The organism is Bacteroidales bacterium (assembly GCA_013141385.1).
GTDB lineage: Bacteria > Bacteroidota > Bacteroidia > Bacteroidales > Tenuifilaceae > UBA8529.
The window spans coordinates 1-57,671 of sequence record JABFRB010000001.1 but is presented as its reverse complement, the minus strand read 5'-3'; the positions used below and the strand labels follow the sequence as shown (position 1 = coordinate 57,671).

Annotated in this window: 41 protein-coding genes; 25 read left to right on the top strand and 16 right to left on the bottom strand. The window is 35.2% G+C overall.

Annotation, left to right across the window (positions count from 1 at the left end):
• Positions 1 to 440: 440 nt before the first annotated feature.
• Both rmuC and HOO91_00200 read left to right on the top strand, forming a co-directional pair.
• Complete coding sequence (gene rmuC / locus HOO91_00205) at positions 441 to 1,940, top strand: DNA recombination protein RmuC (GenBank protein NOU15966.1); 1,500 nt, start codon at positions 441 to 443, stop codon at positions 1,938 to 1,940.
• The gene (locus HOO91_00200) at positions 1,933 to 2,880 is read left to right on the top strand and encodes a glycosyltransferase (protein ID NOU15965.1); all 948 of its coding nucleotides are present in this window, start codon (positions 1,933 to 1,935) and stop codon (positions 2,878 to 2,880) included. The genes rmuC and HOO91_00200 overlap by 8 nt, the downstream gene beginning before the upstream one ends.
• A 66-nt stretch (positions 2,881 to 2,946) precedes the next feature.
• Here HOO91_00200 and der read toward each other — a convergent pair whose 3' ends face one another.
• The 6 genes from der to HOO91_00170 form a co-directional block, all read right to left on the bottom strand.
• A complete protein-coding gene (gene der, locus HOO91_00195; GenBank protein NOU15964.1) occupies positions 2,947 to 4,251 on the bottom strand; it encodes a ribosome biogenesis GTPase Der in 1,305 nt (434 codons plus the stop codon).
• 156 nt (positions 4,252 to 4,407) lie between these two features.
• The gene (era, locus tag HOO91_00190; GenBank protein ID NOU15963.1) at positions 4,408 to 5,289 is read right to left on the bottom strand and encodes a GTPase Era; all 882 of its coding nucleotides are present in this window, start codon (positions 5,287 to 5,289) and stop codon (positions 4,408 to 4,410) included.
• Positions 5,290 to 5,358: 69 nt separating this feature from the next.
• Positions 5,359 to 6,900, bottom strand: a complete 1,542-nt coding sequence (locus HOO91_00185; protein ID NOU15962.1) for an rRNA pseudouridine synthase — start codon at positions 6,898 to 6,900, stop codon at positions 5,359 to 5,361.
• A 235-nt stretch (positions 6,901 to 7,135) separates the two neighbouring features.
• On the bottom strand, positions 7,136 to 7,426 hold the full coding sequence (locus HOO91_00180; protein ID NOU15961.1) for a twin-arginine translocase TatA/TatE family subunit: 291 nt from the start codon (positions 7,424 to 7,426) through the stop codon (positions 7,136 to 7,138).
• A 103-nt stretch (positions 7,427 to 7,529) separates the two neighbouring features.
• Positions 7,530 to 10,556: a protein translocase subunit SecDF gene (secDF, locus tag HOO91_00175; GenBank protein NOU15960.1), complete on the bottom strand. Its 3,027-nt coding sequence runs from the start codon at positions 10,554 to 10,556 to the stop codon at positions 7,530 to 7,532.
• 182 nt (positions 10,557 to 10,738) lie between these two features.
• Entirely contained in the window at positions 10,739 to 11,167 is a 429-nt protein-coding gene (locus HOO91_00170; GenBank protein ID NOU15959.1) for a hypothetical protein, read from the bottom strand.
• A 511-nt stretch (positions 11,168 to 11,678) separates the two neighbouring features.
• On the opposite strand from HOO91_00170, the gene HOO91_00165 reads away from it, so the two are divergent.
• The 9 genes from HOO91_00165 (at position 11,679) to HOO91_00125 (ending at position 19,761) form a co-directional block, all read left to right on the top strand.
• Positions 11,679 to 13,850, top strand: a complete 2,172-nt coding sequence (locus HOO91_00165) for a HAMP domain-containing protein (GenBank protein NOU15958.1) — start codon at positions 11,679 to 11,681, stop codon at positions 13,848 to 13,850.
• 1 nt (position 13,851) lies between these two features.
• Positions 13,852 to 14,511 (top strand): response regulator transcription factor, encoded by a 660-nt coding sequence (locus HOO91_00160; protein NOU15957.1) that lies wholly within the window; start codon positions 13,852 to 13,854, stop codon positions 14,509 to 14,511.
• 752 nt (positions 14,512 to 15,263) lie between these two features.
• On the top strand, positions 15,264 to 15,449 hold the full coding sequence (locus tag HOO91_00155; GenBank protein ID NOU15956.1) for an rSAM-modified peptide: 186 nt from the start codon (positions 15,264 to 15,266) through the stop codon (positions 15,447 to 15,449).
• A gap of 266 nt (positions 15,450 to 15,715) precedes the next feature.
• Positions 15,716 to 15,892 (top strand): rSAM-modified peptide, encoded by a 177-nt coding sequence (locus HOO91_00150; GenBank protein ID NOU15955.1) that lies wholly within the window; start codon positions 15,716 to 15,718, stop codon positions 15,890 to 15,892.
• Between the two features lie 101 nt (positions 15,893 to 15,993).
• The gene (locus HOO91_00145; GenBank protein NOU15954.1) at positions 15,994 to 16,179 is read left to right on the top strand and encodes an rSAM-modified peptide; all 186 of its coding nucleotides are present in this window, start codon (positions 15,994 to 15,996) and stop codon (positions 16,177 to 16,179) included.
• Positions 16,180 to 16,219: 40 nt separating this feature from the next.
• Positions 16,220 to 16,396 (top strand): rSAM-modified peptide, encoded by a 177-nt coding sequence (locus HOO91_00140; GenBank protein NOU15953.1) that lies wholly within the window; start codon positions 16,220 to 16,222, stop codon positions 16,394 to 16,396.
• 180 nt (positions 16,397 to 16,576) lie between these two features.
• On the top strand, positions 16,577 to 16,762 hold the full coding sequence (locus HOO91_00135; protein NOU15952.1) for an rSAM-modified peptide: 186 nt from the start codon (positions 16,577 to 16,579) through the stop codon (positions 16,760 to 16,762).
• Between the two features lie 221 nt (positions 16,763 to 16,983).
• Positions 16,984 to 18,483: a radical SAM peptide maturase gene (locus tag HOO91_00130; GenBank protein NOU15951.1), complete on the top strand. Its 1,500-nt coding sequence runs from the start codon at positions 16,984 to 16,986 to the stop codon at positions 18,481 to 18,483.
• Positions 18,484 to 18,519: 36 nt separating this feature from the next.
• The gene (locus HOO91_00125) at positions 18,520 to 19,761 is read left to right on the top strand and encodes a TIGR04150 pseudo-rSAM protein (protein ID NOU15950.1); all 1,242 of its coding nucleotides are present in this window, start codon (positions 18,520 to 18,522) and stop codon (positions 19,759 to 19,761) included.
• 171 nt (positions 19,762 to 19,932) lie between these two features.
• Here the strand turns inward: HOO91_00125 and HOO91_00120 are convergent, their stop codons facing one another.
• From HOO91_00120 to HOO91_00110, 3 genes are all read right to left on the bottom strand, one after another.
• Positions 19,933 to 21,411 (bottom strand): TolC family protein, encoded by a 1,479-nt coding sequence (locus HOO91_00120; protein NOU15949.1) that lies wholly within the window; start codon positions 21,409 to 21,411, stop codon positions 19,933 to 19,935.
• 250 nt (positions 21,412 to 21,661) lie between these two features.
• Entirely contained in the window at positions 21,662 to 23,020 is a 1,359-nt protein-coding gene (locus HOO91_00115; protein NOU15948.1) for an FtsX-like permease family protein, read from the bottom strand.
• A gap of 475 nt (positions 23,021 to 23,495) precedes the next feature.
• Entirely contained in the window at positions 23,496 to 24,833 is a 1,338-nt protein-coding gene (locus tag HOO91_00110) for an RND transporter (GenBank protein NOU15947.1), read from the bottom strand.
• Between the two features lie 1,139 nt (positions 24,834 to 25,972).
• Between HOO91_00110 and HOO91_00105 the strand changes: the two genes are divergently transcribed.
• The 3 genes from HOO91_00105 to HOO91_00095 all read left to right on the top strand — a co-directional run bounded on the left by HOO91_00105 (position 25,973) and on the right by HOO91_00095 (position 30,913).
• Complete coding sequence (locus HOO91_00105) at positions 25,973 to 27,202, top strand: hypothetical protein (GenBank protein NOU15946.1); 1,230 nt, start codon at positions 25,973 to 25,975, stop codon at positions 27,200 to 27,202.
• Positions 27,203 to 27,205: 3 nt separating this feature from the next.
• Positions 27,206 to 29,533: a DUF262 domain-containing protein gene (locus HOO91_00100; protein ID NOU15945.1), complete on the top strand. Its 2,328-nt coding sequence runs from the start codon at positions 27,206 to 27,208 to the stop codon at positions 29,531 to 29,533.
• Positions 29,534 to 30,028: 495 nt separating this feature from the next.
• Positions 30,029 to 30,913, top strand: coding sequence for a T9SS type A sorting domain-containing protein (locus HOO91_00095; GenBank protein ID NOU15944.1), 885 nt, complete (start codon positions 30,029 to 30,031; stop codon positions 30,911 to 30,913).
• 268 nt (positions 30,914 to 31,181) lie between these two features.
• On the opposite strand, the gene glmM is transcribed toward HOO91_00095, so the two are convergent.
• A complete protein-coding gene (glmM, locus tag HOO91_00090; protein ID NOU15943.1) occupies positions 31,182 to 32,564 on the bottom strand; it encodes a phosphoglucosamine mutase in 1,383 nt (460 codons plus the stop codon).
• A gap of 454 nt (positions 32,565 to 33,018) precedes the next feature.
• On the opposite strand from glmM, the gene HOO91_00085 reads away from it, so the two are divergent.
• The 3 genes from HOO91_00085 to HOO91_00075 all read left to right on the top strand — a co-directional run bounded on the left by HOO91_00085 (position 33,019) and on the right by HOO91_00075 (position 35,378).
• Complete coding sequence (locus HOO91_00085; GenBank protein ID NOU15942.1) at positions 33,019 to 33,669, top strand: ABC transporter ATP-binding protein; 651 nt, start codon at positions 33,019 to 33,021, stop codon at positions 33,667 to 33,669.
• The gene (locus tag HOO91_00080) at positions 33,669 to 34,454 is read left to right on the top strand and encodes a TIGR02757 family protein (GenBank protein ID NOU15941.1); all 786 of its coding nucleotides are present in this window, start codon (positions 33,669 to 33,671) and stop codon (positions 34,452 to 34,454) included. The genes HOO91_00085 and HOO91_00080 overlap by 1 nt, the downstream gene beginning before the upstream one ends.
• Positions 34,455 to 34,667: 213 nt before the next feature.
• Positions 34,668 to 35,378, top strand: a complete 711-nt coding sequence (locus HOO91_00075) for a methyltransferase (protein ID NOU15940.1) — start codon at positions 34,668 to 34,670, stop codon at positions 35,376 to 35,378.
• Between the two features lie 65 nt (positions 35,379 to 35,443).
• On the opposite strand, the gene HOO91_00070 is transcribed toward HOO91_00075, so the two are convergent.
• The 6 genes from HOO91_00070 to HOO91_00045 all read right to left on the bottom strand — a co-directional run bounded on the left by HOO91_00070 (position 35,444) and on the right by HOO91_00045 (position 44,857).
• A complete protein-coding gene (locus HOO91_00070; GenBank protein ID NOU15939.1) occupies positions 35,444 to 37,141 on the bottom strand; it encodes a hypothetical protein in 1,698 nt (565 codons plus the stop codon).
• A 25-nt stretch (positions 37,142 to 37,166) separates the two neighbouring features.
• Positions 37,167 to 38,309 carry a DUF4249 domain-containing protein gene (locus HOO91_00065; protein NOU15938.1) on the bottom strand — a complete coding sequence of 381 codons (1,143 nt, stop codon included), beginning with the start codon at positions 38,307 to 38,309 and terminating at the stop codon, positions 37,167 to 37,169.
• A gap of 181 nt (positions 38,310 to 38,490) precedes the next feature.
• Positions 38,491 to 39,633 (bottom strand): DUF4249 domain-containing protein, encoded by a 1,143-nt coding sequence (locus HOO91_00060; protein NOU15937.1) that lies wholly within the window; start codon positions 39,631 to 39,633, stop codon positions 38,491 to 38,493.
• Positions 39,620 to 42,388: a TonB-dependent receptor plug domain-containing protein gene (locus tag HOO91_00055; protein ID NOU15936.1), complete on the bottom strand. Its 2,769-nt coding sequence runs from the start codon at positions 42,386 to 42,388 to the stop codon at positions 39,620 to 39,622. The genes HOO91_00060 and HOO91_00055 overlap by 14 nt, the downstream gene beginning before the upstream one ends.
• 8 nt (positions 42,389 to 42,396) lie before the next feature.
• Positions 42,397 to 43,032 carry a hypothetical protein gene (locus HOO91_00050; GenBank protein ID NOU15935.1) on the bottom strand — a complete coding sequence of 212 codons (636 nt, stop codon included), beginning with the start codon at positions 43,030 to 43,032 and terminating at the stop codon, positions 42,397 to 42,399.
• A 490-nt stretch (positions 43,033 to 43,522) separates the two neighbouring features.
• On the bottom strand, positions 43,523 to 44,857 hold the full coding sequence (locus tag HOO91_00045; protein NOU15934.1) for a saccharopine dehydrogenase: 1,335 nt from the start codon (positions 44,855 to 44,857) through the stop codon (positions 43,523 to 43,525).
• A 648-nt stretch (positions 44,858 to 45,505) separates the two neighbouring features.
• Here HOO91_00045 and HOO91_00040 point away from each other — a divergent pair.
• From HOO91_00040 to HOO91_00005, 8 genes are all read left to right on the top strand, one after another.
• Complete coding sequence (locus tag HOO91_00040; GenBank protein NOU15933.1) at positions 45,506 to 46,894, top strand: hypothetical protein; 1,389 nt, start codon at positions 45,506 to 45,508, stop codon at positions 46,892 to 46,894.
• 13 nt (positions 46,895 to 46,907) lie between these two features.
• On the top strand, positions 46,908 to 47,360 hold the full coding sequence (locus tag HOO91_00035) for a T9SS type A sorting domain-containing protein (protein ID NOU15932.1): 453 nt from the start codon (positions 46,908 to 46,910) through the stop codon (positions 47,358 to 47,360).
• Positions 47,361 to 47,403: 43 nt separating this feature from the next.
• On the top strand, positions 47,404 to 53,682 hold the full coding sequence (locus tag HOO91_00030; GenBank protein NOU15931.1) for a hypothetical protein: 6,279 nt from the start codon (positions 47,404 to 47,406) through the stop codon (positions 53,680 to 53,682).
• Between the two features lie 6 nt (positions 53,683 to 53,688).
• The gene (locus HOO91_00025) at positions 53,689 to 53,961 is read left to right on the top strand and encodes a hypothetical protein (protein ID NOU15930.1); all 273 of its coding nucleotides are present in this window, start codon (positions 53,689 to 53,691) and stop codon (positions 53,959 to 53,961) included.
• An 829-nt stretch (positions 53,962 to 54,790) separates the two neighbouring features.
• Positions 54,791 to 56,182, top strand: a complete 1,392-nt coding sequence (locus tag HOO91_00020) for an RHS repeat-associated core domain-containing protein (GenBank protein ID NOU15929.1) — start codon at positions 54,791 to 54,793, stop codon at positions 56,180 to 56,182.
• A 2-nt stretch (positions 56,183 to 56,184) separates the two neighbouring features.
• Positions 56,185 to 56,406 (top strand): hypothetical protein, encoded by a 222-nt coding sequence (locus HOO91_00015; protein ID NOU15928.1) that lies wholly within the window; start codon positions 56,185 to 56,187, stop codon positions 56,404 to 56,406.
• Between the two features lie 41 nt (positions 56,407 to 56,447).
• Entirely contained in the window at positions 56,448 to 56,753 is a 306-nt protein-coding gene (locus HOO91_00010; protein NOU15927.1) for a hypothetical protein, read from the top strand.
• Between the two features lie 335 nt (positions 56,754 to 57,088).
• Positions 57,089 to 57,421, top strand: a complete 333-nt coding sequence (locus HOO91_00005; GenBank protein ID NOU15926.1) for a hypothetical protein — start codon at positions 57,089 to 57,091, stop codon at positions 57,419 to 57,421.
• Positions 57,422 to 57,671: the final 250 nt, after the last annotated feature.

Here is a 57,671-nt window from a genome sequence, read left to right as displayed (position 1 = left end):
AACTATTTTCTAAGTATTTAATTGATAGTGTTAATGCCTACTTCCTGAGCAGTAACAATTGGCATTAATCTATTATCAAAACATTGATTATTAATATAATGAGTCCGGGAAACATCAAAGAACAATTGAGTATATCATTTATTAGCAAAACATACCCTTCTATTTATATATTCCAAAAAGTGCCAAAAAGTGACATGGTTTTTTAATCTTTTTTTTATATACTGATAATCTGAATGTTATAGGTGTAATTTTAAATTATAAAAAGCAATTTTTGATTTATTTGAATCTTTTCGATTACTTCTAAAGCGGAAAAATCTGATTTATTAATCCTTAATAATTTGATTTTTCGCATTCGTTATTTTATTTTCAAAAAATAAGATAAATACTAATGTAACGACCTCTTTTTACTATATTTATAGTTCTGATATATTTATAACTGTATGTTCGAAAATATTGTATTTCTGTGCATTGGCTTATTGGTTGGTGCAATAACACTTTGGCTAATCAATAGAATTAAAATGCATTCGTATTACTTGGATGCTGAAAAAAATATAAGCAGTCACCTTGAGGAAAAGAATAATCAACTGCTGATTACCCGTGATAGACTATTAAGGGGAGAGGAACTTATTCAAACTCTTCAGTTGGAGTTGGATAGCGAAAGAACAAAAAAATTGGACATAATAACAAAATTTTCTGCGTTTGAAGCAACATATAATGAGGTGTTAAAACAGCATGCTTCACTTATAGAAGAAGTTAAAAAATCAGAGGCTGAAATAAAGCGTTTATCAGATTTACAAGGTAAGTCAAATAATAGAGGCGTTGAACTTGAAATGGAAAATAAGTATCTCAAAGAATCCTTAGAAAAGCAAAAGTTGGAGTTAGAGGATATTGGGAAAAAGTTCTCGAATGAATTCAAACTATTAGCAGATCAGATTCTTGAGGATAAGACCCAGCGTTTCACCAAGATGAATCAAGAAAACCTTGATCGATTACTTAAACCGCTTGGAGAAAATATTCTACTATTTCAAAAACAGGTTCAAGATGTATATGAAAAGGAGAGTAAGGAGAGATTTTCATTAGGAAATGAGGTTAAGCAACTTAGAGAACTTAACCAAACAATTAGCCAAGAAGCAAAAAATCTTACAGAGGCTTTAAAGGGGCAAGCAAAAACTCAGGGTAACTGGGGAGAGATGATACTTGAAAGCATCTTAGAAAAATCAGGTTTAGTAAAAGGTCGAGAGTATTCAGTGCAGGAATCTGTTAAGGATGTTGAAGGTAAAAGGTTTCAGCCTGATGTAATAATTTCGTACCCCGATAATCGAAAGGTTGTAATTGACTCAAAAGTATCGTTAGTTGCCTATGAACGTTATAGTTCAAGTACAAACAAGGAAGATCAGGATAAGGCGATAATTGAGCATCTTCGTTCAATACGAAATCATATTGATTCGTTAAGTTCAAAGAATTATCAGGATATGGTAGGATCTCTTGATTTTGTGATGATGTTCATCCCAATTGAACCTGCCTATATGGTAGTGATGGAGGCTGATTCAGAGCTATGGAACTATGCTTATAGCAAAAGGGTATTGCTTATTAGCCCTACCAATCTTATTGTAGCCCTTAAGATGATTCATAATCTTTGGCAGCATGAATACCAGAATAGGAATGCCTTAGATATAGCTAATAGAGGTGGACTACTTTATGATAAGTTTGTGGGGTTTGTCGAAAATCTTCAAGCAATCGGAGAAAATATACATAAAGCCCATGCCAGCTATGAATCAGCATTTAGCCAACTTAAGGATGGAAAAGGAAACCTAATTACACAAGCTAAACAGCTCAAAGAGTTAGGGGTAAAGGCAAAAAAAACAATACCAAATGAACTAATTGAGGGTACTGATGTTGATGATTTAAATTTCAAAGATCAACTACCATCAAATGAGTAACATATCAACTATGATTTCAATTTGTATTCCTGTATATAATTTTGATGTTACTGAGTTAACCAATTCTTTACTTGAGCAGGCGGATAGAATTGGTTATCCGATAGAGATTCTTTTATTCGACGATCATTCCCTTTCATATTTTAAAAAGGTAAACGCCCAATTGAATAGCAGGAAAGATGTTAATTATCTTGAATTTGATTTTAACATTGGCCGATCAAAAATTCGCAATCGCTTAGCTGATTTTGCTTCTGGTCATTGGCTTCTTTTTCTTGATTGCGATATGATGATTGACGACCCCGATTTTCTAAAAGGGTATGTTGATTCGTTGAATAAAGCACAAGTTATTTGTGGTGGTTTCAAATATTCAAAAAAACCTTTCAGAGAAGAACTTATTCTTCGTTGGAAATATGGAGTTTTTCGTGAGTGCAAAAAAGCTATTCTTCGACAATTATCACCCTATAACTCATTTATGAGTGGTAATTTTTTAATTACCAGTGAGGCATTCCATTCTATTCGTTTTAACGAAGAAATCTCAGGATATGGGCATGAGGATACTGTTTTTGGGATTAATCTAAAGCGTCGAAAAGTACCAATACTACATATTGATAATCCGAGTTTTCACCTTGGCTTAGAACCTTGTTTCGACTTTCTTCAGAAATCTGAACAAAGCGTTATCAACCTTTCAAAACTAATGCGTAATGCGCCCGATTTACGGAAAGATCTTGAACGGTCGGTTAGGGTGTTAAAAGTTTTTAAAATACTGAGAATTTTAGGCTTAACAATGCCTCTTCGATGGGTATTTCGTGCTATAAATCCAATTATAAGACGAAGTTTATGCAGTAAACATCCATCTTTGTTGATGTTTGATGTATATAAACTAGCTTTACTTGCAAAACTTTATTCAAAAGGGTGGATGTCATCGATATCAAAGTATTTTTAACCAAAAAATGGCCAAAAAGGTTTTCCAACTTCTTTAACTTCTGTTAACTCCGCCAAATTCTTATTTCTATTTCTGCCTAAAGAATATCTGAATAGGTACACCCGTGAAATTGAAATTTTCACGAAGTCTATTCTCAATGTATCTTTTATAAGGATCTCTTATATATTGAGGTAGATTACAGAAAAAAGCGAATGATGGGGTATGAGTTGGTAACTGAGTGGCAAATTTAATTTTAATATGTTTCCCTTTATAGGCAGGTGGTGCATAAGATTCAATTGTTTCTTGAAGAAAATCGTTTAGTTTAGATGTTTGAATCTTACGATTACGATTCTCATATACCTCCATAGCCGTTTCAAAAACCTTTAGCAATCTTTGCTTTGTAATAGTAGAGGTAAAGATAATTGGAACATCATGAAAAGGTGCCATAATCTCTTTGATTGCCTTTGTATATTGATCCGTAGTTTTATTATCCTTTTCAACTAAATCCCACTTATTTACAACAACTACAACACCTTTCCTATTCTTAATAATGAGATTATAAATATTTTGATCTTGGCCTTCAAAGCCTAGCGTAGCATCAATTAGTAGAATGCAAATATCAGCATTTTCGATAGCTCTAATTGAACGCATAACGGAGTAGAACTCTAGATCTTCAGTCACTTTGGTTTTCTTTCGTAAACCAGCCGTATCAATTAGGAAAAAATCATGCCCAAATTTATTATACCGAGAATAAATTGAATCACGGGTTGTACCTGCTATAGGTGTTACAATATTTCTTTCCTCTCCAACTAAAGCATTAATCAATGATGATTTACCAACATTAGGTCTTCCAACAATTGCTATTTTTGGGATGTTAATCTCTTCTTGGGGCTCCTGATTTATAAACTCCTTTACAATATCGTCAAGTAAATCCCCAGTCCCCATACCGCTTATGGATGAAACGCAATAAGGATCACCTAATCCAAAATTGTAAAATTCAGTTGCATTCAAGCGGAAATTATTATTATCAACTTTGTTGGCTACAACAAAAACTTTCTTGTGACTTTTTCTGAGAATTTCGGCCACAGCCATATCCATAACAGTAATACCCGTTTGAGCATCAACCAAAAAAAGAATAACATCTGACTCTTCGATAGCAATAGCAACCTGTTTGCGGATCTCCCCTTCAAAAATATCATCGGAATTAATTACGTAACCTCCTGTATCGATTATTGAAAACTCAATGCCATTCCAGTCGGATTTTCCATAGATTCTATCGCGTGTAACTCCCGCTGTTTCATCAACAATCGCATGTCTTCCTCCAACCATACGGTTGAAAAATGTCGATTTTCCTACATTTGGACGTCCTACTACTGCAACTATATTTCCCATGGATTGAATTTGTTTGAGGGATGAAAACGTATACTTTTATTATTAGATTGTGTTGCCATAATGCTGTTTTGCAGTACTCCGCCACTCCACATCTCCATTATTTTAACTCTTAAGTGCTAACTCTAAGTACTCCAAACTCTAGGCACTCTGCACTTTTTACTGAATGTACCCAAATCGCTTTAGCTTATTATCGTTATCGCGCCACTCGGGGTCAACCTTAACAAATAGTTCAAGAAAAACCTTTTTCTCCAAAAACTTCTCAAGGTCTAAACGAGCTTCGATTCCAACTCGTTTTAACATTTTCCCCTGATGTCCAATAACAATGGCCTTTTGCGATTCGCGGCTAACATAAATGATCGCTCTTATGCTATCAAGTTTTGTTCCCTCCTTATACTCTTCAATTTCAACCTCAACGGAATAGGGAATCTCTTTTTGGTAATGGAGTAAAATCTTTTCCCTTATAATCTCTGAGGCAAAAAACCTCATGGTTCTATCGGTTAGGGTTTCCTTGGAAAAGTATTCAGGTCCTTCTGGGAGAATCTCTTTTATAATAGTGATTAACCCTTCAGTGTTAAATCCATGCAATGCTGAAACTGGCAAAATCCTTGCGCTTGGCAGCATCTTACCCCATATATCAACAAGTTCGGTAACTTTTTCTTGGGTGGTTAAATCAACTTTATTGATTACGAGTATAATAGGAGTTCCTAATTTTTGAATTTTATCGAGGAATTCCTGATTTTTATTGGGAGTCTCAAAGGTATCGGTGATGTATAAAATAACATCCGCATCCTCAAGTGCTGATTCAACAAATCGCATCATTGACTCCTGCAGTTTATATGCAGGTTTAAGAACACCTGGAGTATCTGAGTACACAATCTGAAAATCTTCCCCATTAACAATTCCCATTATCCGATGACGGGTTGTTTGTGCTTTTTTAGTGATAATAGATATTTTTTCACCAACCAAAGCATTCATAAGGGTTGATTTACCAACATTTGGATTTCCGATAATATTTACAAAACCCGATTTATGTGACATCTTGCAAAGTATCAAATGTGATCTATAAAAATAATAAGAGTAGTTATCAGCATGTTATAATAGATAATACTAATCAAATCTATTCATTTTAAGCATGTTGATCTCTTTCTGAGTAAGAAATCTCCAGCTACCACGAGGGAGATTTTTCTTTGTTAGCCCAGCAAAGTAAACCCTGTCTAACCTTGATACTTTGTATCCTAGAACATCGAACATATTTCTTACTACCCGATTTTGCCCGGTATGTATCTCTATTCCAACTTCAGAGCCATCAGATTCTTCAGTATATTCAACTGCATCAGCCTTAATAAGTTCACCTTCAATTTCGACTCCTGATAATATTTTTTCCATATCCTCACGAACCAAAACACGATCGAGTCCTACATGGTAGATTTTTTTCTTTTGAAAACTAGGATGAGTTAACCTTTTGGTCATTTCACCATCGTTGGTGAGTAAAAGTAGCCCTGTACTATTCCTATCGAGGCGACCAACTGGGTAAACCCTTTCGGTACATGCACCTTCAATAAGCTCCATTACGGTTCTTTTTGCATTTGGATCTTCAACGGTTGTAATATAATCCTTTGGCTTATTCAGTAGGATATATACTTTATGCTCTGTTTCAAGTTTTTTCCCTTTAAAGCAAATCTCTGAATTTGGATCTACTTTAGTGCCGAGTTGAGTAATTACCTCACCATTGATGGTAATCATCCCATTTTCTATAAAGTCATCAGCCTCACGTCTACTGCAAAGGCCAGTGTTAGCTATGAATTTGTTTAAGCGAATTAGACCATCGCTATCAACCTCAAGGAATGGCTTATCATCGTACTCCCTTTTTGGTTTTGGAATAGGTTTATCAATGAATATTTTCTCCCTCTTTTCAGGAATATATAAACGAAGTTGTTGCTTTTTAGGTGTTTCGGATCTTGAACCGTAAGGTTTTTTGGAATCCCCTGTCCTATCGTTAAATCTGGGTTTAATATCGCCTTCTGTACGTTGTCTTCTAAATCTCTCTTCTCGCTCCTCTTTTGACTCTCTAGGTCTATCATTTGATTTATCTATTCGGCTAGAACGATATCCGGTTGATTTTCCTTCGGTATTTCTTGATGTACTTCGAGTATCTCTTTTATCAGAATCGAATCTATCATCTTTTTTTCGAAAAGATCTCTCTTCTGGTTTCTGGATACGAAGAACTTTTTTGGGGGTTATTTCGCTTTCTTTAGCTATTGAAGTTGTTTCGTTACTAAATTCTATATCATTTGAAAATTCCTCATCGCTCTTTTTAAAACCACCTGTTCGTGGTTTGTAAGTAGATTTTCTTTCGGAGGAAGAATCTTCGGGTTTCTTATAAACTTTCTTTTTTTCACGAGAATCTACTGGGATAAACTCATCCCTTTTTGATGGTCGTTCTTCTGAAAATCCTTCCTTAGATTGTTCTGGTTTGCGAGTGATTGACTCTTGCTCATCTGTTTGCCTGCTGTTTTCAGAGTTGTCATCTGAATCTGATACAGGGCGAGCCTTTAAGGTTCGTGGTCGGTAAACCCTGCTGGGTTCATTCTCGGAGTTGGTGCGCATCTCGCGTTTAACTACGATTTTTTTGTTCTTTTCTTTGTCCATATTACAATTTTGCCTGCTATTTATGTGAATTTTAGCAGCTTATTCAAAAAACGAAATTAAAAATAGTTGGCAAAGGTACACTTTATTTCATTAATTCAGCAATTATCTAATAATATTATAATCAAAAGTTTATCCTTAAAGAAATGAAAATAGAAAAGGTTTTTGATTTTTAAATGAACAGGTCGAACAATGAGAATAAGAGACAACACATGAATCATGACAGATATTCAGCTAACTATCCCACTCTAGTCGATGAGTTTTTTGAATCATCGTTAATATCACTTTTGATATCATCTGATACCTTATTTACCTCATCTTTTACCTTATTTGTCTCTTCTTTAATATCATTAGTGACTTTGTTAATCTCTTCCTTAATTTGATCGGCAGCTTTCTGGAATTCCTGATAACCTTTGCCTAAACCTCTGGCAACCTCTGGTATTTTCTTTGTGCCAAAGAGTAAAAATGCCACGAATGCTATAAATAGTATTTCGGACATGCTTATAAATAGAAGGTTATGGTAAATCATTCTCGATTTTATTTATCTACAAATCTAAAAACTATTTCAAAGCAAAAACAAAAAAACCTGTCTTTACTTATAAGACAGGTTTTTTCAAAATTATTAGTGCTTTCTATTTTTTTAGAGCATTCTTTTCTTTTTTTCTTTCTTGCCACTGAATAATATCATAAGCAACAGGAGTAGCGACAAATACTGATGAGAAGGTACCAATTGATACTCCAATTAATAGTGCAAAAATAAAACCTCTTAATACTTCACCACCAAAAATGAATATTATTAATAGTACTACAAAGGTAATACCTGAAGTATTAATTGTTCGTCCAAGTGTACTATTAATAGCCGCATTAATATTATCACCTAGCGACCATTTTGGGTGTAGTGTTCTGTACTCTCTAATTCTGTCGAAGATAATAACTGTATCCATAATTGAGTAACCAATAATAGTTAGAATTGCAGCGATAAAAGATTGGTCAACCTCAAGACTAAAAGGCAAAATTCCATGAAACAAAGTAAATGCTGTAATAATAATCATTGTATCATGGAAAAGAGAAACAACACCCCCTAAACCAAACTGCCAATTCTTAAATCGTATGGTTATATAAATGAATATGATAATTAGTCCAAAGAAAACAGCCATAAATGCTTTATAAATCATCTCCTTAGCAACAGTTGGTCCTACTTTCTGAGAACTCATTTTTCCAATCTGATTGCTGTTCTCATGAGCTGAAAATTCATTGTAGGAAATAGGTGTTTTGAAAAAAGACTTAACCCCAGCAAAGAGTTTTTGCTCAACAAGAGAATCTGTTTTGGTTGAATTATCCTTGATAAGATACTTAGTGGTTATCTTAACTTGTGTTTCGGGTCCAAATGTTTTAACTTCAGGTGCATCCCCATCCATCACATTCTCAAGAGAAATTCTTATATCCTGAGTATTTACCGGCTGATCGAATCGAACTACGTATGTTCTTCCACCTGTGAAGTCGATACCTTTACTCATTCCTCTTACGAAAAGCGAAATAACACCAACCGTAACAACAGCAATAGATATTACATATGCAATTTTCCTAAGTTTAATAAAGTTGATATTAACCTTAGTGAAAGCGTTAATGGTGTATTTATTACCTGTACTAATATGCCAGTTATGCTTTTGAATCCATTCAAATACCAATCGAGATATTAGGATTGAAGTGAATAGGGATAGAAGAAGTCCAATGATAAGAGTAGTTGCAAAACCTTGAACTGGACCAGAACCAAAAATGTAAAGTACAACCGCTGTTAGAATAGTAGTTACGTGACCATCGATAATGGCAGAGAGGGCATGCTGAAAACCATCCTTAATAACCAATTGGTCGCCTTTAGCTGCACGAGTCTCCTCCCGCATACGTTCATAGATAATGATGTTACCATCAACCGCCATGGCAAAGGTTAGAACCATACCTGCAATACCAGGTAGTGTAAGAACTGCTCCTAATGATGCCATAACCCCAAATGTGAAAAATACGTTGGTAATTAGAGCAACGTTTGCAACGTTTCCTGCTCTACCATAGTAAAGCGACATGTACAATAGTACTCCGATAAATGCGAATAGGAACGATAGTAAACCAGCATTAATAGCTTCTTTACCTAAAGATGGACCAACAACCTCTTCTTGAATAATTTTGGCAGGTGCAGGTAGTTTACCAGATTTTAAAACATTTGCTAAGTCTTTTGCTTCATTAATGGTAAAACTTCCAGAAATTGAAGAACGACCTCCTTTAATTTCACCATTAACCGTAGGGCTCGAATAAACATAATTGTCAAGAACAATTGCAATACATCTACCAACGTTGTCGCCAGTTAAACGTGCCCAAATTCTTGATCCTTCAGCATTCATTGACATACTAACTTCTGAGGCACCTTTTTTATCGGCAATCTCATCACGAGCATCAGTAATAACACCACCATCAAGAGGTGCTTTGCCATTTCTATTTGTTACCTTAATTGCCCATAATGCAAAAATGGTCTCTTTTTTATCAATTGCTTTAACTCCCCATAATAACTTCAAATCACGAGGCATTAAACTCTTAACCTGAGCTAATTTTAAGTATTCGTTTACTTTTGCAGTATCCTTGGAATGAGAATGCCCAATTAGATTACTTACATGAGGTTGACCTGTTCTTTCATCAACATTTGGACGTAAAATAGAGAACAATGGAAAATTCTTTGCTATATCATTTTGTGCAAGTGAAGTTGTATCTTTTGCCTCTTTTTCCTTGAGCATTTTAACAAGATCTTCACCTTTTTCGGTTGATTCTTTCTTACTATTTGACTCCTGAGTCGTGGTTTTTAAGGTGCTTTTTTCTGCCTCTTTCAAGCTGTTTTCTGCATCCTGTAATTCTTTAATTTTAGCATTTGCAGCATTCAAGAATGGGTATATTTCAGAGTTTTCATATGTTTCCCAAAACTCTAAGTTGGCTGTTCCCTGTAAGAGTTTTCTTACACGTTCGGGTTCTTTTACACCTGGTAACTGAACAAGAATTCTTCCAGATGTTTGAAGTTGTTGGATATTAGCTTGAGCAACACCAAATTTATCAATACGTGTACTAATAATGTTAAATGAGTTTTTAATAGCACCGTCAGCTTCTTTACGAATAATAGTTAAAACATCTTTATTCGTTGAGTTGAACGAAATTCTATCGCGGAGTTCAACAGTATTGAATATAGCTGCCAGACGGGCATTGGGAGCAATCTTTTCGAATGCATCACCAAAACGGGTAATGAAATCGATGCTTGCATCCATTGTTTGAGCCATTTCAATAGCCTTTAAAAAAGAGGGGTCCGTACTATTATTTGCTAATGATTTGATTAGGTCAACAACAGATACCTCAAGAGTTACCTCCATACCTCCTTTAAGATCCAAACCAAGATTAATCTCTCGCTCTTTACATTCTTTGTAGGTATATTTACGCACCCAAAGGAAATTGTAAACAGTTTCGGTTGATATAGAATCTAAGAAGTGAAATTCTTTTTTTGAATCACCTTTAGCGTACGCTTTAGCTTTCTTTTCTACCTGTTTAGTTACATAAGTAAATGATAACTGGTACACGCATACCAGCGCTAATGCAATAGCAATAAATTTTATCGCACCTTTATTCCGCATTTGTTCTCAGTATTAATGAATTGAATATTTTCTTATTTCCAAAAATTATCGGGCAAATATATTACTTTTTTTGAGATATGATACAATAGGTTATACATGGATAAATACTCATTTACTATAAATATTAATTTTTCAGAGCGAATGGTATTAAGTAATTGATTGAATCATAATTGTATACTGGATTACTTTTCTTTCGATACTTTTAAGCATTTCCCTTTAAAATCAATGGTTTTAATATTTTTCATTAAAAAATCACAGCCTATCAACCCTCCTATTTTCTTTCCTGTAATTTTTGAATAAACTTCGTTAATTGGGTTAAGGTCAGCAGTTAACACTTGTACGTCTTTAAACGGAACATCCTTAAGTTTTAATAAAGAAATATTGTATAATTCAACAGGGATTTGCTCTGCAGATAATCCTGTTGCCATCGGGGTTTCTGTTCCAAAGGGTAATTTTTCTAACTTTTCAGCATAGCATTTATCTATAATTGTTCTCGATGCTCCCGTATCGATTATAAATGCTAGTTTAATACCATCAACCTTACCATCAACTACAATATGATAGCTTTGGCTTTCGAGCTCAATTATTTGAAAGGGAATTTTGACAATCATTACATTTAAATTATGTGGCTCAAAAGTAGAACAATAATAAGGACTATAGGCTAATATTCTTTAATTTGTTTGGATTTATTAAAAAACAAAACCTACAATCAAAGTTCAAACTATCAGATAAATTAGTCAGTTTTAGGTAAATTAACGTGAGTTCGATATAAGAAGTTATTTAATTACATATTAATCAATATTATACACATAAAGTTTAATTGGAATGATGGAAAAATGGAACTGGAGCAAAGCGGAACTCGGCGAAGCCAATTTTGGAAGAAAAAAGTTACAAGAAATTTCACTATTCCATTATTCCAACCTTCCATCACCAAACTAAATATTTATATATCAATGTAAATAAACATATTATCATGTTTCTTAAATCAAACTCATGTTAAATTATATTACCAATCAGGTAATGTAGATATTCTTGAAATTAGTAAATTCAGCGTTTTAAAATCACTAGGCTTTGAAGAAATTGCAACTATATTTGGGAGTAATTTTAATTAGATAGAATAAAATGAGGTATTATTCACTTCGAACCAAACTTTTTCTTTACTCTATGATTTTCTGTTTTACAGGAGTGGTACTGGTTGGAGCATATTCATATTTTACAGCCCGAGAGGCGCTTATACAACGTACATATCAACAACTTATATCATTAAAAGAGGAGAAGAAAATTCGAATTGAGGAATTCTATAGGGAACGAGCAAGAAATTTGAAGTTCTTATCAACCCAAAATAGTGTATTAAGAATTATTGCATCCTTAAGTTCACAATTATATGAAACGAATGATATTAATAACATTCAGAAAAATGACAATTCAATAATAGATCCACGCCTAATTGGGTATCTTGCTGATGCAAAAGTATATGTAAGTCTTTCATTTGGTTTACCAAATAATAGAATTCATTCATTTGAAGTTGGCTCAGACAGTAAAATATCGGGCTACTACACATCATCTCTATTAAGTACCTCACTTGAAGATCTTTACAAAAAAGCGGTTGAACGTAAAGGTATTATTTTTCAAGATTTAACCAAAGGTTCACTACTAACTGAATATTCGTCGTTTATAGCAAGTCCTATATATAATGCTGATAATATTTTACTTGGAGTAATCTTCCTAGAGATTTCCGATAAAGCCATAAATGGTATTATGGCAGAGCAACTCAACGAGAAGGGCTTAGGTAATACAGGCGAAGTTTATCTGGTAGGTCATGATAACCTTCTTCGAAGTTCATCACGTTTTATCGAAAAATCGATACTATTAGCCAGCTGTAACTCAGAAGTTGTTAAAAGGGCTCACGAAGGTAAGGTTGGTGTAAAGAAAACTATTGATTATAGAAATCAAAAGGTACTAAGTGCCTATGGTCCTGTAAATATCAATGATTTAAAGTGGGTTATTATTGCTGAAATGGATTACGTGGAGGCAATGAAAGAGATCATGATTTTAGGCAAGCGAATTCTACTTATAAGTTTTCTTGTTTTTATTGCGCTTACAATTGGCGTTTTTATACTAAGTAAAAAGATTACAGCTCCTCTAATTAGGCTAAAGGAGGCAGCCATTAGTGTTGGTGATGGAAGGTATGAGCAAACTTTACCAATTAAATACCAGGATGAGATAGGCCTTTTAACGGAGGTTTTTAATAAAATGGTGCTTCAGATTAAGCATATCACCAGTAGTTTAAAGGAGAGAGAACAAAGGCTAACCCATTTTTATAAGGCTACAATTGACGGTATAGTTTTACACAAAACAGGAACTCCAGTACTTGTAAACCATGCGTTAAGTTACCTTACAGGATTCTCTGAGGATGAATTGGTTAAAAGAGCACCACAGGATTACCTACTTATCGATGAGGAAACATATATTTCTGCTCAGCAAAATGAAGTTTTCTCATTTGAGGCGATTCTTAAAACAAGATCGGATCGTAAAATTCCAGTTGAGGTACAGAAAAATAGAGTGCTTTTCCATGGTCAGGAAGTTGAATCGCTTGTTATTAGGGATATTTCTCGTCGTAAAGCTATTGAGGAGGAGCTGCATACTGAACGTTTAAGGCAGATGCGTTCGGTAATTGATGGGCAGGAACAGGAACGTCAAAGGTTATCGAGGGAGTTACACGATGGGCTTGGTCAAACCCTTGTAGCTATTAAACTAAAGTTAGAAAGTATACCCCTAGATGAGCTGGGAAATCAACGTAAAACAATTGAATCGGTTAAGCAGATGTTTAATCACACTATTGAAGAGACTAGGAGGATGTCGAATAATCTTATGCCCGCTGCGTTAACTGAGTTTAGTTTAGCTGTTGTTCTTCGAAATCTTTGTATTGAAATAGAATCAAATTCGGGGATAAATGTTTCATTGGTTATAGGAGTGCTCCCCGAGTCGTTCAACCAACTTCTTAAAACCTATATATATCGAATTGCACAGGAAGCATTGAATAATATTGTAAAGCATTCTGGTGCCTCTAGAGCAGTAATCTCAATATTTTCTGATATCTCAAGATTATACCTTCATATTGAAGATAATGGTGTTGGATATAATCCGTCAAAGGGCTATGAATCAGGGAATGGGCTTTATAATATGAAGGAGAGGGCTATTTTACTAAACGGGAAATTTGAGATTATTACTTCTGTTGGTAATGGCGTAAAAATTCAAGCTGAATTTCCAATTTTCCCAAAACAAAAAATGTAACATGAATAAGATAAAAGTTACTTTGGTTGATGATCATCAGTTAGTAAGAGATGGAATCCGGGCATTGCTTTCGGGATTAGATGATATTGAGGTAATTACTGAGGCCAGTGATGCTAAGAGTATTCTGGAAAAGCTTAAGTTAATTAAACCAGATGTGATGATTGTTGATATCTCCCTTCCAGAAATGTCGGGGATTGAGCTTACAAAAATAATTACTACCGAATATCCTACTATAAAAGTTATAGTCCTTTCAATGTACACTAATCAAGAATTTATCTTTAATGCTATTAAGGCTGGTGCAAAGGGCTATCTTCCTAAAAATATCACTCGTGAAGAGTTGTTAGATGCAATCCGTGAGGTTTATAAGGGCAATGAGTATTTTAGTAAGGATGTTTCAAATATTATTCTAAAGAGTTACCTTAAACAGGTTAAAGACCCTGAACGATTTGACTCTCTTCAGGATGAGAAACTTACAAATAGAGAATTAGAGATTTTAAGATTTGTTGCCGAAGGTTACTCAAATCAACTAGTTGCTGATAAACTATTCATTAGTGTACGTACTGTTGAGTCTCATAAAAACCATATCATGCAGAAACTGGAACTTACAACTACTGTAGATTTGGTTAAATATGCGCTGAAGAATAAGATTATTGATTTGTAAGAAAGTGATTCAAACAAAGAAATAAAGGAGAAATATAGAGCTAAATTGAATCTAGATTTTTTCCTAAACTAACGCGAGTTCGATGTAAGTATAATATATTGATTCTCAGTTCACCATTAGATTGTTGCTTTGTCATGCTGAACGGAATGAAGTATCTGAATTTTAGACAATAAAATCTTTCGCTTCGCTCAAGATGACATCTTACATCGAACTGACGTTAAACTATATAGTTTAAGCCCATAAAAACATACCCGCTCATACACAACTTATCCCATAGAGCATTACTTCTTATTGACATCATCGAAGCAAATTGAGAATCTAAAACTGCATATTTACTAGATATTCGCTACATATTAAGTCTGTATAAATATATTTATGTTTATTTACATAAATATTCTTGTTATTGTCAAATTACCACCGTATATTTAACCTTGCATTTAAATTATGTTGATATTATCTTTTTCATAGCGTTTATCGTATCATAAACTCACATTTATATTGTTTATAGTTATATTATTTTGTTGAGATAAGACCTTAAATTAGAATTATTGAGTTGTCATAAAATAGTTTTTTCTAAATTTTATATTTCATTGCATTGTATAAAATTGTTATTCAATTGCTTAAATTTATAATATTGGGGGTTTGACTTATTTGGATTATTTTAAAATGCTCACTGGCATTACAAAAAGATCTTTTATTAGAATGGAAAGATAAATAGCCTTTACATTTATTAACTTAAACCAATTAATATTATGAAAACAAAGAAAAAATTAAAACTTGATGCATTAAGTTCAAATGAACTTGAAAACAAAGAAACCAACCAAATTAGAGGTGGTGGAATTTGTGGTTGCTACTGTACTTGTTATACAATTGACGAAAGGATTTATACACGAATTGAAGAGCGCAGTTACTACATGATGATGCCACCAACACCCTAATAAATATGCTAATGAATTAGTTATTTACAAGTATTTTGAATGAAATATCTATTATATAATGTCTATTACAAAACTCTGTCAGGGTTCAAAACCCTGACAGAGTTAAATCTTAAAATATGTATTACTTAATTTTAGATTTTATATAAGTAGGCAATCGGTTTAATATAATCCTCATGAAAGAACATGATTTCTAATATACAATAAAAAATATTCTTTTTTGCCTTAAATGCCTTTAAAACAATTACTAATTTAAACTAATTAGTGTTATGAAAACAAGAAAAAAATTAAAACTTGACTCACTGAACTTAAATGAACTTGAAAACAAGGAAGCCAACAAAATTGTGGGTGGAATAGTTTGCACTTGCCGTTGCTATTGCACTGCTTATTATGAGAGGAGTTATTCATCTTGGGATGAAGTTCATGTTGTAGTAAAGGAAGTTTAAATCAAGATTATAGCAATTTAATCGATTAATAGTCATCGATATTTCTAAAAGATTGTAAACATGACCTTTAATGCTATTATTAACTTTAACAAATTAGTGTTATGAAAAAAGAGAAAAAATTAAAACTTGACACGCTGAACTTAAAAGAACTTGCAAATAAAGATGTGGCCCAAATAAGTGGTGGAGCAATACAAATTTGCAATTGCTCCTGTTATTGTATCATATCTATGGATAGTTTTTTTACACGTAAAGATAATCTAATACATGTAGACAGAACTCTTCCATAATATTAAATCAAATTATTAGTAACTTAAACAAATTAAAGTTATGAAAAAATTAAAACTTGACACACTGAGTTCACACGAACTTGCAAACCGAGAAGCCAATCAGATAAAAGGTGGACTACCAATTTGCCGTTGCTACTGCTATTGCGATACGCTTGATCAGAAGTACTCTGAACGTTCTTTTGATAGTCAAGGTGAATATATATATTTTGCCCAATAAGCAAATATTATAACTAACCGGTTATTTGCTTGTAATAGAGACTAAAATCTAATATGATACAAGTAACCGGTTTTGTTTAATCTTCACTAAGGAAAATGTTTTCTCATATTTTTTAAGAAAGTACTTGTTTTTGTTTTTAATGCCTTTAAAACTAATTATTAACTTAATCAAATTAATCTTATGAAAACAGAGAAAAAATTAAAACTTGACACGCTAAGTTCGAATGAACTTTCAAGTAAAGAAGCCACCCAAGTTAAAGGGGGCGTAATAATATGCACGTGCTATTGCACCTGCGTTTCATATGAAGATAGATTGTTTACGCGTATGGATGAACGCTTGTTTGTACGCGATGAAACAACTCCATAACATGGAGTTGAAATTATAGTAACTTAATCGGTTAATAGTCTTGATTGTTTTAAAGAAACAAGCTTGACTATTAACCGATTTTAATGATTTGTTTATAGTAACAGGTAATTATCTTAAATTTATATAACAATAAATACTTAACTTGCGATTACCTCTAATTCAATGTTAAAATCTATAAATAATTTACTTGACATATTCCTGTTTAACATAATTCTTATAGGATGAAATCTGACATTTTATTCACCTCAGCAAATAAAAATAAGTATTTGTCGGCCCCCGCTGAAAATTATATTATACCCGCATCTCCGGTTTTTTCATATATAGTAGAGCAATTCCTTAAAAATGGGGATAATATCAACCTACCCGATAAATTAGTAATAGATAACAGGGAGTACCAGAAAAATCAGGTAGAATACTACTACAACAAATTTCTGTTTTTGAAAAACAAAGGGGTTTTTCTGAATAAAAGAAAAGATGAATTTGGAAAGCTGGATGGAAAGCAAATTGAATGGCAGTTGGCAAATGTGGATCATTTGGTTTTTGAGGTAACAGATGCTTGTAATCTGAAATGCAAATACTGTGGGTACGGTGAGTTTTATACCGATTATGATGAGCGGGTAAATAAGTATATGCCATTTGAAATTGCCCGTGAAATGATAAACTATCTGGTAAATCTTTGGCAATCGCCCCTAAATTATTCACAAAACCATAACGTCACCGTTGGCTTTTATGGGGGTGAACCCTTGATGAATATTGACTTTATAAAAAAAGTTATAGATTACCTTGAAAAACTATCGATCCCCAAAATACATTTTAGATGGTCGATGACAACTAATGCCTTGCTACTGGGAAAGAGCATGGATTACCTTGTTGAAAAAGATTTCAGCATCTTAGTTAGCCTTGATGGGAACGAAGAAAACCACGGTTACAGGGTTAATCATAATAGTAAAAATTCATTCCCTGACGTGCATCAAAATGTTAGACAATTACAACAAAAGTATCCCGATTTTTTTAAACGGAATGTAAATTTCAACTCGGTTCTGCACAATAAGAATTCTGTTAGCGAAATTTTTGATTACATCAAAAAAGAATTCGGTAAAAATCCTTCTATCAGCGAACTCAGCGATGCTGGAATAAGACCCGAAAAAGTTGAAGAGTTTAAGAAGACTTATCGAAATAACTATGAAAGTCTGCAACAGGCTGAAAATTATGAAGATATTATTAACGAATCTATTCTAAATAATCCTGATTTTAGGGAATTAACATCTTTTGCAGGCCAGTACAGCGGAAATATCTTTGAGAGATATACCGACCTGTTAAGCAAGAAAATTAAAAAAACCTACTTACCGACAGGAACATGTTCTCCATTCAGTAAAAAGGTATTTGTCACTGTTAACGGGAAAATATTGCCCTGCGAACGAATAGGTTTTCAACACGCATTAGGAGTTGTCTCGAAAAATGGAGTACAACTTGATTTAGAACAAATCGCCCAACGTATAAATTCCTATTATAATAATATAACAGAACAATGTTCAAGCTGTCATAGGACTCAAACATGTGTTCAATGCATATATTACCTTGATAAACTGAGTGAGAAACCTGTTTGTAAGGGATTTACTAATGAAAAGCGATTTTCCGACTATTTGGCTCGTAATATATCCTATTTGGAAAACAACCCAGGGGATTATAAAAAGGTTTTAGAAGATGTATCAATAGAATAAAGGAGTAGCTGAATTAATAAGTAAAAATATTTAAGAATGAAGAATTATTGGTTGTATCTGGATCCCTATACTTTTCTTTTTGAAAGGAATGGTCATAGCGTAATATATAACACAATCTCTAATCAAGGCAGAAAATTCAAAAACACCGAAAAGGTTAAAGCCATTGTAAACCAGTTGAATGATAGTAAAAACATGTACTGTGTGGAAATAACTGAAGCAGATTTAAAGGATTCTGATTTGCTTGATTTTGTGAATTACATACACGATACGTTCTCTGGCGATCTTGTTGATAGTTTATCATTTCCAAAGAAACCAGTAGTTTTTATTCCAAAATTCAAGATCAACAAAACTATTGAACAACTTCAAGAAACTGATTTTAAACTCACAAGTGATGACGTACTATCATATTTTAACGAGCTAAGCATTTATATTGGTGGTGGTAAGCCTACCTCTATGCTTTCGGGTATCCCTGTGTACAAACAGTTCGATTATAATAGAGATTTAGGAAACAACCAATTACCTCTAAAGACTGCTTTATCTTTTATTTCGCAAATAGAATATTCGCCGCTGGGAGCAATAAATATCCTTGGTGGAAATATTTTTACATATTCTGAATTACGAGATTTTGCAAAGGGTATAGAACATATTCATGCTATTAAAATATTTAACACTTGTTACTACGATATCCCCGATAATTTAACCCAGTTTGAATTCTTGTCGGGCGAAAAGGCAAGACTTAAAGTATTGATTGATTTCCCATTAAATCAAGAAAAGTTAGACCATGTTATTTCACTTATTAAATCATCAAAAATCCAAACTCAATGGCTATTCGCTATCACTTCAATGGAAGAATTTGATGAAGCTGAACGGATAATCGATGTAAACGGTTTGGATAAAGCAATGATTAAACCATTATATACAGGGAGTAACCTCCCACTCTTTATAAGCAACATTTATCTAGATGAGGAGGACATACTGGGTACGCGTTTAAGTCGCAATGATATTTTCGTAAAACAGGTATTAAACACTTACGATTTCGGAAAACTAATACTGATGGCAGATGGTAAGGTTTATGCTAATGCAAATCATGAACCCATTGGCTTACATGATGAATCCGTTGTAGGAATAATCCTTAATGAGATGAATAATAAAAATTCGTGGCGGAGAATACGAGATCAGAAACCTTGTAATAATTGTGTTTATCAATGGTTGTGCCCATCCCCCTCCAACTACGAACTAGCAATAGATAAGGCTAATTTATGTTCGGTTATTTCTTAAAAAACAAAGAGTTAGAATCAATACATGATCTATTAATGTTTTCCTTATATCAAAAATCTAATGCATATTGTGCATTTTAATTATAGCCGTATAACGGCGTTCTATTTGTAGCTAAGTTGTATTATGCCATATCTAGCCGCATTGCGGCTTTGTTACTTTTTCCCAAGTGGATTACTTCAAAAGCATTTCGAAATCCATTGATAAAGGTTGTCCTTTCTCAAAATCGTAAAGCGTTAGCTTACGCATATTGTAGTAAAATTGCCAGAAATTATTTAGGGTATTGATATACTTTTGCTTTGCAGCATCGCGCTCGGTTTGGGCAACGTTTAAATCTAGAACATCAATCTTACCAATTAAAAACCTCTCTTTGGTAACGTTATAGCGACTTTGGGATATAGTATCGGCTTTTGCTGAAAGCATTACCTGATCATCCTGCCTATTATACTGCATAACTTTCAAAAACACATCCTGCTCAAAATCGGTTAATGCCTGTTGAACGGTAGTTTTAGTCACTTCCCTTGCCGATTGTGCCATCTTAACTTTGCCTTTACCAAGCCCCCAGTCCAGAATTGGGATTGTTAGGCCAACCCTCACTCCCTGTTGATCTAATGGATCTTTGTATGCATTATCAAATACAACTGCTTGTTGGGTTAAACCGTATGAAGCATTAAGACTAGCACTAAAACCTCTCTGTGATCGTGCTTGAGCCACCCCTTGATCCGCCTCAATTAGCTGACGTTGCAACGCAAGAATTGAGGGATTATTTGACTTAGCCAGCGATAGTATATCATCATACTTAACATCCGTTTTTGGAACTGAAGTTGGGATAATCAACTCCAAATCATATTCATCATTTAAACCAAGGAAGGATTTGATTCTTGATTTTTTGAGTTGCAAATCAACCTCAGCATCGCTAACCTCGCTACCAGCGTTTAAGTTGCTAAGTTCCATTTGAAGAAGCTCATTCTCAGCAATAGTTCCAATATTATACCTTCCTTTTGCAATCTTATAAAGAGTATCGGTATTTGCATGGTTTAATTTGGCAGTGCGAAGGTTTTGCTGTCCAAGAATAAGATCGAAGAATAGCCGTGAAGCATCCATGGATACTGTCTCAAGTGATTGTAGATAATTACGTTTAGCTTCTTCGTACTTTAGCGGTTCAATCTTTTTCTCCCATCTTAGCGAATTAAAACCGAATATTGGCTGAGAAAAGCCAATTGAAACAGGCACGGACAAGTAGGATGTTTTTCTATTAGATCCTAATAAATCAGTTCGCTCAAGCGATGAATTTATAAAGATTTTTGCGCCCGTTAATCCTATGTTTTGGTTAAGCGCAAGACCTGCTGATGAAGTATTACTATTATCCCTGGTGTATTGATAGGAACCATCGGAGTTTTTATATCTTGAAAGGGATCTGTTAAAATCAAACAATGTTGATGTCATTGTTAGGCTAGGAAGATATTCAGCCTTGTAGGTTCTGTATTCCCAGTATGAAGCCCTAAACCGATGCTTTGCTAGAATAGCCTGTGGCGATTGATCCTTGGCTAATTGTAAAACCTCATCCAATGTAAGACGATTAATTGGTTTCTGCGAAAACACTGATGTTGAATTAAGCAGAATTGCTACTATAATAATTGTAAACCTCTTCATCTTTAAGAGTCTATTTAAGTTTTCTAAAAATCATAAATGTCTATTATATATACCATTCTTGAGCAGCGTTTGGTGATGTGAATCCCCTCCTTTTTTAAGGAGGGGTAGGGGTGGTAAATTCAATATTAATGCAATTATTTCTGATTTACCCCCTTGTGTTCCCCCTTAAAAAAGGGGGGAATCCAACCCTCATTGGCCCATTGCATATCTAATAAATATCAAATTATATGAATTTAAAGATTTTGGTTTTCTATTCATAACGCAACGATTCAATAGGATCTTTATCGGCGGCTCGTTTAGCAGGCGATAATCCAAAGATTACACCCACCGCAGCCGAAACCCCAAATGCCACTAAAACGGATAGAGGGCTTATTATTGTTAGTATTCCAGCAAAATGGGTAATCAGCTTAGTGAGTATAAAACCTACAATGATTCCAATAAAACCACCGGTTACACTGATAAGAACGGCTTCGGAAAGGAATTGTGCAATTATATCGGCCTTTTTTGCTCCAATAGCCATGCGAGTTCCAATCTCCTTGATACGCTCCATTACCGAGGCAAACATAATATTCATAATACCAATCCCCCCAACAATTAGAGATATACTGGCAATTGCACCAAGTACTATATTGAAAATATCCTTTGTTCTCTCCTGCTGCTTTAGTAGCAATTCGGGAACAGTAATTTCAAAGTCCTTAACCTCCTCGTGCCTGCGAAGCATCATTCTACTAAGAACTTCGGTTGTAGAGTTGATATCTTGCGTTTCAGCAACCTGAACAATAACCTTATCGAGCTGATGGTAGTTTTTGGGTGCTTGGGATTTTGTATCGCCACCAAAAGAAAACATCATTCCGCCACCAAAAAATCTATTCCCTTCGGATACTTTCCTCGAATTCACCAATGCTCTGTTTTGATATCTTAGCAACATGCTTTTTGCTGGTAAATAAACATTATCGTTATAAACATTTACGCCAACATTCTGAAACCCGCTAACTGTTAGTTCTGTTTTTCTTAGTACACCAATCACCTTTAGCCAAATCTGCCCAAACTTTATATACTGTCCAATAGGATCGATCTTGCTAAAAAATTTAGATTTAATATTCCCGCCAATTATACAAACTGGAATTCCATGCTCTTCCTGATAATCGTTGAAGAAAACACCTTCCTCTATGGGAAGATTATATAAATCGAAATAATCGTTCGAAACACCCATAATCTTTGCAGGAACACGAACGCCTTCGTACTGAACGAATGAGTTTAGGCTAATCTCCGGGCTGATTTTTGTAACAGATGGGATAATTTGCTTAATAGCATCAACATCGGCTAGGGTTAGACCTGGAGAAAATTTACGTTTTTGTTTATTGCCATTCTCTTCCTGTGCCTGCTGCTCATCTGGTGCTTCAAAAATGGGAATGATAAGTATGTTATTAACTCCCACCATCTTTATCTGATCCAGAATCTCCTTTTGAGCACCTTTCCCAATAGCCAACATGCTAATTACAGCCGCCACACCGAATATAATCCCTAACGCTGTAAGAATTGATTTCAGCTTATTAGCCAGTATAGATTCAATGGCAATATTAATATCGTGTACATACCTTTTGTACATGCTGATTGTATGTTATTAATTTTGGTTCATTATAAATAAATTTAAGTTGCTAGTTATGGCTAATATAGAAGATTTAAGAACAAGGATTACCTTCGGTGAACTCGTAAAAAACACTCGGTTAACGAATTTTGATTTTAGAAGTAAAATAAGATCAAGGATCATCATTCTAAATATCAATGATTTGTAAGTTTTAATTTCATAAATCTTAAATCGTTAATCAGTATTCGTTATTCAATTCTTTAAAAGTTTATTATTAGTAGCAACTTGAACTAATTACTTTTTAGTCATCTTCGTTTAGTTAAGTCCTATCGGACTTGCAGCTTAACTAAACGACATTAACTTGTTAATCTTAATATTTATATAAATTTCGATCAGAACATTGAGAAAAAATCATAAAAACCCCCAACAGACCCACAGCAATACAGCAACACAATCCCACAGCAACACAGCATCACAGCCCCTCGGTAAAGAACCACTACCTCTTCCCCGGTCTCATCTGCATCTCCTGTTCTGATCTTAGTTTCTCCTCATTAAGTTTTTTGTTTTTTATCTTCTCTTTAATAATTGAAATTAACTCTTTACCAGCAAGATCAAACGATTCTGGCTTTTCAGGAACCGAAAGGTAAACCTCATCATTACTGCTTAACCCCTTTTCGATAACGATATAGTTTTCGTTCATCTCGCCCGTTACAACAATTTGTTTCTTCCCCTTTTTGGTATAAACATAGCTTAAGCTATCATCAGCATGAATAGCCTCTAAAGGTAGCGATTGTACATTCTCATACACATTAGTAATTATCTGATTACTAGTAGTCATGGATGGACGAAGGATAGGATCGAATCCGTTAACCCGGATTACAACCTCAAAAACCTTAGCATCGGTATTGGGCAATTGCTCACCGATATTTGCAACCTCAGTAACCTCACCGCTATACTTTTTCTCAGGAAAAGCATCTACTCCAACCCTAACAATTTGACCTTTTTTTATCTTGCTGATATCAATCTCATTCACATAAGTTTTCGAATTCATTACCGAAAGATCCGGCAGCGTTGCAACCGTTAAATCCCATGGGCTGATGGTTGACCCTACTTTACGTTTCTGACCGCTCCACTCACGGTAGTAGATAACCATACCCGGTTTTGGCGCATGTATCACAAACTTATTCATGATGCCCATCATATCCTGCCTTTCGCGCTTTTGCTTTTCAAGGTTTATGGCCACCTCTTTCATCGAAGCCTCAGCTTGCTCCCTCTTTAGCGTATAGTTGTACAAAGCCTGAGAGTACGAGCGGCTGGATCTATCCAAATTAATCTGCGACTGACGCTGTGTGGCTGGCGGTTCGTATTTCGATTGATCTACAACAATCTGCTTCTCCTCCATCTCGAACTTAAGGTTGATAAGCGAATTCCTAAGTTCACGTAGCGTTAGCGTAGTATCGAGTTGGGTTTTTAGGTAGCCCTGTTGGCTCTTTTCAAGCTCATCCTCAATCTCCTTTAGCCTATTGCTTAATGCAGATCTATCTAGGGTTGCCACATAAGCCCCTGAATCAACAACGGTTCCCTCTGGGATAAGATCTTGAATTTTGACATCGGAAATACGGAAACTCCTTCCCCTTAGCTCTGTAGGTGCCTCAATATCCTCCGAGTTTTGCGCCTTAAGCTCACCCGTTACGGTAACCAGCACCTCAAAAAGACCATTCGATACCTTTACAAACTGCGGCGCAGCTTTATCCTTTTCCGATGTCCCAAAAACAAAGAATATAACTATTAGAATAACTAGGGCTGCAATGGCAATTATGATTTTCTTTTTCATCGTTAAATAGAGGATGTTAAAATTTAAATACTATTCGATTTCGTTTAGTTGAAGCTTTTGTCATGCTGAACGAAGTGAAGCATCTATTTAGCAAAGATATAACCTGATAGAGTTCGAAGAACCTATCAGAGTTTATCTCCTTCTACCAAACAATTCTTCAATACGACTTATAAAAGTAACATTTGTTTAAAAAATATCATGTTAAAGTTATGTTAAAGTTTCTTCCGTTGGCTTCAACACCCAACTCCCGACTCCCAACGTCCATCTCCCGTCTTCCAACTCCCATCTTCCCCCTAATCCCTCTAATTTATTTCCCCTATCGCAAAATGCGATAATTTATCAAAGGTATTCGATTTTGGAGGGAGCGAGTGTTTATTATCTCTTTTATCTAAGGGGGCGAACTCTGATAGGTTCTTCGAACTCTATCAGGTTATCCTTCTAAGCATGACCTTCCAGAGTCGGCAGACCTAGAAGTCACTTGCTGTGTTGCTGTTTTGCTATGGGGTCATTGGGTTAATTTTCAAATCTTCAAATTTCCCAATTTTCAAATTATTAAGCATCTTCCAACTTCCCCCTTCGGTCTCCCGTCTTCCGGCTCCCATCTTCGGACTTCGGTCTTCCCAATTCCGACTTCCATCCCCCAAAACAACCCATCAACCAAAAAATCCAACACGTTCATATAAGTATTCAAATAAATTAAACAAAAATACCTAAATTCAAAGTGTAAAAATAGAAACCAAAACATAAGGAAACAATTGAAGCACAGCACACGCAAACGCCAACCCCATGATATTAATCCCGAACCCACAACCAAATAGCCTATCGCATTTTGCGATAGGGGGAGTATATCAAACCTTGGCAAGCGATGTATAAAATGTATCAATATATAATGCTGGAATGTATGGTTATAGCATACAATATATATTAAGATATGGAGGTTGAAGGATGGATTTATTATATGGATAAACGCGTTAGCAGCAAGGTAACTTGACGACACAGATAGAATAATCCCTCTACAACGACACGAAAAAGTAAAACTTTAATTTATATTTCATTTTAATACATTGTTAATTGAATGCATTAATTTATAGTTATTAGAAATTTGTATTAACTAGAAATCCATTATAATACTTGAATAAATGAAAATTTTATCAATAATTAAAAATGAGAAAACAAGTTTAACCATGATTGTTAGTGGCTTTTTTCTTATTATTTTATCAATAATCTTATTTCTATGGTTTGACATAGATTTTAAAACCATCTTACCTATTAATTCTCAAAAATTTAGTCAATTTGGAGATTTTATTGGCGGTGTAGTTGGTTCAATTTGGGCTTTAGCTGGAGTTCTTTTATTTTATATTGCTCTAACAGAACAAAGGAGTGACATAAAAACTAACCAAGAAGCTCTTCGTTCACAGATAGAAGTATTAAATCAACAGGTTAAAGAGTTTGAATTGCAAAGAAAAGAACTTGAATCAAGTAGAAAAGTATATGAAGATCAAAGTAGGACACTTAAAACACAACAATTTGAATCAAATTTCTATTCTCTTCTAAATGTTTATTCTACAATTAAAGACAAACTTAATAATTTAGATCAAAGTAAAGATTTCTTTAAAGTCTTATTTGACAAACTCAACATTAACTATGATCCTAAAGTTTCTATTGAGATTCATCATGAAAACATGATAAATCGTTATATTTTGTTATTCAATGAAAACAGAGGTCATCTTTCCCATTATTTTAAATGCTTTTATAGAATAATTAAAATTATTGATTCAAGTAGTTTTGACATTAAGGAAAAGGTTTTTTATGCAAAAATTCTTCGTTCACAACTTACTGATTTTGAGCAATTGATATTGTATTATAATTCACATTCAATTTATGGTATTAAAGCGAGACCGCTAATATTAAAATACAATATGCTTAAACATACACCTATATTTAGTAAACCTGAATTTCAGTATTATTTAGATATCCAAAAAAACTATGACATTTTGTTTTTTGCAGATTACTTAAATCAGTTTCTTACAAAGCACATAAACGAATCATTTGAATTAGACTCTGAGACTGAAAAGATTGAAGAAAGATTTGTTGCTTTCAATTGTATTGTTGGTATCTATTTTAATACAAATATTGAAATTAAAGTATTCTGTGATAAAAATTTAAGTAATAATAATGTAAACCTAAACGAAGATCAGTTTAGCGATTTTATTCTTTTCTTTATTTATGATCGTATAATATTGAGTACATACCTAGATAGAGAAAATGTGATTCTGACAAGATTCAAAACAGAAACAGAAAGAAATAAAATTTATGGTGTTTCTATCGAAACGACTTTAAGCTTAGTTTTAAATAGTGATAAATATTAAATAATGGACAAAACAGTTAAAGCAAAAGAGTTTAGAAATATTTTTCAGAACTCATTAAAAATAAATGCAAGAAGCATGTCTGTAAAGACTCTCTTAAGTGAAAGAAATCTTAAGAGGATTGACTATAGCCCATATTACCAAAGAAATTACGTATGGGACAATGTTAAGCAAACATTTTTTATTGAAAGCATTATCCTTGGAACCGAAGTTCCTCCAATAATTTTATTTAAAAGTGGTACGAAAATCGAGGTAATAGATGGTAGGCAACGGTTTGAAACACTAAAAAGGTTTAAAGAGAATAGTTTTTCTTTAAGCATAAATGGGCTAAAAGAATTACAAATATTAAATAAGCAATCTTTTAATAAATTATCAGAGTTTAATAAAGAAATATTCTTAAATTCAAACATACGAATATTTGAATTTGAAGTAATAAATCAACCAAATCTAAATGATGATATAATAGATAGCATTAAAAAGGAAATATTTCGTAGATATAATACTGGAATTACTTCATTAACTAGAGAAGAACTAGATAATGCCAAATATGATGATGATGATTTTTCTGATTTATTTAAAGATGAACTAAAGAATAATATTGATTTCTTTAAAGATTTTAATCACTGTTTCTTTCCAAAAGATTCTTTTTATGAAAATTCAAATAATGATGGGCTTATTAATAAAAATGTCGATTTCATTAGACGATTTAGAATATTAAGTAGTTTCCCTATATCAACCTATGCATCAGGATCAAGTCGAACTGAAATTTTTGATTTATTGTATGATTTTACAAAAAATAGCGTTGAAGATATTAGTTCTGAATTTAACAATTTTCTTTCAATTATTAAAAAGGTATTATTTATTTTCAAAAAACTATCAAATGAAAAATTACTTTCAAATAAACTTATTTATGAATGTATTTTTTGGGCTCTAACTGTTTTGGACAAAGAAGAAAAAGAATTTACTTTTAATGAAGAAATATTTATTGACCATTTTAATAAGAATATTTCTATCTATTCTGAGGATAGCAGTTATTATTCAAAAAATGTTGTTGCAAGATTTCTGGATACTGCAGACTTTTTCAAATCATTTACTGATTGCAACTTTGACATTTATATTAAGAATGAAGATTTTAAAACAAGGGTTGGTGAACTTAAACAAACTGATGTAGATGCAGCAAAGTCAATTGAAGATCTTTCAAATCTTAGGCTTCATAAACCTAATCCTATTTCTACTCCAGTTGATGAAATAAGAAATGATTTAAAGACTACAAACTATTTATTAAGACCATCGTATCAAAGACAAGAAAAGATTTCTACAATAAAAGCTTCTGGTATAATTGAAAGCATTTTACTTGGCATAAATTTACCTCCCATCTTTATTTATAAAAGAGCGAAAAACGTAAAAGAAATAGTCGATGGACAACAACGTTTATTGGCTATTATTGCATTTCTTGGTGAACAATTTTATAATGAAGATGGCAAATTAACTTATTCAAAAAATAACAATTACAAATTAAAAGGTTTAAAAATTCTAACTGACCTAGAAGGAAAAAACTTTAGTGCATTAACAGAAGATCTACGTGATAAAATACTTGACTTTGTTTTGGATTTAATTATTATTGAAGAATCTATTAATGATAAATTTGATCCTGTAGATCTCTTTATAAGGTTGAATTATAAGCCATATCCTATAAAAAATAATTCTTTTGAAATGTGGAATTCAATAGTGAATTTTGAAGTAATTAAAAAAATTAAAAGTGTAAGTAATGATCCATTAAATGATTGGTTCTTCATTCGAGAAAGGCAAGAAGGAAAACCCGACAGAATGGTTAATGAGGAACTAATAACTATTTTATCATATATTAGTTACAATAATAATGATTCAATTAGTGAAGTAATTGGTCTATTTCCGAGACAAGATAGAATTACGTGTAGAATAAAAAACAAATCTGCTTTAGGTGATTTCTTAATAAACTTGGATAATGTTGAAACTGATAAATTAACTTTTATTGAATCAATTAATAAAACCAACACACTTATTAGTTATTTTGCTTCTCTTTTTGATAATATTCCTACCAAAGAAGTATTAAATGATTTCCTAAATGTTAAAGGTAGCAGAACATTCAGACGATCACTTCAAGACTTTTATGTTATTTGGATTGTCATTGATAAAATTCCTACTGATAAATTCACAACATTCAAAAAAGAAATTTTAGATGACATTAGAAATTTGCTTTCTGTTCTTAAAAATGCATCTGATGAGATAGTTGATGGTGAATATTTAAGAAGATTTATAGAGATGTTAGACTCGTTAGAAAAAAAATACAACTAACAGGAAAAAAATGGGGATGGCCATTAGTATGTAAATGGTCTTTCCCCCGTTCAACCAAGACTACAATTATAAAACAAAAATCATTAGGTTCGGCGCAGGTTAGCGAAGCGCACCTGCGTCGTTCTATTTCAGCAGGCTGTGCCTGAGATCAAAACCAGCAAGATTATTAGCTATTGTAAAAAAAAATAATATTTGTAAATTTACAATAGTAACCTCAAAAAATTTCAACGGGTCAAAACTTCAGGCAAAGTTTGAAAGAATAAATAAGACTTAGGCAAAGCCAAAGCCTAATGAAGGTTTTAAAGATAGAATTATAAGTCTGTATAAGTATTAAGGTTTTAAACTTGTATTCTACGTTATATTTCAACATTCTTACAACGATTGGTAGCCTTAACTCGAATGAAAAAAATCAAAATAAAGCATTGAAAAATTAAAAAGGGGAAATAAGCTGAACAGGTACCTAAAAATAGTAAGCAAAAATTAGAATCAAATAAAATGAAAAAAATCTTTTCTTTAATACTTATGATTGGTTTTTCAATTATGAGTTATTCGCAATGTAATACTGGTTGTATTACTGGAAATTTATCAATTACTGTGGGACAAACCTCTACTTTTACATCACCTATTGCCCAATGTACAAGTTGCTATGATTGGGATATTAATGGTAATGCTATATCATCAGACAATCAAACTGTTGGAACAGTTAAGATTGTTGGAACAGATATGGCACAAACTGTTCAAATACAAGGTGTAGCTGTTGGTGCTTTCAGTTTGCAATTAACTTATTTTGATGAAACTGGGTGTCATACTTGTTGTTTTAATGGAAATGTGGTTGGATCACCATGTGATATTAACCAGAATGGAATATATCAGTTAAATGTATTAGGGGATGAATATATTAAATTTTATACTATGCCATCAATTCAATCAGGCGGTGTAAATAATTTTAACTATTTATGGACTTTTACATATCAAGATGGTTCAACTTCAACTTCAAATGTGAGAGAACCATATATTCCAATTAATTGTTCAAATCCCGTTGTATATACTACCGTTGTAATTACTTCAACAATTTGCTCAAAAACTATCACAAAAAATTGGATCCCTGGTGTTTGTGGAACATTAAATTATTCGAATAAAATAAAATCAACAAAAACTATTAAGGTTTCACCAAACCCAACATCATCATTAATTAAATTTGATGGAGAAAATTTGTCTAATTATAAAGTTTCAATTTTTAATAGTAATGGAATTGAAATTATTAAAAACTCAAAAATTGACGAAGGCATTAGTATAGAAAAGCAAGAGAAAGGAATTTATATTTACATATTAACAGATGAAAATGGTTATAAACAGGAAGGCAAAATAATAAAAGAATAATTTTTAACCAAGTTCTATTGAGGCTGTTAGTAAAAATCAAAACTGATTAGGTTCGGCGCAGGTTAGCGAAGCGCACCTGCGTCGTTCTATTACGGCAGGCTGCGCCTGAGATAAAAACCAGCAAGACTATTAGCCATTGTAAAAGTATTTGATAAAGGCATAATAGAAACCACAAAAAATGTAAACGAGTCAAAACCTCAGGCAAAGCCTGAAAGAATAAAAAAGGCTTAGGCAAAGCCTAAGCCTAACGAGGTAAAACTAACGTTATCTAAATCGTCATAATCCTCTCCATCATCTTCTTAGCCAAATCATTAGCCTTTTCCTGATTTCGGCTTTCGGCGTAAATTCTGATAATTGGCTCGGTATTCGATTTTCGCATGTGAACCCAACCATCCTCAAAATCAACCCTAAGCCCATCCTCTGTATTTAGGGGATAATTCTTAAACTCCTCGGCAAGTTTTTTAAGAATATTATCGGGATTAATACCTGTTTTAAGTTCAATCTTATTTTTGGAGATAAAATAGTCGGGGTAAGATTTTCTGAGCTCAGAACATTTCATCTTCTTCTTTGCCAAATGGCTTAGGAATAAAGCAATTCCTACCAATGAATCGCGACCATAATGAAGCTCAGGTAGAATTACTCCACCATTGCCTTCACCTCCAATAATTGCATTTACGGCCTTCATTTTGGTTACAACATTAACCTCACCAACGGCAGAAGCGTAATACTCTTTTCCATATTTATGGGTAACATCGCGCAGTGCTGCTGTACTCGATAGGTTCGATACGGTATTCCCCTTTTTGATGGATAGTACATAATCAGCAACAGCAACCAGAGTATATTCCTCTCCAAACATTGTCCCATCCTCATTCACAATTGCTAAACGGTCAACATCGGGATCAACAACAAAGCCAACATCGGCTTTATGCTTTACCATAGCATCCGAAATATCTTGAAGATGCTCAGGCAGTGGCTCGGGGTTATGTGGGAATTCTCCAGTTGGATCAGTGTAAAGTTCAACAATATCCTTTACTCCAAGCGCATTGAGTAATCGTGGCAGAACTATACCTCCAACAGAGTTTACACAATCGATAGCAACTTTAAAATTTGCCTTTTCAATCGCCTTGCAATCAACCAAATTAAGTTCTATTATCTTTTCAATATGCTCATCGATATATGAGTACTCATCAACTAAATCTCCAATCAGATCAATTTCGGGGAAGGTGTATGACCCTTTCTCGGCAATATCGAGTACTTTTTTACCCTGCTCATCGTTAAGGAATTCCCCTTTGCCATTGAGTAGTTTTAGGGCATTCCATTGCCTGGGATTATGGCTTGCAGTAAGTATCAAACCACCATCGGCACCAAGGCCGGTAACAGCCATTTCAACGGTAGGTGTTGTTGCAAGTCCAAGGTTAATAACATCAACCCCACATCCCATAAGCGTACCAACAACGATGTTGCTTACCATTTCGCCCGAAATTCTGGCATCGCGACCAACTGCCACCTTACATTTTTTTTGTGGGTTTTGCCCTTTAAGCCATTCGGCATAGGCTGCCGTAAATCTTACGATATCGATTGGGGTGAGGCTGTCGGAAACATTACCGCCAATAGTTCCTCTAATTCCAGAGATTGATTTGATAAGTGTCATTTTTCGATTAATTGTTGCATTTTACTTTGTGTGTTTTGCGACTACTTCGTGTCTTTTGTGGCAGAACTATGTCACAAAGGTTCACAAAGTACTACACAAAGTTACACAAAGATTTTTTTGTAGCCACACAAAGGAAGAATTATCACATTTTCTCAAACAATCCGAGCATTCTCATTTAATTGGTAAACATTACTTTGTGTGTTTTGTGACTACTTCGTGTTTTTTGTGGAATAGCTATGTCACAAAGGTTCATAAAGTACTACACAAAGATTTTTTTGTAGCAATGCAAAAGAAGATTACCGCATTTTTCCTTGTTATTCTTTTCCAACATTCCAGCATTCCAAATCGATATTAAATATTTAAACAAATCATCAAATAACTTACTAGTACGTTTTCTTAAATCGAACTTACACTACTTAAATTTTATACCTTTGCCACTACAAAAAAATGATTCATGATTAAGGCTGAAAATATTGTAAAATCATTTGGAAATCTTACTGTTCTTAAGGGTGTTACAGTTGAAATTCCCGAGAAAAAGGTAATTGCAATTGTTGGTCCTAGCGGTGCTGGGAAAACAACGCTACTCCAAATACTAGGGACTCTGAGTCATCCCGATTCAGGGACTCTTATCATCAATGGCGAAGATGTTTTTAGTTTGAAAGATAAGGCGATTGCACGTTTCAGAAATCAGCATATCGGTTTTGTGTTTCAGTTTCATCATCTATTGCCCGAATTTACAGCACTTGAGAATGTTTGCATGCCTGCTCTTATTGCTAAAGTAAGCTTTACAGAAGCTCAAAAGAAAGCCAAGGAATTACTCGATTTCTTAGGATTAAACCATAGATTTGACCATAAACCCGCCGAATTATCTGGCGGAGAGCAACAACGTGTTGCAGTTGCAAGGGCTTTAATAAATAATCCTTTGGTGGTTTTTGCCGATGAACCCTCGGGAAACCTCGATTCACAGAATAAGGAGGATCTGCATAATTTGTTTTTCACTTTGCGTGATAAAATGGGTCAAACCTTTGTAATTGTTACACACGATCGTGATTTAGCCCAAATGGCTGATTTGCAGCTTACCATGAATGATGGACGTTTCGTGTAATGAAATCTTCTTTAGATAAATATCAGCTTAAAGAATTTCTTGAGGAGAAGTACAAGCAATACGCAGTTCCTAGTTTTGTAAACGACGATCCATCCCAATTCCCCCATCGATTCTCAAAAAAGGAAGATATTGAAATTGCAGGAATACTTGCGGCTACCATTTCGTGGGGAAATAGGAAGATGATAGTTGGTAATATGGATCGGTTAATGCAAAAGATGGGTGATTCGCCTTATGAATTTGTAGTTAATTATAGTAAACGGAATGATCATCTTCTGGATAAATTTGTACACAGAACCTTTAATGGAGTGGATTGTATCCATTACATCAAGAGTTTAAAGCATATTTACACCTTAAAAGGGGGATTACAAAAGGTGTTTTCCGATGGTTATCAATCCGAGCAAAATATTAAGGGTGCAATAAAAGAATTTAGGAAACAATTCGTTGACTGTGAAACTCCAGCGCATACCTTGGTTCATGTTGCTAATGTTGAAAAAGGTTCTGCATGTAAGCGAATCAATATGTTTCTGCGTTGGATGGTTCGCCCTTCCTCCGAAGGGATTGATTTAGGGATATGGAACAATATTCCCGCTTCAGCATTGATGATGCCTTTGGATGTTCATTCTGGAAGAGTTTCGAGAGCATTAGGATTGTTGAATCGTAAGCAAAGCGATTGGAAGGCGGTTGAGGAGTTAACCTCCTTTCTCCGTGAACTCGATCCTAATGATCCTGTTAAGTTTGATTACGCCCTTTTTGGTCTGGGGGTTTACGAAAAGTTTGGTCAATAGGTGTTATTTATTAAATTAGAAATTTGAGCAAATTGAATTTCTAACAATAGTTCGATAATCTTTTGGTGAATTTTTGTGACTTGGTGATTTTGTGGCTTTTAATATTTTTTAGCCACCAAAACTCAAAAACACCAAATTACACCAAATCAGAAAGTTAAAAATTTATCGAACTATTGATCTAATTAATACTACTTTAAATTCAGACTCTTATTTATGGGAAAGAATTACTTTCGGTTTAAGCAATTTATTATAAAGCAAGAGGGTGCTGCAATGAAAGTGGGCACCGATGGCGTTCTGCTTGGAGCATGGGCAGATTTAGAGAATGTCCAAACCGTTTTAGATGTTGGAACTGGCTCTGGGGTAATTGCTTTGATGATTGCCCAACGCAGCGAAGCCAACATTCAAGCCGTTGAAATTGATGAATCATCAGCACAACAAGCTAAGGGTAATTTTGATTCATCTAAATGGGGTGATAGGTTGGATGTGGAAGCCATTTCTTTTCAAGATTTCGCTAAAAAACAGACGTCAAAGTTTGATTTAATTGTATCGAATCCGCCATATTTCAGCAAATCGCTTAAGCCCAATACTCCTGAAAGAACTCTCACTCGGCATACCGAGCAACTTTCAAATACAGATATGCTCGAAGGCATTAAAAATCTACTTTCACTAGATGGAAGATTTTGTGCGATCTTTCCATATACCGAGGGTAATATTTTTATAGCAGAGGCTGCAAACTACGGGCTTTTTTGTAACAAAAAACTATACGTTAAAACAAAGCCTAATAACCCAATTCTTAGGATACTAATTGACTTTTCGTTTACTAAAAAAAGGTTGGATGAGGATACTATATCAATTCACACTTCGGATGGGGAATATACTGATGAGTATAAGAAGTTAACTTCAGATTTTTATCTAGCATTCTAAAATGAGATAGTATTATATTTTAGAACCTATCCCTCCCCTATGATTCTTTACCAACTAATTCAATACTAATCTCGAACTATAAATGATTTTTTACATGTAAACTCTTTACCTTGGCTTGTAATTCCTCTTAATAGTACGATATACTTCCCGGGAGTATCCGATGTATTAAAATATAAATCTTTTGATTTTTCAGACCCTAAAACAACATTTGGTTCCCATATTAGTGTATTCCTATAATCAGGTTGATGTTCGCCATGCGTATTAATTGAATAGCTCTTAGAACCATCGGTTAAAAAATTAAAATCAAGGAATACTCCAGAATTAGGAAGATCTACACCTGCAAAATCCCCTTTTTTTGAAAAGAAACTGATGATTCCACCATAAGTAATACTGCCTTTTACATAAGGAAAATCAATAACTTCAATATGAGAGATGCTTTGAGGAGATAATGATAGGATTTTCTTTGGATTATCAATAGCCACTAAATCCAATAGAACAAGCGGCTTAAAAATATCCATCTCCGCCTGAGTGCTATATACCTTAAAATACTTTTCCCCTCGATGTTTCCTAATTTTTAGTATGGGTATTATCTCATTGATGTAATCCTCAATGGTAGGAAGTTGGATATATTTATCGAGAAACAATCTTTCCTGAGGTTCACCATAAAAAGCTTTGTTTTTATACTTTGAGGAGTCTTTAGGGATTTCTTTATTGAATTGTGATGCGATTTGAGCATTTAGTGCCATGTTGTAAGCAACCACTTTTTCCATTTCTGTTAAATGAAATGGTGGTGTGGGTAATTTGACTTTAATTGAACAAAAATCATTATCTATAAATATATTTGTTTTAGAATCTACTAATGTCTCAGTGCATAGGAAGATATCGTTTGATCCTATAAAGCTAGGCATTCTAAAGAAAAAACGACCTGTAGAATCGGTTAATGTAGCCATGAAATCTTTACAATCGTCTAAGATTGAAAGATTCACCATAGTATTAGATAAAGAAAGTTCAGATTTATTATCCTTCAACCTACCTGTAAGGGATAAACCATTTGTTTCTGGGTAGTAATAATTGTTGTATAATGTTTTATCTACTACTGGTAAAACCTTGTTCTCTTCAACAATAGATGAGTCGGGAATAACAGTAAGATTTAGGTCTATAATTGTGTTCTTTAGTAAATCTAACCCATTAATCTGAATTTTAACCTGTTCACGAGTTGAATACTCTTCCTTATTTAGCAAAACAGTAACTAATTCCTGTCTGCCTAATGTATCTTCAAGTTTGACTGAATCTTTTGGTGTTTGGGTATTTGTATGGTTGTAGGTTAGAATATCCGATTTAAATGGGTTTACAATTTTAAGTCGGGCATAACTATATGCGGCAGGTCCATTGTTTCGCATGAATTTAGTATAAGCCCTGATATAGTAATTCCCAGTTGCAACATCTTTGGGAATGGTAATAAACCCAGAACCACATGATTTTTCATACAGATATTTTCCTTTAGCAATTTTTTCCCCTTCGGGGGTTATTATTTCAACGTAAAATACCCTGCTTAAGGTTTGATCTTGACTTTTAATATTCTTGTTTTGAGAATCAATACCAGCAATCGAATTATTGTAAAGATATGCGCTGAATTGAACCTGCTCCCCCGAAATATAAAGAGTCCTATCGGTAAATAAACTAATCTTTTCTTCATTTAGATCAGTATTAATTACCTGTCCATTAGATTCAGTATACCCAAAAGAAAAAATGAGTACTGACATAATTTTAAAGATGAAATTTTGCATATTAGTAAGGCCAATAATCAGGTTTTACAATTGATCCCCCAAAAAAATCACATTCAACACAAGCATCCTCCATAATTTCAATGCCCCTACCAGTCATAACTAAGTATTTAGGATCTTCTCTATTTAACTCACGTGGCTGTATGGGACGTGAAGTACATTTGTTGTAATATAAATCAATATTATTTATGTTTTGGAAAAAAAATCTTTTCGTTTTAACAGAAGAGGCGTTGAAGAATCCTAATATTTCTAATTCTGGATTTGTGGTGCTTTTTAGGTTTCCTTTTACGCGCAACGGCTGCACCTCATATAAACCACCCAATTCATTAGTATTAATTCGAAGTTTGTCCCAGTATACATAGGCGGACTCGCTTAAAGCAATTTGATTAATCAGAAGGCTGTAACAGTACGTCAGTCTTTGTGTTTGATTATCCACAAAATGAAGCTGATACATACTGTATCTATTCTGAGTAAGATTTTTGGTTGAGAGAGTAAAAACATTTCCCAATTTTTTAGTAGTCCAACAATAGTATTTGGAAAAATCAGGAGGATCAGTTATTACTATTGTTCTAGTATTCCAATATAATGTTTTAGGGAATTTCGCATGATGCTCCCATGTTTCATCTATATCCCATCGATAGTAATGGCTATCCGTGTCTTTCCTATTTAAATCGACATAAAACTGTATTCCTTGTAAAGGTTTAGTTGGATCCGTAGTAGGTATATCCTTTCTGATGTAGTAAACAGAATCTATTTCAGGGCATTCGGGCATTTGATCAAAGTCCGAGACAATATCAATACCTGATGAAGTCAATACCTTGACTTGGTAAGAGTTTCCTGGTTTTAAATACTCTGCCGCTATCCAAACCCTATAATTACCCTTCTCAAACTCATTCAAGGTAAATATATTACCATGGTTATCAGAAATATTTATGGTACACCCAGACAAGGGATTATATTTTTGATTTTCAACAGTAGACGACATTGAAACGGAAACAGTTTGAAAACCTTCTTGATCAGTGATTTGACCATACACAACGTATTTTTGTGTAGAGTCACTTCCCAGGTTTAGAGAAAAGGGCTCAATACAAGTTGAAAGTAATAATATAAGAATACCCCACAAAAGGATATTTTTAATCTGATACATAATTACCAAGTTTAAATAACCGCAAGTAACCTTTTTCCATTTCCGTCAAATGAAAATGTGATGTGATAAATTAATTCTACTTGAGCAAAAATCGTTATCGATAAATATGCTAATTACCTGCCCTTTAGATTCAGTGCACCCAATGATTACGGACATAATTTCATAGATAGAATTCTGCATATTAGTAAGGCCAATAATCAGGTTTTACAGTTGTTCCCCCCCAATAATTACATTCTACACATTCATCTTCAATAATTCCGAACCCACCTCCCATGGGAAACAAGTATCTAGTTTCTTCTCTACTTAGATCACCAGGCATTATAACTCGTGGTTCGCATTTGGGTTTATATAGTTCTAAGTTTTTAATATCTCGAAAAAAATATCTTTTCGCTTTAACCGATGAGGCATTGAAATACCCTAATATTTCTAATTCTGGATTTGTGGTGCTTTTTAGGTTTCCTTTAATGCGTAATGGTTGAACCTCATATAAACCACCCAATTCATTACTATTTATTCTAAGCTTATCCCAATAAATATAGGCAGGTTCGCTTAAGGCAATTTGATTAACCCAAAGGCTATAACAATATGTAAGCCTTTGTGTTTGATTATCTACAAAATGAAGTTGATACATGCTGAACCTGTTTTGAGCAAGATCTTTTGTTGAAAGTGTAAAAACATTTCCTAACTTCCGAGTAGTCCAACAGTAGTATTTGGAATAATCAGGAGGGTTAATCACAACTATTGATTTCTTGTTCCAAAAATATATTTTAGGGTAGTTGGCATGATGCTCCCATGTCTCATCAATATCCCACCTATAATATCGACTAACAGAGTCGTTCCCATTTAAGTCAACATAAAACTGTATTCCTTGTAACGGTTCAGATGGATTAGTGGTGGGTATATTTTTCCTAACATAATAAACAGAATCGATCTCGGGGCATTTGGGCATTTGATCAAAATCCGAAACAATCTCAATACCTGATGAAGTTAACACCTTGACTTGGTAAGAGTTTCCTGGTTTTAAATACTCTGCTGCTATCCAAACCCTATAATTACCCTTCCCAGATTCATTCAAGGTAAATACATTACCATGGTTATCAAAAATACTTATGGTACACCCAGACAAAGGATTATATTTTTGCTTTTCAACAGTGGATGACATTGAAACAGAAACAGTTTGAAAACCTTCTTGATCCGTAATTTGACCATACACAACATATTTTGTTATAGAGTCGCTTCCTAGGTTTGGAGAAAAGGGCTCAATGCAGGTTGAAAGTAATAATATTAGAATACCCCACAAAAGGATATTTTTAATCTGATGCATAGTTACCAAGTTTAAACAGCCAAGTGATTGTAAACAAAGGTATTCCAATAACGGAATACTTATAGCACTTAATTAGACCATCTTCTGATTTAAAATATATTGAGTAAGGATTTTTGCGACCTGTCAAGTTATAAACGCTAAACATAAAAGAACTGTGAAGGAATTTGTTCTTTTTAAGATTACCTTCAATAGTAACAGATGCATCTATTCTAAAAAAATCAGGGATATTATACTTGTTACGTTTAGAGTAATCAATATACTGTATTCCATTAATATAGTAGACTGATTGAGGGTATGTAATGGGTCTCCCCGATTGGTAAGTTGTAACTGTTGAAATAATAAATCTACGACTAAAATGGTAATTAATAAGCGCATTCAGAACATGAGGAATATCAAAGTTGGAAGGGTACGGATCACCCTCATTTATTTTATCCCATGAATTCGGGCCATTAATTTGAACAACTGATTTTGAATAGGTGTAGGATAACCACCCATCAAGTTTTTTACCACTTCTCTTTAAAAAGAACTCTATCCCATAAGCGCCCTGATTGCCTTGTAAAATTGATGTTTCAACGGCGGGGGTACTTAGAAAATTTGCACCATCCTTAAACTCAGGATAATTATTTGTTCTTTTTAAATAGACTTCAATTGAGGCCTCCAATCCCTGTTTGGGGATATTCCGAAAAACTCCCAGAGAAACTTGAGCGCTTTTAGATGGTTTGATATGGTAATCGGCTAATTTCCACTGTGTGTTTGGAGATAGGGCAATTGTGTTATTTAGCATAAATAAATTCTGCTGCATCTGATTAAATGCCAACTTAATAGATCCGTTTTTATCCGTTTGAAAATTGATATTTGCCCTAATTTCTGGGGAAAAATACCATTTTATTGGTTTGTTAGATGCAAAGTTCATGGAATCATTTACATACCCTAATTCTCTTGGGAAACCATTTTCATAGGTATAAATAGTTTTAGGGCCAATAGGTGTAAAAAAAGATTGTCTTAATCCAAATGAAAGGGTTATTCGAGGTAAAATATTGTACTTATTGGATATGTACAAAGCACTTTCAACACCTTTCTCTTTTCCAAGGTCAATAATATTTCTTAACGAATAATTGCCATAAGGACGAACAGAACCCCTGTCAAGTTTATATAAAATTACATTTGCACCGTATGTTAATGTCGACTTATTGCTGATTACCTGAGTAATATCACTTCGTATTTCATAATGGCCAATTTTATAATTATGCTTATACGCCGAGGAAGCCGATTGATTATCTACTGTTTCAAAAGAATACTCAGAACCAATTATTGTAAAATCGCTTTTAATTGAAGTATTAAAAACATATTGATAATTAATTGATGCTCCTAAGTTTGAATACCGATATTTATTTATGTCTGAAAGACGAAATTTGTCATTACTGCTATATATCAAACAAGAAAGTTGCGATTTCTTCATTGCATAATTAAATGAAGCAGAAAAATCATTGAATCCTGCACTACTATTCCTAATGGTTGGATCCTTAATTTTCGATAATAACCAATCGGAATAGGAAGAACGTGCGCTAAAAAGCACTGTTAGTGAATCTTTAATCAAGGGGCCTTCAACAGTTACAAAGCCAGTAATAGGGTTAATCCCTCCATGTGCAGTAAAACGTTTGCGATTTGCCTCACGAGTAATTATATTAAAAACTGATGATAGCCTACCACCAAACTGTGGAGGTATATATCCTTTATAAACCGAGAAATCTTTAATAATATCGGAATTAAAGGCAGGGAAAAAACCAAAAAGATGAGATGTATTATAAATCGGTATCTTATCAATATAAAACGCATTCTGATCCGAACTTCCACCTCGAACATTTAAACCAGAAGAACCTTCCCCTACACTTACAATCCCTGGAAGTAAACTTGATACTCTAAGAATATCCCTTTCCCCCATCATCATTGGAATTTCTTTTATAGTTTTTGAAGCTATTTTTTCCAGTCCAGAATCTTTAGATTTAACATTTGTTTGTCGATCACCACGAACTACAATCTCTTCAATAAGAATATCCTCTTTTCTTAATTCAAATTTAAACTCTCCATCGGAAAGAATTTCAAGAAAGACATTTTTCTTTTCGTGCCCAAGGCTTTCAATTCTTGCGTTATACTTACCTGGGTTAATTACCAATGAAAAATAACCATCTTTATCTGTAACTGCTCCTTTCCCATTTTCAACAATGAAAATTGTTGCATCCAAAACAGGTGCGCCTGTTTCCTGATCAAATATTCTTCCAAGAATCTTTGCATTAATACTATTTCCAATTATTCCATTTCTCCCAACTCGAATAGTTTGTACAGCATTTGCCTTTCTTCCAGTTACATACTTAGTTTCCGTTTCAGTTATATTCTGGTGTGTAATCCCTGAAACGACTTTATTATCGATTAACTTCTCAAAATCGGGTAGTTTTGAAATAAGTTTTTCCCCCGAAAGTATTATAAAATCATTGTGCCAAGCAGAGGCTATAAGACCTGTATTTTTTAAAGCAATTTTTAAGGCAGATTCAACACTGATACTATCCACATCCAAAGTTACTTTGATTTGTTTAACCAAATCTTCATCATAAAAAACATTGATTTCCGTTTGCTGGTAAATTATACTGGTAAATTCCGAAAAAGGGATTTCAAATACATGGCATGATAGATATGTTTTAATCTCACCATCAGCTAGTTTACCAATAAAAAGGAGTAAAATAAAGAGACCTGTTCTCACGATACTAATTATTTATTACAAAAATTAATAAGTTCTTCCATAACATGATCGGGTGCTTTGCGAACTTTTATTCTATTTTTTCGAAGATACTTTTTTATAATAGGTTGTTTTTCAGGTGCGAAAAGACGAATGAAACTTCTATTATTATGAAATTTCAAAATGGAATTGTCCATTAATACAAAAAGTTCTTTTCCTGGCAAAAAATAAAAATTCGAACTTCCCGCAGCATTATTGAGTTGTAAAATCTTTTTATTATAATAAAGTAAACGAATAGAATAGTTTCCCAGAACCTGATAAATGCGTCGTGGAATTTCCGGAGTACTATAAAATTCAAAATTGATATTGCCAATAGAAAATCCCTCAAGCCAAGCTTTTGAAACCATTATTATATTGTACGTGTTGTTTGGGTTTAAATACTTTAGCAAAAGTTCTTGTTTATAAATATCATAATTTAGATCAAGATTTTTGTATTTAATCCCCCTAATAGTTGCTTCACCTCTTACATAGTTAATACTTGAAAAGTATTGATCTCCTTTAACATTTTTGGGATAAACGGATGCATATATTATTCCATTATATAATACTGGATCTAAACCATATACCCTGTTTAGACTATCCCTCGCTCCTACCGAAATATCTGACAAATCGTGTAGGTTTTGAGCTATTAATAAATTACATGTTAAAATGGAAACAAGAAGAAGGAAAAATACCTTTTTAGAAATAAAATTAACCCTGTTGAGCAGCATTTTGTTTTTGTTATGTTTTGGAGGCTCCAAAAAAACGTTCTCCTTTTTATTGGTTGTAACTTGCTATAGCGGTTTCCCTAATCCATTTAATGATTTAAAAATCTATTATTTAAAAATCATTCTTCATTTTCATAGTTTGAATTGTGATTAGGCAATGCATTGCAAAAATAACGTTTCATCGCCAATCATTTATGCAAATAACACATACTTTGACTAACAGTACAAAAAAAAGTTTATTGTTAAAACAATAAACTTTTCAAATAAATTCATTTTAAAATTTCGTTTACGTTTAGTTCAGTTTTTATGGAATAAAATAGCAAAGACGTAACCGAATAGTACTATAGAGAATTTAAATTCAAATTGCTGGTTTTTAACAAATATACAATTATTAAATTTCTGATTCCTCCTCAATAAATTTCACTCCAAACGCTTCAAGTTCCTTAAGTATTGGAAGGTAAAGATTTGGTTTAGTAGGAATAACAACACCCTTGTCTTTTATCACACCTGTTAGTAACAATTTAATGGCAATTGCAAGTGGTGTTCCAACGGTTATTGACATAGCAGTATGAACGGTATCCTTACCAATAATTACCATCGATGATTTTTTCCTGAATTTCTTGCCCTTTAATTCATAATCGAATATGTGTTGCATTACAATCATATCCTTATCATCGGAGCCAAGGAATAGTTTTTCCTCCAGAATCTTCTGTAATACCTGAGCAGGGCTAGCATTAGGTAAACCTACCTTTTTATCCTCAAAAATTCCTAACCATTTCAGTTTTTCGAAAACAACAGGATCATTGGCTTCTGCAACCTCTTTCTTTATTTTTTCCTCAACCGATAGTTTAGAATCATAAGCAAGGAAACTGTTGATGAAACTCCTATTTGTTAAATTCTCACTTTCTGGAATTTTGTAAGTATCATCGGTTGCACCTAGCTGAACAAAAACATTCCAAGCCTTACAATAACCTGCCTTGCGTAATGTACCTCTGATTAGGGTTTGAATATCATTTAAATCGTAAACCTTTCTATAGCTTAGGGAGTCCCTGTTTGGGTACATCTCAAAATCGCCATAATTCAAAACAGAAAATGTTCTAGCACGGCTGTATAAACGATGATATGGGATAAATTTATACTGCCCATTCTCGATGAATTGAGCAACACCCTGACCTGCAAGCACTACATTGCGAGGATTCCAAGTAAACTTGTAGTTCCAAGGGTTATTATCACTTTCGGGAGCAATAAGTCCACCTGTATTGCTTATAAAACCTAGGAGTTTTCCTCCTTTATCCTTGATTTCATCAATCACTTTCATTGCGGACATGTGATCGATTCCCGGATCAACACCAAACTCATTAAGAATGGTTAACCCTTTCTGCTTAACCTCTGCATCCAACGCCCTCATTGCATCCGATACGTATGATGCAGTAGCCATATGCTTTCCTTGGCTAACACACTCCTTAGCAACGGCTGGGTGCATAAATGCAGGTAGCATGGAAACAATGATATCAGCCCAAGCAACCTCATCCTTTAGCTGCTTTTGATCGTTAATATCGAATAGAACAGCAATTCCCTTTGGGTGGTTGTTAATCTTTTTCTTAGCAGTTTCTAACGACAGATCACCAACTTTAACTGTCCAATCCAACGCCGTAGCATTATCAAGAAGATATTTAATTAGGTCCGAAGAGGATAATCCTGCACCTATTACAAAGATTTTTTTCATTCGTGCAAAATATTTAGTAGGTTTAATGTTAATAAGTTACAGTCTCTATTTAACAAAGGTTACTGAGCGAATGGAACACCCATGTTATATTCATCGGTTATTTGTGTTATTAAACATCATGGGTGTTTCATGTTATTTAAATTTTGAAGCAGCTAAGCTAAGAAAAGTATCATTTCAAAAAAATGATATTTATCTGCAAATCTAAAACTGTTAGGATTTCTTTAGGATGAAATTGGAGGAGAATTTGGTTTAATTGGTATTTGTATAATAATCGCAAATTGCGATTATTTGGCAATTTTTTGGTTGATGTTGCTTAATGTTAGTTTATTACTAAACAAAAGTGTGGAATGGCTAACTAAAGGGCGGTATTTGAAAGGCAAATTCAATTTCATTTTGAAATTAAATTAATCACTAAAAATCATTTTTTTATTGCAGAGAGTTAAACAGTTACCTAATTTCCTAGTGGTACAGCAATAATTATTTGATAAGTTTATTGGAAATTATAAAAATTATTGTATAATTTTATAACGATAAATTAAACGTACAATTTGATATAGTTGTGCGTTTTTCTATTTTGAGTAAAAATTGAAATAAACTATGCTTTGAATAGTGAAAACTACTAAATAAAAACATAAAACTTTTAAGAACATGAAAAAAATTACAATCCTCTTCGCTTTAATTGCAGTTAGCATTTATGGGTTAAAAGCACAAACCAATACACCACCTCTCCCAAATGGAAATACTAAAATTGGAGAGCATTTTCACGCAGGTGCAGGGAATGAGGTATGGACGGATGCGGCTAATTTGTACTTTAACTATCAAGGTAATGCAGTAGCTACTTATTTTTGGAATAAAAATGGTTCAACAGGTTCATCAGTATTAAGTATATTAAATACTGGTAAAGTTGGAGTTGGAACAACTACTCCACTAGTACCTCTACAGATAAATGCTGGTTCCTACACAGATAATATGACTTTAGGAACAGCAACTGGAGGGTTTTCTCTAACTGGAACTAATGGACTTTTTGGACTATTTAGTGGCGTTTCAAGTGATGGACATGTTTGGATGCAAGTTGGAAGAAACGATGCTTTAACTAATACCTACCCGTTAACACTCCAAACACAGGGTGGTAATGTTGGGATTGGGACAACAAACCCACAGGGAAGGTTACAAATAAATTCAATACGCCCTATCCTTTTTAATTACAATGGAAGTGCTGGAGTATATGGAAGTGAAATAGGCTTCAATGCGGTTTTAAATACAAGTGTTACTCCCAATCAATTTAAAAAACTTGGAGGAACAAGCCAACAGGGTGGAGCCGCAATTGTAGTAGATAATTGGGGAAGCATGTACTTTCAAACTTATAATGCTGGTACAGATAATGAATCGACAATCAATTATAATCCTCAAATAGCTTTTCTAAACAATGGCAATGTTGGGATTGGGACAACCACTCCATCCGAAAAACTTGCTGTAAATGGAGGAGTATCGATTGAAGGCACTAATAGCACGAGTTCCGTTAATGGCTTTAATAATGCTTTGCAGCTTAAAAACAGTTCTGGAGCAGCAATAGTATTCAACCCAGGGCAATCAACTGAGTTGATGTTTGGTTTTCACACGGATGGAAATTTTTATTGGGGAACAGGACAGAATGCTGGAAATTCCTACTGCATGTTTTTAAGTAAAACTGGAAACTTGGGAATTACAGGAAAATTGACAACTAGTGAAGTTAATGTGAAAATAGGCGGATGGGCTGACTTTGTTTTCCACCCAACCTACAAACTCCGCACACTTGGTGAAGTTGAGCAGTTTATTAAAGCCAACAACCACCTACCAGAAATTCCAACTGAAAGTGAAGTTAAGCAGAATGGTATTGGTCTTGGAGAGATGAATGCCAAATTGCTACAAAAGATTGAGGAGTTGACACTTTATATGATTGAACAGAATAATAAGATGGATCAGCAACAAAAGCAGATTAACGAGCTTAAGGAGCTGAATAATGTGCTTGTTAAAGAAGTTCAAAATATCAAGAAATAAATATTTCACAAAAATGAATACAATAGCTAAAAGTATACTAGCAGTCCTAGTTGTAACGCTAAGCGTTACAGCTAAGGCTCAAAATTTTAACGCCACCTACACATACGATGCCAATGGCAACAGGATAACTGCTACGGTGGTTTACCTGTCCAAATCGCCAACAGTTCCCTCACCTAAGGTTGATGATCAACTTCCCATTGATCCACAAACTACCCTTAAGATTAATATATTCCCCAACCCTACCGAAGGGTTGCTGCAAGTAGAACTTAGCGGAGTAACCGATGAACAGATTAGCGCACCAAGCAACGCTATTAGGATATTTGACACTCAGGGAAGGCTTCTATTTGCCATAAGTCCAATTAGCACCTCCAACACCGTTGACCTTTCCAACTACAACGATGGTACATACATCATGCAGCTCTTCTTTGCAGGTAAAATGAGGAGTTTTAAAATTGTGAAAGGCTAATCTACCCAATAATAAAGTACATTAAATGAATAATCTAAAAATAATGAAAAGAGTAATTCTACTACTCATAATTATAGGGATAACAGGGAGGCTATTCGCACAGAATTGTAACGACCTTACTACGAATTCAATAACCATAAATACGCTATGCACATCCTTACAAAATACGTTGAGTACGGGAGATGCAACACTAAGCGCACGCGATAAAATCACGCTCCAACCCGGTTTCAGTGTTACTAGCACTAACCTCAATGGGCATAAACTTACAGTTAATATTGACCACACGTTGGCCAATCAAACTAACAGCTATGAGTCTACATCAGTAAATGGCTCAGTTCCTGCGCTCGATAAGAGCAACTGCATCCCTGGTACTATAGGGGGGAGTATTGATGTAAGTCCAAGTGGAGCAGCAACATACCAACTACCCATACAGGTTTCACCAGGATCACACGGTATGCAGCCAAACTTGAGCATTGTATACAGCAGCCAGAGCGGAAATGGACTCCTCGGCTGGGGCTGGAATCTGGCAGGACTTTCCTCCATCTCCAGAGTAGGCAAGAATACTTACTACGATGGTACCTCCGATGGCGTTAAACTTACTGATAACACCTTTGCGCTCGATGGGGTTCGTTTAATAAAGGATCCGAATGCAAGCATCTACTACCCAGCAAATAACCCATACACTAAGATTGAGTTTAGCAGTAACAGTTTTACCCTAACCACGCAGGATGGCATGGTTATGGAATACGGCAAGGAGGGTAATTCACAAATCCTAGCAATTGATTCTAACACTCCCATTTCATGGGCAATAAGCAGGGTTACTGATCCTGATGGCAATTATGTTCAGTTCATCTATTCAGGCGATAATACCATTGGTGAGTATAGAATTAATGAGATCAAATATACAGGCAATAGTACTTCCAATAAATCGCCTTACAATAGCGTAAAATTCTACTACGATAAACGAACCGATACTAGCAGTGGGTATGTTGCAGGAGATAAGGTTACGAAGAACGTTCTCCTTACTGCTATTAAAGTATATAGCGAGAACTCTCTCTCTAAAGACTATGAGTTTACCTATTTTAACGATCAGTACAGCAAACTTTATAAGATTTCGCTAACTGCGGATGGTGTAAAGTACAACCCAACCTATATTACATGGGGAGCAAGTGCAGATTATACCTATTCATTAGCCAATGCAGGAATGGGAAATCTATGGACAAGCCAATGGTACTTTGGCGATTTTAACGGGGATGGGAAAATAGATAAGGTCTCTTGGGCAGGTGGTTCAACTATGACCGTTTACATTAATGGTTCAGCCAATTACGCTATAGAAGATCTCCCGTTCAGCTGTAGTTGGGAATATCAGGATCCATTTACTGAAGTAATATGGGATATGCTGAAAACAATTGTTGTGAAAGATATTAACGTTGTAGATTATAACAACGATGGAAAAGATGAAATACTTGTTCACTATACCTCTAGCCTTCAAGAAACTGGGATGGAAAATGAAGAACGCGTTGTTTACTTATCTGAAGTGGATTATATAGATGCCTATCTCTTCGATGGAAATAGTTTTGACAAGAACGAATATTACTCTATTGTAACTCAAGTAAGGGATTTAAAAATAAACCACCAACCAAAAGATAAGTATTCATTCTATTACGCTGATATTGATAATGATGGGGATATCGATAGGTTAGAGGTTTTAAATGGTACGCTTACTGGATGTGAAGGCATATCATACAATGTTTCCGATGTTAAAATGGCAGACTTCAACGGGGATGGCAGGATTGATCTTTTAGCCCTTGGCGGTTCAGGTCAGGGTTCTATCTGGGAATTCAACGGGTCAACCTTCGCAAATCTTTACACGGATACTACCACTAGCGCATTTACGGATGTAAACCTTGGCGATTTTAATGGCGATGGGAAAACTGATTACATTGCCAAGACTACCTCTGGATGGGTTCTGAAATATTTCACTGGCAATGGTTTTGTGTCCGGCACAATACCCAGCAATATTAACTCTATAGAGGGGCAATCTCCCACCGATCCCGGTCACTACGAAAATACCTCTTTAAATGATAGCATTACTGCCTTAAGATCGAACCTAAGTGTAATCCAAAGAACAATTTCACCTGCATCTGCTCTGGCTGTTTGCACTGATGATATCAACAACGACGGGAAGTCGGATATAGTATATGCACGCAGTGGGATTGTCAACATTTTCATCTCAAAGGGAGAAACTTTTACCGCACTGTCCCCACAGATCATGCTTGCGGTTGACAACGCCGTGTATGATGCTCATGCAACAAGTTTTATAGCCGCCATTGACTTTAATAACGATGGACAGAAAGAGCTATTCTACGGTTGCAACGATTACTATTTGGTAGGAAGCACAAACGTTTTTGAGCCCTATAAGATAATTTCGTTCACCAACAAGCTCAACAGAGATCTTTTCGTAAGTAGCTTAACCGATGGGATGGGCATTAAATCTTCTTTTATCTACAAAATGTTTGCTGATAACAGGGAATTCAACACTTCATTCCAAAAGCCAAATCTTCCTTTAGTTCTGGTTAGGGGACCAATGCAGGTGGTTGATACGCTAAAAACAACAAATGGAAGTGCGCTATACAGTAGCATAAAGTATACCTACAGCACTGGTTACAGTCATGTACAAGGTTTGGGATTCCTCGGATTCAATACCTTTACTAGCGCAACCACGCATTTAACCCATAACATTACCGTATCTAGCAACTTTAGCTTTACGCTACCAAATAATAACAGCATTTACCACGTATGGATGAGTAGCCAGACTTCTAGCAGAGGAGGAACTTCTGTCTCATCCAGTAGTAGTACGGTTAGTTCGCTTGGAGGCGATCTTAACAGGAAGTTCTTTTTACCCTATATATCCTCATCCTCCACTACAGATAATGTAAAAGGTGTTACCACCTCTACAACCAATACTTTCAATTCAAGCATTGGTAGGGTTGAGAGCCAGACGGTGACATCAGGTAGCTGGTCAACACAAAATAGTATCCAGTACTCTACTATTTCGGGATTCAAATCACGACCTACACAGATCACAGTAACCCGAACCAATGGAACGGATACTAAAACTAGCTCCGAAACCTATAGCTATGGTGCAACCAACCCGTTTAGGCTAACATCCAAGGTTCAGTTTGGTAGCCTTACCACCACCTACGGTAACTTCGATAGTTACGGGAATGCCCGTAGCGTGAGCGTTAGCACTACCAATGATGGTACTCGAACAAGCACCGTTGAGTTCGATAGCTATGGTCGCTTTGTAACCTCTAGCACTAACCCCGCTGGCTATAAATCATCTGTTACATATAGAGCTTCCGATGGGGCTAAACTCACCGAGACCGATCCCAATGGTCTGGTAACCAGCTACAGCTACACCCCCTCTGGCGGTGGACTTATATCTACCATACACCTACCCGATGGAACCATAAACACAACTAGCCTTGAATGGGATAACTCCGTTACAAATAGCGTGTACAAGGTACAGAATTCGGTGAGCAACGGTAACACGGCAAAGAGCTACTATAACACCAAGGGTCAGCTGGTGTATAAAACAGCAAAGGGTCATTTAAACCACGATATTTCCACTACCTATAGCTATAACCCCGATGGATCTGTAAGTAGCCAGCAACAATCTGGTTTTGATGTTTCAACCGCCTACTCATACGATAATATTGGCAGGCTAACTCTCGTTACAGGTAAGAATCTTAATACCTCCTATTCCTACAGTGGTAATACCGAAACGATTACAGATAACATCACAGGGATTTACCAAACCAAGAATTTTGACAATGCAGGGAATGTGGCAAGTGCTACCGGGACAAATGGCGATTTAACCTACAATTACTACGCCACAGGGAAGCTGAAAAATATCATCACGTTCGGAAATACCACCAGTATGACCTACGATGATATGGGTAACCAGCTTACGCTTGTAACCCCGGATGCGGGCACTACAACCTATACCTACAACGAGTTCGGGCAGCTTAAAACCCAAACCGATGCCAAAAATCAGGTAGACACGCTTGGGTACGACGCTTACGGTCGATTAACCTCCAAGGCAACTACAAGTACCACCGGCAATATTAGCGAGAGTTATTCCTACTACGAAACATCAGGATTGAAAGGTTTACAAGCAACCGCTACTCGCGGTAGTATCACAGAGACCTACGACTACGATAACCTCTACAGGCCAACCACTGTTACCACCACAGGGCTTGGAGATCCTCTCGTAACCACTTACCAGTACAACGGCGATAACCGCCTGTATAGGGTTATCAACCCAACAGGTCTTACGCTAGAGTACACTTATGATCAGGTAGGATATCTTCAGAAAATTGGTAAATTTGCCAATAACACGCTAAGCCCGATATGGGAGGGCACAGGTGTTAATGACCGTGAGCAGTGGACTGATTTTACAATGGGTAACGGGTTAATAACTAAATGGAATTATAACAACGATTATATGCTAAGTGCCATTAAAACGGGTACATCGGGTAACGAAACCAGCATTCAGAATCTTGGCTATACCTATAACTCCAAAAAAATGCTCGATACAAGAACCGATGGGGCTTTATCCGAGGCGTTTGACTACGATAACCTGAATAGGCTTACCTCATCAACCATCTCCGGGCAAACGGTATCCTACCAGTATGCAAATAACGGTAACATTAGCAGCACATCACTAGTAGGAAACTACAACTACAACGTAACGGGTAAACCTCATGCTGTTGGTAGTGTTACAGGCCCAGCAGATACTACTGGTCATTCACCTACATTTACTACAAACAGCTCATTTACTGGCGATAATAAGATTGCCGAGATAGACAATGGTACCTACAAGAACATTTTCACCTATGGCCCTTCGGGTAACCGTTGCAAGGTAGACCAGTACCAGAACAACACCAAAGTCTCCTCTAAAATTTACTTAGGTAGCAGCGAGTTTATACTCGATAATGCAGGGAGTATCACCTCCAGCCGAACCTTTATTACTGCCCCAACGGGTATTTGTGCCGTTTGGGAAAAAGTGGGTTCAGCCAACGGTGTGCTGCACTATATACACACCGATAATCAGGGCTCGTGGCTCAAAATCACCAGCGAGAGCGGCACCGTTGAGAACACCTACAGCTACGATGTTTGGGGACGACCAAGGAATCCTTCCACATGGGCACTAAAGCCCATAAGTATTACCAATGCTTTAGGCAATTTGAATGATATGCAGCCCCGCTTTGACCGTGGCTACACTGGACATGAACACATGGCGGGCTTTGGCCTAATAAACATGAACGGTAGGCTTTACGATCCCTACCTGCAACGCTTCCTCAGCCCCGACCCATTTGTACAATCACCCAATAACGCCCAGAACTACAACCGCTACACCTACTGTTTGAATAACCCGCTGGCTTATACAGATCCCACAGGTTATAATCAAGAGGAATTGATGGATAACGGCTTTAAGTTCTCGGACGTTGGATATAATATGAGGGGGGGATTTGGTGTTATTAAAGAATATCTTAATCGAGACAGGGGTCCTGCGGCTGGCAGTTTAGGTTATGCTTACAATTGGGATGATGGCACCTATATGGATAAAGCGACGGGTAAAAATGCATCCTTTGACAAGGTTTTTGATTATATCTCTTTCAATTCTTTAGGAGCCACGGGAGATTATGCCCGCGCAATTTACATTAACGCAATGGCTATGAATCCAAATGCAATAAGTTATGACGATGAAGGAAACGTGCACATGTATAAAATCACGAATAAAAAGAGTAACTTGTTCGCATGCAATGGAGTTTTTTCTGATGCTGGAAATCTGCTAGATCCCTCAGTAGAAGGGGGCGGAAAAAACGGAGGCTTATTTGCAGGGTCTTCCTTGGATGCAACAATAGCTTTGTTCGTGCTTGGTTATACAGTTGAAGGTGGTTTTGTGATTGCAAATAACGGTAAGGATGGAGCGCAATTTATCTCTAATGGTAAAGCATATGGTCTTGAAGCCTCTGCTGGATGGAATTTTATTATTGGCATTCCAAAGAAAAGTTTTGACCTTTCAAAACTTGAAGGTATAAGTCATTCTTGGGTTGGTAATGCGAGTATGTTTTCTATTTCAATCTCGGGTAATGGTCAAAGTGGATTAGATAATGATGACATAGGGAGTTCTTATTGGATTATTAAAATAGGAATCGGTGCTGGATTAGGGGCGTCATATCAAGTAACGAATACAACTTTTCGAGATTGGATGCCTATATTTGATTGGAAAGATATTCATTTACATAAATAAAATACTATGGAAAGCTTTATAATACCCCTTGCCATCTCAATGGTGGTGTTAGGATCAATTAATGGAATATTAACTTTAGTAATAAAATCCATCCTAAAAAAGAAAGGGATTAACGTTACCTTCTTATACCTTGAAATTTCTGATATAAAAGAATTTTATAAAATCCACAAAGAGAATGTATTTAATAGGTATACCTTTTTATTTTTTTTAATGTGTGGCATTTTATTTATTCTTGATGTTGTTGTTTTAATAACTCTAATTTTCTCAACCTATTCATAAATATCTAAAGGAGTTAATATCCCCGTTAAGTTGAGGCTACCTAAAGAAGTTCGGCTAAGGTTCTACCTTAGTCGAACATATCTTTACAGGCTACTGCCTGATAGGACAAAGCCAACTTACGCAAGCAGCCTAAACCAAACGAAGCAGGTAATAAGTAAAATAATCGCATTTTGCGATAATAATATGAAACATCCCCCGTTAATCGGAGGTTGTAAAAAATATAACAAGAATGATTGGATTCGGCAGCGGCTACATGCCGCTGTAGTTCTATGAATTGCAGGCTCCCGCCTTTTGCGGGACAAGTTGTGTCTGAGATCAAAACCAGCAAGATTATTAACCACTGTAAAAGCAATTGATAATGGTATAATTTGTAAATTCGCAATAGAAACTACAAAAAATGTCTACAGGGGTCTCCTCCAAAATTTACTTAGGCAGCAGCGAGTTTATACTCGATAACGCAGGGAATATCACCTCCAGCCGAACCTTTATCACAGCCCCAACAGGTATTTGTGCCGTATGGGAAAAAGTGGGTTCAGCCAACGGTGCGCTGCACTATATACACACCGATAATCAGGGCTCGTGGCTCAAAATCACCAGCGAGAGCGGCACCGTTGAGAACACCTACAGCTACGATGCTTGGGGACGACCCCCGTTAAACTGAGGCTGTAAGAAAAATAACAAGATTGATTGGGTTCGGCGGCGGCTACATGCCGCCGTCGTTCTATGAATGGCAGGCTGCGCCTGAGATCAAAACCAGCAAGATTATTAACCACTGTAAAAGCAATTGATAATGGTATAATTTGTAAATTCGCAATAGAAACTACAAAAAATGTCTACAGGGGTCTCCTCCAAAATTTACTTAGGTAGCAGCGAGTTTATACTCGATAACTCAGGGAATATCACCTCCAGCCGAACCTTTATTACTGCCCCAACGGGTATCTGTGCCGTATGGGAAAAAGTGGGTTCAGCCAACGGTGCGCTGCACTATATACACACCGATAATCAGGGCTCGTGGCTCAAAATCACCAGCGAGAGCGGCACCGTTGAGAACACCTACAGCTACGATGCTTGGGGACGACCAAGGAATCCTTCCACATGGGTGCTAAAACCCATAAGCATTGCCAATGCCTTAGGCAATTTGAATGACATGCAGCCCCGCTTCGACCGTGGTTACACAGGCCATGAACACATGGCGGGCTTTGGCCTAATAAACATGAACGGTAGGCTATACGACCCCTACCTGCAACGCTTCCTAAGCCCCGACCCATTCGTTAAAAGCCCTAATAACGCCCAGAACTACAACCGCTACACCTACTGCCTCAACAACCCGCTAGCATTCACCGATCCAACAGGGTACAATCAAAAGGAATTAATGGATAACGGCTTTAAGTTATCGGATTTAGGGTATGATATGAGAGGGGGAAGCGGTGTAATTGTAGAGTATCTTAATCGAGGAAGGGGACCCGCAGCTGGGAGCGCTGGCTATGTTTACAATTGGGATGGCACATATACGGATAAAGCAACTGGAAAAACGGTTGATTATAAGGCTGTTCAGACAAATTGGGTTGAAAATAAATGTTTAACACCGGAAGAAGCAGTTAGCTTTCTAACTACTACACTTAACATTGGAACGTTTGCAATAAATGCTGAAGGATATTATTATCAATCAGCAAAAGGTAGCTATTATGGTCTTCATTTATACAATGGTGATGAACTAATTTCAATTGGAGTGACCTCAATTACCAGCATAGGAAACAACGGACAAGGGGGTGGCAGTAATGCAATGGATTGGGTACAAGGTGGTTTAGATGTTGTTGGATTAATCCCAGTTATTGGAGAAGTGGCAGATGGGGCGAATGCCTTGATTTATACTGCACGTGGAGACTATCTTAATGCTGGGCTTAGTGCAGCTGCGATGATTCCTATTGCGGGTTGGGCTGCAACAGGAGCTAAAGCAGTAAATAAAACTATTCAATTAACTGCAAAAGCCAGAACAGCAGAAAGAGGATTAGAATTAGCTGGGAAATTTTTAAAACCCGGTTATTCTGAAATTGCTCCTGGAGTATTTAGGTCATCAGACCAACTTAGACAGTTTAGAATGACTACCTCTGATATTACTGGAGCTCATGGACCTGGTCCTCATTTTAACTTTGAAATATTTAGTCCATTAAATTTAAATAAAGCGGCTACAAACTATCATGTCCCAATTATTAATCCTTGATTATGAAGAAGTACTCAATTATTCCAGATGAATTTATTTCTGATGGTATTAAATGGTTAGTTGTTGAAAAAGACCCACTGGATAGTGGAGGTTATTTTTTATATCATCATAAGGTGTTAGAAGAACCATGTATTTATGATGATTGGTTTAAGGAGTTGGAGCATGCCTTACAAGCGGCTAAAGAGGATTTTGGAATTAATGAGAAGGATTGGAAGGATTTTTAATATTAGCCTCGGGAAACCGAGGCTTTTTTAATGATGTTATTATGAAGATGTATCTATTAGTATTGTCGGTCTTGTTTTTATTATCCTGTAATTCAGGTGTAAATAAAAAATCAAATGAATCTGAGGGTAGTCAATTAAATTATAATAAATCTTCTGTAATACAGTTAAAAAGCAAGAGTGTATTAAATAAAAAACTTGTAGTTCAATTGCCTTTAGGTTTTACATTGATGGATTTTGAAATGCTCAAAGCCAAATACCCAATTGAAGGCCATCGCCCAACGGAAGTTTATACAAACGAAGAAGGGACGATAAACATAGCTTTTAACCATACCTCCCCGTTAGGTTGAGGCTGTAATAAACATAACAAGAATGATTGGATTCGGCGGCGGCTACATGCCGCCGCCGTTCTATGAATGGCAGGCTGTGCCTGAGATCAAAGCCAGCAAATCCCCCCGTTAGGCTGAGGCTGTTTGAAGAAGTTCGGCTAAGGTTCTACCCCAGCGGTCTTTCTAGATTTGGAGGTGCTTATAGAATTGATAATTTACCAAAGGGCTTAAATATTATTCGGAGAGGGCCAGATTTGAATCATTTTGAAATAGTTCCAGCAAACGAAATGACGATAGATAATTTTCAATATCTTTTAGATCAAATCACAACAATACCACATTAAAACTATAATAAAATGGAAGAGTTAATTATTTATTGTTTAGATGATAGCGAGTTAATGGAATTTAATTCAATCAATAGAGGATTTCGTTCTGATATTTATGTTGAAATTAATGACAATGTATTTCAATTGATTGTATATGATATAGTTAGACTTTGTCAGGATTTTGAATCAGAACTAAATGATCAAGGTTTTTTTGCGGTTGACCCTAATCTAATTATTGTCAAAGAAGTAGCCGTTGATATAATAAAACAGACAATTGATAAATTGCACAAGCAAAAATACTTTGATAAAATCAAACCTCTTTCAAGAGATGAAATCGAAAAATTAACATTAACACCTTGCTAGATTCTCCCTTTTAGCCTGAGGCTATTTAAAGAAGTTCGGCTAAGGTTCTACCCCCCGTTAAGCTGAGGCTACTTAAAGAAGTTCGGCTAAGGTTTTACCTTAGTCGAACATATCTTTACAGGCCCCCCGTTAATCGGAGGCTGTAAAACAAATAACAAGATTGATTGGGTTCGGCGGCGGCTACATGCCGCCGTCGTTCTATGAAGGGCAGGCTGCGCCTGAGATCAAAGCCAGCAAGATTATTAACCAC

Bases quoted from the DNA above. Each gene is read 5' to 3' on its own strand.
- rmuC (NOU15966.1), top strand. From the start codon at position 441: ATGTTCGAAAATATTGTATTTCTGTGCATTGGCTTATTGGTTGGTGCA.
- HOO91_00200 (NOU15965.1), top strand. From the start codon at position 1,933: ATGAGTAACATATCAACTATGATTTCAATTTGTATTCCTGTATATAAT.
- der (NOU15964.1), bottom strand. From the start codon at position 4,251: ATGGGAAATATAGTTGCAGTAGTAGGACGTCCAAATGTAGGAAAATCG.
- era (NOU15963.1), bottom strand. From the start codon at position 5,289: ATGTCACATAAATCGGGTTTTGTAAATATTATCGGAAATCCAAATGTT.
- HOO91_00185 (NOU15962.1), bottom strand. From the start codon at position 6,900: ATGGACAAAGAAAAGAACAAAAAAATCGTAGTTAAACGCGAGATGCGC.
- HOO91_00180 (NOU15961.1), bottom strand. From the start codon at position 7,426: ATGATTTACCATAACCTTCTATTTATAAGCATGTCCGAAATACTATTT.
- secDF (NOU15960.1), bottom strand. From the start codon at position 10,556: ATGCGGAATAAAGGTGCGATAAAATTTATTGCTATTGCATTAGCGCTG.
- HOO91_00170 (NOU15959.1), bottom strand. From the start codon at position 11,167: ATGATTGTCAAAATTCCCTTTCAAATAATTGAGCTCGAAAGCCAAAGC.
- HOO91_00165 (NOU15958.1), top strand. From the start codon at position 11,679: ATGAGGTATTATTCACTTCGAACCAAACTTTTTCTTTACTCTATGATT.
- HOO91_00160 (NOU15957.1), top strand. From the start codon at position 13,852: ATGAATAAGATAAAAGTTACTTTGGTTGATGATCATCAGTTAGTAAGA.
- HOO91_00155 (NOU15956.1), top strand. From the start codon at position 15,264: ATGAAAACAAAGAAAAAATTAAAACTTGATGCATTAAGTTCAAATGAA.
- HOO91_00150 (NOU15955.1), top strand. From the start codon at position 15,716: ATGAAAACAAGAAAAAAATTAAAACTTGACTCACTGAACTTAAATGAA.
- HOO91_00145 (NOU15954.1), top strand. From the start codon at position 15,994: ATGAAAAAAGAGAAAAAATTAAAACTTGACACGCTGAACTTAAAAGAA.
- HOO91_00140 (NOU15953.1), top strand. From the start codon at position 16,220: ATGAAAAAATTAAAACTTGACACACTGAGTTCACACGAACTTGCAAAC.
- HOO91_00135 (NOU15952.1), top strand. From the start codon at position 16,577: ATGAAAACAGAGAAAAAATTAAAACTTGACACGCTAAGTTCGAATGAA.
- HOO91_00130 (NOU15951.1), top strand. From the start codon at position 16,984: ATGAAATCTGACATTTTATTCACCTCAGCAAATAAAAATAAGTATTTG.
- HOO91_00125 (NOU15950.1), top strand. From the start codon at position 18,520: ATGAAGAATTATTGGTTGTATCTGGATCCCTATACTTTTCTTTTTGAA.
- HOO91_00120 (NOU15949.1), bottom strand. From the start codon at position 21,411: ATGAAGAGGTTTACAATTATTATAGTAGCAATTCTGCTTAATTCAACA.
- HOO91_00115 (NOU15948.1), bottom strand. From the start codon at position 23,020: ATGTACAAAAGGTATGTACACGATATTAATATTGCCATTGAATCTATA.
- HOO91_00110 (NOU15947.1), bottom strand. From the start codon at position 24,833: ATGAAAAAGAAAATCATAATTGCCATTGCAGCCCTAGTTATTCTAATA.
- HOO91_00105 (NOU15946.1), top strand. From the start codon at position 25,973: ATGAAAATTTTATCAATAATTAAAAATGAGAAAACAAGTTTAACCATG.
- HOO91_00100 (NOU15945.1), top strand. From the start codon at position 27,206: ATGGACAAAACAGTTAAAGCAAAAGAGTTTAGAAATATTTTTCAGAAC.
- HOO91_00095 (NOU15944.1), top strand. From the start codon at position 30,029: ATGAAAAAAATCTTTTCTTTAATACTTATGATTGGTTTTTCAATTATG.
- glmM (NOU15943.1), bottom strand. From the start codon at position 32,564: ATGACACTTATCAAATCAATCTCTGGAATTAGAGGAACTATTGGCGGT.
- HOO91_00085 (NOU15942.1), top strand. From the start codon at position 33,019: ATGATTAAGGCTGAAAATATTGTAAAATCATTTGGAAATCTTACTGTT.
- HOO91_00080 (NOU15941.1), top strand. From the start codon at position 33,669: ATGAAATCTTCTTTAGATAAATATCAGCTTAAAGAATTTCTTGAGGAG.
- HOO91_00075 (NOU15940.1), top strand. From the start codon at position 34,668: ATGGGAAAGAATTACTTTCGGTTTAAGCAATTTATTATAAAGCAAGAG.
- HOO91_00070 (NOU15939.1), bottom strand. From the start codon at position 37,141: ATGTCAGTACTCATTTTTTCTTTTGGGTATACTGAATCTAATGGACAG.
- HOO91_00065 (NOU15938.1), bottom strand. From the start codon at position 38,309: ATGTATCAGATTAAAAATATCCTTTTGTGGGGTATTCTTATATTATTA.
- HOO91_00060 (NOU15937.1), bottom strand. From the start codon at position 39,633: ATGCATCAGATTAAAAATATCCTTTTGTGGGGTATTCTAATATTATTA.
- HOO91_00045 (NOU15934.1), bottom strand. From the start codon at position 44,857: ATGAAAAAAATCTTTGTAATAGGTGCAGGATTATCCTCTTCGGACCTA.
- HOO91_00040 (NOU15933.1), top strand. From the start codon at position 45,506: ATGAAAAAAATTACAATCCTCTTCGCTTTAATTGCAGTTAGCATTTAT.
- HOO91_00035 (NOU15932.1), top strand. From the start codon at position 46,908: ATGAATACAATAGCTAAAAGTATACTAGCAGTCCTAGTTGTAACGCTA.
- HOO91_00030 (NOU15931.1), top strand. From the start codon at position 47,404: ATGAAAAGAGTAATTCTACTACTCATAATTATAGGGATAACAGGGAGG.
- HOO91_00025 (NOU15930.1), top strand. From the start codon at position 53,689: ATGGAAAGCTTTATAATACCCCTTGCCATCTCAATGGTGGTGTTAGGA.
- HOO91_00020 (NOU15929.1), top strand. From the start codon at position 54,791: ATGTCTACAGGGGTCTCCTCCAAAATTTACTTAGGTAGCAGCGAGTTT.
- HOO91_00015 (NOU15928.1), top strand. From the start codon at position 56,185: ATGAAGAAGTACTCAATTATTCCAGATGAATTTATTTCTGATGGTATT.
- HOO91_00010 (NOU15927.1), top strand. From the start codon at position 56,448: ATGAAGATGTATCTATTAGTATTGTCGGTCTTGTTTTTATTATCCTGT.
- HOO91_00005 (NOU15926.1), top strand. From the start codon at position 57,089: ATGGAAGAGTTAATTATTTATTGTTTAGATGATAGCGAGTTAATGGAA.